48 protein-coding genes and 1 pseudogene are annotated in these 50,234 nt (G+C 66.3%); 18 read left to right on the forward strand and 31 right to left on the reverse strand.

What is annotated here, in order from left to right:
- On the forward strand, nucleotides 1–635 hold a 635-nt coding region (locus tag V7082_RS09655), incomplete at its 5' end, for a hypothetical protein (RefSeq protein ID WP_334147999.1).
- A 104-nt stretch (nucleotides 636–739) separates the two neighbouring features.
- On the opposite strand, the gene V7082_RS09660 is transcribed toward V7082_RS09655, so the two are convergent.
- From V7082_RS09660 to V7082_RS09670, 3 genes are all read right to left on the reverse strand, one after another.
- The gene (locus V7082_RS09660; protein ID WP_334148000.1) at nucleotides 740–2,110 is read right to left on the reverse strand and encodes a L,D-transpeptidase family protein; all 1,371 of its coding nucleotides are present in this window, start codon (nucleotides 2,108–2,110) and stop codon (nucleotides 740–742) included.
- A 406-nt stretch (nucleotides 2,111–2,516) separates the two neighbouring features.
- Complete coding sequence (gene infC, locus V7082_RS09665) at nucleotides 2,517–3,044, reverse strand: translation initiation factor IF-3 (RefSeq protein ID WP_334148002.1); 528 nt, start codon at nucleotides 3,042–3,044, stop codon at nucleotides 2,517–2,519.
- 213 nt (nucleotides 3,045–3,257) lie between these two features.
- Complete coding sequence (locus V7082_RS09670; RefSeq protein ID WP_334148003.1) at nucleotides 3,258–4,451, reverse strand: glycosyltransferase family 4 protein; 1,194 nt, start codon at nucleotides 4,449–4,451, stop codon at nucleotides 3,258–3,260.
- 32 nt (nucleotides 4,452–4,483) lie between these two features.
- Between V7082_RS09670 and V7082_RS09675 the strand changes: the two genes are divergently transcribed.
- Entirely contained in the window at nucleotides 4,484–5,281 is a 798-nt protein-coding gene (locus V7082_RS09675; protein WP_334148005.1) for an alpha/beta hydrolase, read from the forward strand.
- On the opposite strand, the gene V7082_RS09680 is transcribed toward V7082_RS09675, so the two are convergent.
- The 7 genes from V7082_RS09680 to V7082_RS09710 all read right to left on the reverse strand — a co-directional run bounded on the left by V7082_RS09680 (nucleotide 5,262) and on the right by V7082_RS09710 (nucleotide 14,538).
- A complete protein-coding gene (locus tag V7082_RS09680) occupies nucleotides 5,262–6,665 on the reverse strand; it encodes a lipopolysaccharide biosynthesis protein (protein WP_334148007.1) in 1,404 nt (467 codons plus the stop codon). The two genes, V7082_RS09675 and V7082_RS09680, sit on opposite strands and share 20 nt — an antisense overlap.
- Nucleotides 6,658–7,932, reverse strand: coding sequence for an O-antigen ligase family protein (locus V7082_RS09685; RefSeq protein WP_334148009.1), 1,275 nt, complete (start codon nucleotides 7,930–7,932; stop codon nucleotides 6,658–6,660). The genes V7082_RS09680 and V7082_RS09685 overlap by 8 nt, the downstream gene beginning before the upstream one ends.
- Nucleotides 7,933–7,955: 23 nt before the next feature.
- A complete protein-coding gene (locus V7082_RS09690; protein ID WP_334148011.1) occupies nucleotides 7,956–9,470 on the reverse strand; it encodes an undecaprenyl-phosphate glucose phosphotransferase in 1,515 nt (504 codons plus the stop codon).
- Nucleotides 9,471–9,822: 352 nt separating this feature from the next.
- The gene (locus V7082_RS09695; RefSeq protein ID WP_334148012.1) at nucleotides 9,823–11,637 is read right to left on the reverse strand and encodes a hypothetical protein; all 1,815 of its coding nucleotides are present in this window, start codon (nucleotides 11,635–11,637) and stop codon (nucleotides 9,823–9,825) included.
- A gap of 180 nt (nucleotides 11,638–11,817) precedes the next feature.
- Nucleotides 11,818–12,687, reverse strand: coding sequence for an SDR family oxidoreductase (locus tag V7082_RS09700; RefSeq protein WP_334148013.1), 870 nt, complete (start codon nucleotides 12,685–12,687; stop codon nucleotides 11,818–11,820).
- Nucleotides 12,687–13,832 (reverse strand): tRNA epoxyqueuosine(34) reductase QueG, encoded by a 1,146-nt coding sequence (gene queG, locus V7082_RS09705; protein ID WP_334148015.1) that lies wholly within the window; start codon nucleotides 13,830–13,832, stop codon nucleotides 12,687–12,689. The genes V7082_RS09700 and queG overlap by 1 nt, the downstream gene beginning before the upstream one ends.
- 10 nt (nucleotides 13,833–13,842) lie before the next feature.
- The gene (locus tag V7082_RS09710; RefSeq protein ID WP_334148017.1) at nucleotides 13,843–14,538 is read right to left on the reverse strand and encodes a glutathione S-transferase family protein; all 696 of its coding nucleotides are present in this window, start codon (nucleotides 14,536–14,538) and stop codon (nucleotides 13,843–13,845) included.
- A 234-nt stretch (nucleotides 14,539–14,772) separates the two neighbouring features.
- On the opposite strand from V7082_RS09710, the gene V7082_RS09715 reads away from it, so the two are divergent.
- Nucleotides 14,773–15,570: an undecaprenyl-diphosphate phosphatase gene (locus tag V7082_RS09715; RefSeq protein ID WP_334148019.1), complete on the forward strand. Its 798-nt coding sequence runs from the start codon at nucleotides 14,773–14,775 to the stop codon at nucleotides 15,568–15,570.
- 46 nt (nucleotides 15,571–15,616) lie between these two features.
- On the opposite strand, the gene V7082_RS09720 is transcribed toward V7082_RS09715, so the two are convergent.
- The 5 genes from V7082_RS09720 to V7082_RS09740 form a co-directional block, all read right to left on the reverse strand.
- Complete coding sequence (locus tag V7082_RS09720) at nucleotides 15,617–16,081, reverse strand: PTS sugar transporter subunit IIA (protein ID WP_334148021.1); 465 nt, start codon at nucleotides 16,079–16,081, stop codon at nucleotides 15,617–15,619.
- A 739-nt stretch (nucleotides 16,082–16,820) separates the two neighbouring features.
- Entirely contained in the window at nucleotides 16,821–18,350 is a 1,530-nt protein-coding gene (gene rpoN, locus V7082_RS09725) for an RNA polymerase factor sigma-54 (protein ID WP_334148023.1), read from the reverse strand.
- 184 nt (nucleotides 18,351–18,534) lie between these two features.
- Nucleotides 18,535–19,383 (reverse strand): LPS export ABC transporter ATP-binding protein, encoded by an 849-nt coding sequence (gene lptB / locus V7082_RS09730; RefSeq protein WP_334148025.1) that lies wholly within the window; start codon nucleotides 19,381–19,383, stop codon nucleotides 18,535–18,537.
- A gap of 34 nt (nucleotides 19,384–19,417) precedes the next feature.
- A complete protein-coding gene (gene lptC, locus V7082_RS09735; protein WP_334148027.1) occupies nucleotides 19,418–21,424 on the reverse strand; it encodes an LPS export ABC transporter periplasmic protein LptC in 2,007 nt (668 codons plus the stop codon).
- Nucleotides 21,425–21,684: 260 nt separating this feature from the next.
- A complete protein-coding gene (locus V7082_RS09740) occupies nucleotides 21,685–22,305 on the reverse strand; it encodes a ribonuclease D (RefSeq protein ID WP_334148028.1) in 621 nt (206 codons plus the stop codon).
- 228 nt (nucleotides 22,306–22,533) lie between these two features.
- Between V7082_RS09740 and V7082_RS09745 the strand changes: the two genes are divergently transcribed.
- On the forward strand, nucleotides 22,534–24,138 hold the full coding sequence (locus V7082_RS09745; protein ID WP_334148030.1) for a DUF2793 domain-containing protein: 1,605 nt from the start codon (nucleotides 22,534–22,536) through the stop codon (nucleotides 24,136–24,138).
- Between the two features lie 36 nt (nucleotides 24,139–24,174).
- On the opposite strand, the gene V7082_RS09750 is transcribed toward V7082_RS09745, so the two are convergent.
- Nucleotides 24,175–25,005 (reverse strand): FkbM family methyltransferase, encoded by an 831-nt coding sequence (locus tag V7082_RS09750; RefSeq protein ID WP_334148032.1) that lies wholly within the window; start codon nucleotides 25,003–25,005, stop codon nucleotides 24,175–24,177.
- A 253-nt stretch (nucleotides 25,006–25,258) separates the two neighbouring features.
- Between V7082_RS09750 and V7082_RS09755 the strand changes: the two genes are divergently transcribed.
- On the forward strand, nucleotides 25,259–25,618 hold the full coding sequence (locus V7082_RS09755) for a DUF488 domain-containing protein (protein ID WP_334148034.1): 360 nt from the start codon (nucleotides 25,259–25,261) through the stop codon (nucleotides 25,616–25,618).
- Nucleotides 25,619–25,676: 58 nt separating this feature from the next.
- Here V7082_RS09755 and metB read toward each other — a convergent pair whose 3' ends face one another.
- Nucleotides 25,677–26,864 (reverse strand): cystathionine gamma-synthase, encoded by a 1,188-nt coding sequence (metB, locus tag V7082_RS09760; protein WP_334148036.1) that lies wholly within the window; start codon nucleotides 26,862–26,864, stop codon nucleotides 25,677–25,679.
- A 116-nt stretch (nucleotides 26,865–26,980) separates the two neighbouring features.
- Between metB and V7082_RS09765 the strand changes: the two genes are divergently transcribed.
- A complete protein-coding gene (locus tag V7082_RS09765; RefSeq protein ID WP_334148038.1) occupies nucleotides 26,981–27,433 on the forward strand; it encodes a MarR family winged helix-turn-helix transcriptional regulator in 453 nt (150 codons plus the stop codon).
- Between the two features lie 55 nt (nucleotides 27,434–27,488).
- Nucleotides 27,489–28,424: a ketopantoate reductase family protein gene (locus V7082_RS09770; RefSeq protein ID WP_334148039.1), complete on the forward strand. Its 936-nt coding sequence runs from the start codon at nucleotides 27,489–27,491 to the stop codon at nucleotides 28,422–28,424.
- On the opposite strand, the gene V7082_RS09775 is transcribed toward V7082_RS09770, so the two are convergent.
- Together V7082_RS09775 and V7082_RS09780 are read right to left on the reverse strand one after the other, a co-directional pair.
- Nucleotides 28,379–29,623: an NnrS family protein gene (locus V7082_RS09775; RefSeq protein ID WP_334148041.1), complete on the reverse strand. Its 1,245-nt coding sequence runs from the start codon at nucleotides 29,621–29,623 to the stop codon at nucleotides 28,379–28,381. The genes V7082_RS09770 and V7082_RS09775 overlap by 46 nt on opposite strands.
- Nucleotides 29,620–30,063: an RrF2 family transcriptional regulator gene (locus V7082_RS09780; RefSeq protein ID WP_334148043.1), complete on the reverse strand. Its 444-nt coding sequence runs from the start codon at nucleotides 30,061–30,063 to the stop codon at nucleotides 29,620–29,622. Before V7082_RS09780 ends, V7082_RS09775 begins: the two co-directional genes overlap by 4 nt.
- Nucleotides 30,064–30,253: 190 nt before the next feature.
- Here V7082_RS09780 and V7082_RS09785 point away from each other — a divergent pair, with 190 nt between their 5' ends.
- From V7082_RS09785 to V7082_RS09800, 4 genes are all read left to right on the forward strand, one after another.
- Nucleotides 30,254–30,706 carry a hypothetical protein gene (locus V7082_RS09785; protein ID WP_334148045.1) on the forward strand — a complete coding sequence of 151 codons (453 nt, stop codon included), beginning with the start codon at nucleotides 30,254–30,256 and terminating at the stop codon, nucleotides 30,704–30,706.
- A 77-nt stretch (nucleotides 30,707–30,783) separates the two neighbouring features.
- Nucleotides 30,784–31,287: a cytochrome P460 family protein gene (locus V7082_RS09790; RefSeq protein WP_334148046.1), complete on the forward strand. Its 504-nt coding sequence runs from the start codon at nucleotides 30,784–30,786 to the stop codon at nucleotides 31,285–31,287.
- A 63-nt stretch (nucleotides 31,288–31,350) separates the two neighbouring features.
- On the forward strand, nucleotides 31,351–31,695 hold the full coding sequence (gene fdxA, locus V7082_RS09795) for a ferredoxin FdxA (protein ID WP_334148047.1): 345 nt from the start codon (nucleotides 31,351–31,353) through the stop codon (nucleotides 31,693–31,695).
- 393 nt (nucleotides 31,696–32,088) lie between these two features.
- Complete coding sequence (locus V7082_RS09800) at nucleotides 32,089–32,856, forward strand: DeoR/GlpR family DNA-binding transcription regulator (RefSeq protein WP_334148048.1); 768 nt, start codon at nucleotides 32,089–32,091, stop codon at nucleotides 32,854–32,856.
- Nucleotides 32,857–32,880: 24 nt separating this feature from the next.
- Here V7082_RS09800 and V7082_RS09805 read toward each other — a convergent pair whose 3' ends face one another.
- Both V7082_RS09805 and V7082_RS09810 read right to left on the reverse strand, forming a co-directional pair.
- A complete protein-coding gene (locus tag V7082_RS09805) occupies nucleotides 32,881–34,236 on the reverse strand; it encodes an aspartate aminotransferase family protein (RefSeq protein WP_334148049.1) in 1,356 nt (451 codons plus the stop codon).
- An 11-nt stretch (nucleotides 34,237–34,247) separates the two neighbouring features.
- Complete coding sequence (locus V7082_RS09810; protein WP_334148050.1) at nucleotides 34,248–35,249, reverse strand: phosphotransferase enzyme family protein; 1,002 nt, start codon at nucleotides 35,247–35,249, stop codon at nucleotides 34,248–34,250.
- Nucleotides 35,250–35,469: 220 nt separating this feature from the next.
- On the opposite strand from V7082_RS09810, the gene V7082_RS09815 reads away from it, so the two are divergent.
- From V7082_RS09815 to V7082_RS09840, 6 genes are all read left to right on the forward strand, one after another.
- Nucleotides 35,470–36,603 (forward strand): ABC transporter substrate-binding protein, encoded by a 1,134-nt coding sequence (locus V7082_RS09815; RefSeq protein ID WP_334148051.1) that lies wholly within the window; start codon nucleotides 35,470–35,472, stop codon nucleotides 36,601–36,603.
- A gap of 76 nt (nucleotides 36,604–36,679) precedes the next feature.
- Entirely contained in the window at nucleotides 36,680–37,759 is a 1,080-nt protein-coding gene (locus V7082_RS09820) for an ABC transporter ATP-binding protein (protein ID WP_334148052.1), read from the forward strand.
- A 1-nt stretch (nucleotide 37,760) separates the two neighbouring features.
- Nucleotides 37,761–38,615 carry an ABC transporter permease gene (locus V7082_RS09825; RefSeq protein ID WP_334148054.1) on the forward strand — a complete coding sequence of 285 codons (855 nt, stop codon included), beginning with the start codon at nucleotides 37,761–37,763 and terminating at the stop codon, nucleotides 38,613–38,615.
- Nucleotides 38,615–39,421, forward strand: a complete 807-nt coding sequence (locus V7082_RS09830) for an ABC transporter permease (protein ID WP_334148056.1) — start codon at nucleotides 38,615–38,617, stop codon at nucleotides 39,419–39,421. The genes V7082_RS09825 and V7082_RS09830 overlap by 1 nt, the downstream gene beginning before the upstream one ends.
- A gap of 17 nt (nucleotides 39,422–39,438) precedes the next feature.
- Nucleotides 39,439–40,218 carry a 3-oxoacyl-ACP reductase FabG gene (gene fabG, locus V7082_RS09835; RefSeq protein ID WP_334148058.1) on the forward strand — a complete coding sequence of 260 codons (780 nt, stop codon included), beginning with the start codon at nucleotides 39,439–39,441 and terminating at the stop codon, nucleotides 40,216–40,218.
- Nucleotides 40,219–40,285: 67 nt separating this feature from the next.
- Nucleotides 40,286–42,199: a propionyl-CoA synthetase gene (locus V7082_RS09840; protein WP_334148059.1), complete on the forward strand. Its 1,914-nt coding sequence runs from the start codon at nucleotides 40,286–40,288 to the stop codon at nucleotides 42,197–42,199.
- 47 nt (nucleotides 42,200–42,246) lie between these two features.
- Here V7082_RS09840 and V7082_RS09845 read toward each other — a convergent pair whose 3' ends face one another.
- The 6 genes from V7082_RS09845 to V7082_RS09870 form a co-directional block, all read right to left on the reverse strand.
- The gene (locus tag V7082_RS09845; protein ID WP_334148061.1) at nucleotides 42,247–42,522 is read right to left on the reverse strand and encodes a hypothetical protein; all 276 of its coding nucleotides are present in this window, start codon (nucleotides 42,520–42,522) and stop codon (nucleotides 42,247–42,249) included.
- A 71-nt stretch (nucleotides 42,523–42,593) separates the two neighbouring features.
- On the reverse strand, nucleotides 42,594–43,403 hold the full coding sequence (locus V7082_RS09850; RefSeq protein WP_334148063.1) for a quinoprotein dehydrogenase-associated SoxYZ-like carrier: 810 nt from the start codon (nucleotides 43,401–43,403) through the stop codon (nucleotides 42,594–42,596).
- 17 nt (nucleotides 43,404–43,420) lie between these two features.
- On the reverse strand, nucleotides 43,421–43,849 hold the full coding sequence (gene pedF, locus V7082_RS09855) for a cytochrome c-550 PedF (protein WP_334148065.1): 429 nt from the start codon (nucleotides 43,847–43,849) through the stop codon (nucleotides 43,421–43,423).
- 14 nt (nucleotides 43,850–43,863) lie between these two features.
- Complete coding sequence (locus V7082_RS09860; RefSeq protein WP_334148067.1) at nucleotides 43,864–44,307, reverse strand: hypothetical protein; 444 nt, start codon at nucleotides 44,305–44,307, stop codon at nucleotides 43,864–43,866.
- The gene (locus tag V7082_RS09865; protein WP_334148068.1) at nucleotides 44,304–44,996 is read right to left on the reverse strand and encodes a pentapeptide repeat-containing protein; all 693 of its coding nucleotides are present in this window, start codon (nucleotides 44,994–44,996) and stop codon (nucleotides 44,304–44,306) included. The genes V7082_RS09860 and V7082_RS09865 overlap by 4 nt, the downstream gene beginning before the upstream one ends.
- A 107-nt stretch (nucleotides 44,997–45,103) precedes the next feature.
- Entirely contained in the window at nucleotides 45,104–47,011 is a 1,908-nt protein-coding gene (locus V7082_RS09870; RefSeq protein ID WP_334148070.1) for a methanol/ethanol family PQQ-dependent dehydrogenase, read from the reverse strand.
- Between the two features lie 535 nt (nucleotides 47,012–47,546).
- Between V7082_RS09870 and V7082_RS09875 the strand changes: the two genes are divergently transcribed.
- Complete coding sequence (locus tag V7082_RS09875) at nucleotides 47,547–47,852, forward strand: hypothetical protein (protein WP_334148072.1); 306 nt, start codon at nucleotides 47,547–47,549, stop codon at nucleotides 47,850–47,852.
- Nucleotides 47,853–47,933: 81 nt separating this feature from the next.
- Here V7082_RS09875 and V7082_RS09880 read toward each other — a convergent pair whose 3' ends face one another.
- From V7082_RS09880 to V7082_RS09895, 4 genes and pseudogenes are all read right to left on the reverse strand, one after another.
- Complete coding sequence (locus V7082_RS09880; RefSeq protein WP_334148074.1) at nucleotides 47,934–48,269, reverse strand: hypothetical protein; 336 nt, start codon at nucleotides 48,267–48,269, stop codon at nucleotides 47,934–47,936.
- A 20-nt stretch (nucleotides 48,270–48,289) separates the two neighbouring features.
- Nucleotides 48,290–49,255: a YncE family protein gene (locus V7082_RS09885; protein WP_334148075.1), complete on the reverse strand. Its 966-nt coding sequence runs from the start codon at nucleotides 49,253–49,255 to the stop codon at nucleotides 48,290–48,292.
- Between the two features lie 12 nt (nucleotides 49,256–49,267).
- Nucleotides 49,268–49,801: an SRPBCC family protein gene (locus V7082_RS09890; RefSeq protein ID WP_334148077.1), complete on the reverse strand. Its 534-nt coding sequence runs from the start codon at nucleotides 49,799–49,801 to the stop codon at nucleotides 49,268–49,270.
- 17 nt (nucleotides 49,802–49,818) lie between these two features.
- Nucleotides 49,819–50,234, reverse strand: a pseudogene (locus tag V7082_RS09895) (VWA domain-containing protein); the annotation flags it as partial.

Genomic DNA, 50,234 nt, shown 5'->3' on the forward strand with positions numbered 1-50,234 from the left:
GCGATGCGCTCTCCGTCGCCGCGCGCGATATCATCATCCAGATCGAGTGCAAGTCCGGCTTTACGCCGAAGCGCGTGCTGGGGCGCGAGGCCGACATCTCGGGCAATCGCGTGACGCTCAAGCTCAACCAGCTTCCGGCCGACAACGAGCGCTATGTCGTGGTCGAGCTCGACGTGCCTCAGGGGCTTGCCGCCGACGCGGGCGAGGTGGCCAACGTCGATGTCGAATATCTCGATCTCGACGACGGCAAGCGGGGCGTGGCAAAGGCGTCCGTCGCGGCGCGCTTCACCGAGGACGCCACGGAGGCGGAAGCGAGCGTCAACAAGGGCGTGATGAGCCAGGTCACCGAGCAGATCGCGACCGAGAACAGCGAGAAGGCCGTGGAGCTCCGGGATGCGGGCGACTTCCGCGCGGCGCGCAAGATGCTCGAGGACAACGCGGCGTATCTCAACCGGGCGAAGAGCGCGCTCGGCGCGGGCGCCATGGCGGCGCCGCAGGCATCGATCTCGACGCTCGACAAGCTCGAGGCGAAGAGCCGCGAGGCGGCAGAGAACCTCGAAGGCGAGGGCTGGGACAAGACGCGCAAGGCGATGCGCCAGGACCAGCACAAGTCGAAGGTGCAGCAGGCCTACTAGCCGGTAGCCGTTTGCAGCACTGTGTCAGTCGCGGAGCGGCTGTTGCCGCTCCGCTTTTTTTATGGACGTCGGCTATGGGCCAGAAGCGGTCAAGCAATTGAAGACTATGGCGCGACAGGAAGGCTAAAGGGCCGTGCCGTCGGATCCTCGCCCGTGTCCAGGGCGGCCAGGCCACGATCGAGCGCGCCAGACAGGGATGCGGGCGAAAACTTCGGTTTTTCGACCTGAGCCACAGGGTTCACGGTCGTGTCCCAGTCGTAGAATGCGTCGGGTGGAGGCGCCTCGCGGCCCGCGACCGTGCCGCTTGCCTCGTGCTTGTCAAGTTCGCGTTTATCACGCTCGTAGAGATCGTTGCGGAAGTGAACCACCCCGTTGTCGACCCAGGCGGTCAGGTACGTGAAATAGACGGGAACGGGATTGGCGAGCTTGATCGTCCTCTGCTTCCCCGAGGCGACAGCCGCTTCGAGGCCCTGCCGCGTCCAGCCGTCCTGGCCCTTCAGAAGCCAATCCGCAACCTCGTAGAAATTCTGCGTGCGCACGCAGCCCGAGCTGAAGGCGCGTTCGAACTTGAGGTACAGCTCCTTGTTCGGCGAGTCGTGCATATAGACGAGCTTGTCGTTCGGCATGTCGAAACGCATGACGCCCAAGGCATTCTTGGGTCCGGGCTGCTGGCGGAACGAGTAACGGTTCGCCTCCGGGCCGAACCAGTTGACCTGCGACGGATCGATCTCCTCGCCGCCGAAGTTCGAAAAGACGCGGATCTGCTCCTTGTAGAAGTAAGACACGCTCTTCCGCGCGGCCGGAATGACGTTGCGCCGCGCAATGCCAGGTGGAACGTGCCAGAAGGGCAGGATATTGATCGAACGCACTGTTGCGCTGATGAGGGGTGTTGGTGTGGCGCGCTTGCCTGAGACGACACGGCTTGCGACCTGCACCTCGTTCCCAGTGATGCCTTGCACCTCGAAGTTGGCGCCGTTCATGACGATGTACTTTGGCGCCGCCGCTAGCTTGGGCAAAAGCTCGCGCATGCGCGCAAGATTCACTTTGATCTGGTCCGCGCGGAGATCGGCCGGTGCATTGAGTGCCTTTACCGTTGCGCCATTGACCACGCCTGTCGGCTCAAAGCCGTTGCGGGCTTGGTAGCGAGCCACCGCTTTGCGCAGCTCGTCATCGAAGAGCGCATCGGCGCGCGAGGTCGCGACCGTATCGCCGGTGAGCTCGAGCCGCCGGCGTAGGATCTTGACGTTGGCATTGGTGTCGCCCGGCTTGAGCGAGACCTTTTCGGGGAGCTGCGGCCAGCCGCCGGATTTGGCCACTCTCGTGTAGTCTGCGAGCGCTTGCTCCAATTTGGCAATCGCCGTCTCGCTCACCCAGGGCGTGCGGCTGGGCTCGGGCGGAGTCGCCGCCTCGACTGGCCTAGCAAAGAGCGTGAGACTGACAAAGGCGCAGCGCGCGCCCGCGGACAGCAGCGCCATCAATCACCGGCAATAGTGAATCGCGCCATCGGTGCCCTCCGAAACGTTGAGGCACAGCACGAGAGCCTGCCCGCGCTCGCAACCCATTCAGCAACGCTTCTCCGCCTCGCACCCGCCAAGGTCCGACGCGAGGCGGAGTGCTAGAAAGTTTACGCTCCTTTGGCGCGCAAAGCCAGCAGGCGGTTCGAGTCCTCGGCTCAACGGTCAGCGAACCCGCACGTTCATCGATAATCGCGGCTGGGACTTCGCAAAGCAGAGGCTGCGAGACGTTCAAAGCGGACGACCACCTAGAACGTCCGCTCAGGGGCAGGAGCCGACATCGTATTTTCACGTATCCGATGCCCGTAAATAAAAACGGCGGTGGAAACACCGCCGCTCTGCCGGATATGACGTGAGATGGCTGCCGCTACTTCGGCGCGAGCACCATCACCATCTGGCGGCCTTCGAAGCGAGGCTCAGATTCCACCTTGGCGATCGGTTCGACGTCGCTCTTGACGCGCTTGAGAACGTCCATACCGAGATGCTGGTGGGCCATCTCGCGACCGCGGAAGCGCAGCGTCACCTTGACCTTGTCGCCTTCCTCGAAGAAACGCCGGATGGCGCGCATCTTCACGTCATAGTCATGATCATCGATGCCGGGTCGCATCTTGATCTCTTTGATCTCGACGATCTTCTGATGCTTGCGCGCTTCCGCGGCTTTCTTCTGCTCTTGGTATTTGAATTTGCCGAAATCCAAAATCTTGCAGACGGGGGGCTCGGCGTCGGGGGAAACCTCGACCAGATCAAGTCCCGCCTCCTCGGCACGGGCGAGAGCGTCGAACTTGCTCACGACACCGATGTTCTGCCCGTTTTCGTCAATGAGTCGAACTTCGCGCGCCCGGATCGCATCGTTGATCTTCGGGCCGGAGGACTCGCGCTCGGGGGCGCCACGCATAGGTTTGCGGATGTTCCATCTCCTTCAATCGTTTCAATCGGTCGGCCATAGCTAAGGCAGCTTCCGCCGGAACACAATGTCCCACGCCTTACTCCCTTGGGAGAAGGTCATAGGCCGTGGGCTGCCGTTTGGCCGGAGCATTGAGACAAACGCCCCTCAAGTCAAGCCGCTCGACGGTCGTGAAACGCTGCCGGAAGGGGATGGGCCGCGGCCTCAACCATAAGCCGCCGCGAGCCTGGTGCCGAGCAGGCTATCGTAAACGTCGAGGGTCTCCCGGCGCATGCTGTCCAGGCCGAACCGGCCAAGGGCGCGGGCGCGGGCGCGGGCGCCCAGGGCGGCGCGCGCGCCGGGAGACAGGCTCAGGGCCTCGGCCATCGTGTCGGCGAGGGTTGCGGCATCCCCCGGCGGAACGAGCCAGCCGGTGATCTCGCCGGGGGGCACGTTCGGGGCGGCCGCCACTGTTTCCGGGGGCGCGCCAATGTTGGTCGCGATGACCGGGCAAGCCATGGCCTGGGCTTCGGTGGCGACGCGGCCGAACGCCTCGGGCGCGGTGGAAGCCACCACAGCCAGGTGCGCGACGGCAAGGGCGGCCGGGATGTCGTCCACGTGACCCGGCAGAATGACCTTTCCCGCGAGGCCCGCGGCGGCGACCTCGCTTTCGAGCTCGGCGCGGTAGCCGGTGCGGCCCTGGTCGTCGCCGGCCAGCACGATCAGGCTGTCGCCGAGGCGGCTGTCCGCCTCCAGCAGCCGGGCCGCCGCGATCACCGTGCTCTGGCCCTTCCAGCTCGTGAGGCGGGCGGGCTGGAGGATGATGCGCGTGTCGGGTCCGGCGCGCCATCCGGCCCGCAAGGCGGCCTTGCGTTGCTCGGAGATGGCGGCGGGATCGAACGTCGTGCCGTCGACGCCCCGGTAAATGACGCGGATGCGGCCGGGCGCCGTGCCGTAGCGTTCCTCGACGAGGCGCTTCGTATAGGCCGAGTTGGCGATCACGGTGTCGCCCTTGGCCATGACGGCATTGTAGGCGCGCTTCAGCCTGGTCTTTTCGTTGTAGGCGCCGTGATAGGTGGTGACGAACGGCACGCCGGCGCGACGGGCGGCGATCAGCGCGCTCCAGGCCGGCGCCCGGCTCCGCGCGTGGACGAGGTCGACGCCTTCGTCGGCGATCATGCGGCGGATGGCGTGGGCGTTCCAGAGCATCCGGACGGGGTTTTTGGTGGCGGCGGCGAAGGGGATGAACTCGCCGCCGTGGGCGGCGATGCGCGGCGCGAGCCGGCCTCCCTCGGAGAGCACCAGCGCCCGTCCGCCCGCACGCACGACGGCATCGGCAATCTCTATGGCCGACAGCTCCGCGCCTCCGGTGTCGAGCTCCGGGATGATCTGCAGTATGGTCGGGCGCTTCGCGGCCAACTCGGCCTCCGGCAACGGGACGTTTCGAGAGAATGGGGCTTCATAGGATGGGCGCGCCGGAACCGCAATTCATCACTGTCGGCAGCGGAGCCCGCGCGCGCAAAATCGCTTATCTCGCGCAACCGGCCGCGCGCGAGGGCGGCCCTGGCCTTCTCTGGCTCACGGGTCTCAAGTCCGACATGGTGTCGACCAAGGCCGAGGCGCTCGCCGCGTGGACCGCGGCGCGCGGTCTCGGGTTCACGCGCTTCGACTATTCCGGCCACGGCCGCTCCGAGGGACGCTTCGAGGATGCGACGATCAGCGACTGGCTCGAGGAGAGCGCGGCGGTGCTCGCGCTGACGCGGGGCGCGCAGGTTCTCGTCGGCTCGAGCACGGGGGCGCATGTGGCGCTGCTTCTGCTCAGGCGCCTGATCGCGACTGCGCCGGAGGAGGCGCGGCGCGTGCCGGGTCTCGTGCTCATCGCACCGGCCTGGGATCTCACGGAGCTGATGTGGAGCCAGCTTCCTTCGGAGGCGCGCCGGGAGATCGTGGAGCTGGGTCAGTGGATCCGTCCCTCGCCTTACGACCCGGCGGGGTATCCGATCACGAAACGTTTCATCGACGACGGGCGGCGGCATCTGCTCAAGGATTCGCCCTTCGATCCCGGCCGGCCCGTGCTCGTGCTGCAGGGCGCGGAGGATCTCGACGTGCCGATCGCGCATGCGCGGGCGCTTGCCTCGGCGCTCCCCGGGGACTGGGTGCGGATCACCGAGATCGCGGATGGCGAGCATCGGCTGTCGCGGCCACAGGATCTGGTGGCGCTCTATGGTCTCATCGGGGAGCTGATCTGATGCCGCTCTCTGCCTCGTGCGTGGACGAGCGCGGCAGGTTGGCGAGGATGAAGAGGTTCAGGCCCTCGAGACGGCGCGCCGCCATCCAGTTGCAGGTGGAGGCGGCGACAAGCGCGGTGGACGTGGCCATCGCGGCGCCGGCGATGCCCCAGAGCGGAATGAGTGTCACGTTGAGAGCGATGCCGAGGACGGCGGCGAGCCCGATCGACAGCGCGCTGGCGCGCTGGTGGCCCAGCATGTTGAGGATGGTGTCGGCGGGGCCGGTGGCGGCCTTGGCCAGGATGCCGATGGCCAGGATGAACATCAGCGGATAGGCGCCGGTGAACGTTTCGCCGAACCCGGCGAGGATGGGGTAGCCGACGAGGAGAATGGCGGCCATCACGGCGGCCGACGGGATGAAGGTCCAGCGTACCGCCTTGCTGACGAGGTCGCGGACTTCCGCCGTGTCGTTCAGGGCGTGCGCGGCGGCGATGCGTCCCGCGTACGCCGTTCCGACCGCGTAGTGGATGAAAAGGGCGAGGCCCGCGGTCTTGGCGGCGGCGTAGTAGATGCCGGTCTCCTCGGCCGGGCGTAAGACGGCGAGCAGCAAAACGTCGGCATTCTGGATCGCCAGATCGCAGATGCTGCCGGCGAGAAGGGGCAGCGAGATGCCGAACCATCGCGCGAAATGATAGGCGGGCGGGCGGGTCGGGATCGCGCTCCTGATCCGCCGGGCGATGAGCCCGGTCTGCAGCACGGTCGCGAACACGAGCGTCGCCAGCATGAGAACCATGCCGCTCGTGGCGTCGTCGGGCGCCCCGAACGCGGACAGGAGCGGAATGAGAAGCAGCAGCGCCAGCGGGCGGAGAACGTAGTGCGGGCCGATCGCCTCGACGGTCCAGCGCTGGCCGCGGCCGAGGCCGTCCTGGACGTCGGCAAAGGCGAACACCGGCAGGCACAGGAGCGCGAGCCCCATCGGGACGGCGCGCGCCGGATCCGCGAAGTCGCCTCTGAGCCAGAAGACGGCGAAGCCCGCGAGCGCGATCGTGCTCGACGCCAGCACGGCGACGGCGCGTCCGCCGGAGAGGAGGCCGTGGAAGGAGGCGAAGTCGCCGCTTGCCGTATACTGCGGGGCGAGGCGCATCATCGCCGTCCCGAACCCCAGTCCGCAGAGGCCGCCCAGCACCAGAACGCACGTCCACGCGGCAACGAAGATGCCGTACTCGGCAGCACCCAGCCAGCGCGCAAGCGCGATCTGCGTCACGAACAGCAGCGCCGCGCTTGCGGCGCGAATGGCGAACACGCCCGCTGCGTCCCAGCTTTCGGCGTGCGCGGCGCGGCTTATCCGCAGCCGGTCGCGCATGGCGTGCCAGAGGCCGAGTGCTTCGCTCTGCGCCTCAATCATGGCGGCGCCTCCGCGGATCGGCGCGCGGCGGCTCGGCATCGACGAGCCCCCAGATCAACGCCATCAGGACGAAGACGTGGCGCCAGTGGTCGGTGTCGACGACGAAGCCTTCGAGCACCGCGCCGGCGAACGCGGCCGTGGCGACGATCAGCGGCGCCTGCAACGCCGTGCGCCGGCGCAGGGCGTAGAGGCCGGCCGCGAGCGTGCCGAACACCGAGATGGCATAGAGCAGGCCGCCGACCCAGCCTGCGTTCATGAACTGGCTGAGGTAGACGTTGTGGGCTTCCTCGCGGTGGTAGGTGTCGCGGAACGTGTGCGTGCCGATGCCGAACGGATGCTCGAGGATCAGGCCGATCGCTTTCGCCTGTCCGCCGAAGCGCCCGTCCGGCCCTTCGTCGTAGGACTGGTCGAGGCTCGCGCGCTCCGCGAAGAGCCCTTCGACGGCGTTGAGCTCGAGCGCGCTGCCGAGGGCGGCGGCCAGCGTGGCGGTGCCGAGCGCCGCGACGGCGATGAAGCGGCGAACGTCCACGGCGCGGCGGGTGGTGACGAGCGCCAGCCACGCCACGAGCAGAAGCGAGACCGCGGCCGACGCCCAGGCGCCGCGCGAGAACGAGATGAGGAGGGCGAGCACGAGCGGCAGGGCGGCTGCCGCAGCGATCAGCGCCTGGCGCGGCGGCTGGCGCAGGGCGATCAGGGCCAGATAGGCGATGGCGGGGGCGAGCGCCGCGCCGAGCACGTTCGGGTCCTTGAAAGTGCCGCGGGCGCGGCCGTAGGTCGTGAACAGGTCGTAGGTCGACGGGATGAGCTGAAAGTAACCGGCAATCGCCGCGGCCGCCGCGATCAGGCATCCGGCGACGTAGGCTGTCAGGATCAGCCGGGCGCGCGGCTCGGGATCCGCCGTGACATAGCCTGCGAGCACGAACGCGCCGAGCGCGAGGAACAGCGTCACGGCCTGGTGCGTGACGGCGGTCGCGAACGTGGTCGAGACGGACGTGGCCGCAAGGCCCAACGCCACGAAGACGAGCCAGAGGGCGAGGTTCAGGATCGACACGGGCCCGAAGCGCGTCACGCCGAGAAGCGGCAGGCCGACGATGACGGCGACCATCAGAATGTCGGCCACGGCCGGCTCGGAGAAGACGATCGAGCTCGTCCCCATGGCCCCCGCGACGGCGAGGGCGGCGAGCGTGCCGGCGGAGACCGTCCACGCGGATGTGCCGGGCGCGTGATGCGTGTCGATGGTCGTCGCCGACGTGAGCTTTCCAATCATGATCCGGGCGCCTTCGACAATGCCTAGTAGGCGTTCTTGCCGCTCAAGAGGGCGAACGGGGTTGCGGCGATGATGTAGAGATCCAGGAGCAGCGACCAGTTGTCGATGTAGTAGAGATCGGCCTCGACGCGGCGCTGGATCTTCTCGTGGGTGTCGGTCTCGCCGCGCCAGCCGTTGACCTGGGCCCAGCCGGTGACGCCCGGCTTTACGCGGTGACGGGCGAAATATTCGCCGACGACGGTCTGGTAGAGATCGGCGCACGCCTTGGCCTCGGTGGCGTGCGGGCGCGGGCCGACGAGCGACATCTCGCCCTTGATCACGTTCAGGAGCTGGGGCAGCTCGTCGAGGCTCGTCCGGCGGATGAAGCGGCCGACCCGCGTGACGCGCGGATCGTCTTTCGTCACGAGCCTCGAGGCCGTCGCGTCGAGCGTGTCGACGTGCATGGAGCGGAACTTCAAGACCTCGATCAGCTCGTTGTCGAAGCCGTAGCGGCGCTGCCTGAAGAGGACCGGGCCCTTGCTGTCGAGTCGGATGGCAAGCGCAACCAGCGCCATGACCGGGGCGGCAAGGAGAAACAGCAGCGTGCCGAGCAGGCGGTCCTCGATGTTCTTGACGACGCGCTCCCAGTCGGTCAGCGGGCGGTCCATGAGGGCGAGCATGGGCACGCGGCCGATATAGGTGTAGGCCGTCGCGCTCAGGCGCAGCTTCGAGCTCAGCGCCGAGATGCGGATGTCGATGGGGAGCGCCAACAGGGTCTTCAGGATCTGCATCAGGCGCTTCTCGGCCGCTGCCGGAACCGTGACGATCACGAGGTCCACGCCGGCCCTGCGGCTGAACTCTGGAAGCTCATCGATGGTGCCGCGCTTCGGATGGCCGGCGACGCTCGCAGCGGAGCGCTCGTCGCCGCGGTCGTCGAACACACCGAGGATAGCGAGTTCCTTGTGGTGGCCGGCCTCGAGCGTCGCGATGAGGTGCTCGGCGTCGGGGCCGCCGCCGACGATGACCGTGCGACGGACGAGGCGGCCGGTGTCGGTCAGGCTTTCGAGCACGCGGGCGAGGCCAAAGCGGGCAGCAACCATCGCGGCAATGGCAGAGACGAGCCAGACGGTGCCGATTGCGGGCGAGACCGTCGGCAGGCCCATGAGCGTGGTGGCGCCGATGGCGAGGCAGAAGACGGTGACGGCGCTCCGCACGATCTTGCCGACCTGCCGTGCCGGCTGACGCAGCGCGTGAATCGAGTAGGACCAGTTGCGCCTGAGCTCGAGCGTCGTCGCGAGGGCGACGATGGCGATCCAGGCGGCGACGGTCGCAGGCGCGGTTTCCGCAGCGCTTGCGAGACGGAAGGCGGCGAGCCCGGTCACGATCAGGATGATGGCGTCGAACGTCGAGGTCGCAAACAGCAGCTTGGGACGCGAGACGTTGCCGCGCTTGTCGCTGAAGACGGCGTCGATGCCACGGCGCGCGGCGCCGAGGACGTGCGCCGACGCGTGGCGGGATGCGCCGCTCGCGTATGTTCGTTCGTGAGAGATGAAGGCCATGCCGCCGTGCCGCCTAAGCAAGTCTGTCCCGATGGGCTCGAGGTGAGCGATGAATCGGCGGACCGGGCCCCCTGGGTCTCTGCGGCCGCCGCCCGCCGAAGCACGCCGAGGATGGTCTCAAACTTTGTAAAATTCCCTGTGCCGGGCGGGTGGCGGGGACCGTCCGCGGGACAAGTCACGGCCATGGCTAAAAAAGCGTTGCCGCGCGTGTCCGCTCGGGACGGGCGACGGTTTGCGGGGTTCGGCTTGGGTTTTTGCGGCCGTAGCGGAGGCGAGCCTGCAGGCGCGCGACGTGCCCGGGTCGCGACGCGTCGTGTCGCGGCCCGTATCAAGTCCTGCGCAGCCGATGTCGTCAGCGCCCGGCCGGAACGAGGGCCGCCGAGGGACGCGCCCCCGTAAGGCCACTTGCGAGCGCGGCCGCGAGGGCGGCAGGGCCGGCCTCGATGGCGAGGCGCTCAGGGACGATCCAGGCGCGCCAAGTCCTTGCCCGATAGGTCTTGGCGCAGGTGAGGGTGCCGTGCGTCAGGCGGCACGTGGGATCGGCTTCGATCCTCAGGAACTCGCGGCGGTCGTGGCGCATGATGCGCAGATCGATCGGCTGCAGGGAGGCTGCGGGCCCGCCGAGATCGATGCTGCGGAAGGCGCACGCCAGGCGATGATTGCAGGCGGCGGCGCGGCGGCCGAGCGTGTTGCCGGCGCCGAGCGCCTGGCCGCGCCGCATGACGGTGGCGCTGCGATCGAGACCGGCCGCGATCCAGCATGCGGCGGTCGAGCAGATCACCGGGTCGGCGGTCTTGTCGCCGTAGCGGCGGATGCCGTTGGTGCCGGGCTCCATGACGAGAAGCACGGTGACGCGCGTCGTGGGGGTGACGGCGGCGAAGGCCGACACGGGGGCAGGCCCGCCGCGTGCGGCCGGGGCTTGCGCAACCGGCGCCACGGGCCTCGTGAGGCCCATCGGAGGCTCGCTGAAACGCGCCCTCGACCTGCGGTCTTCCTCGAGCCGCATCAGCCGCTCGGTGAGCCGTCGGTGCTCCCACTCGCGCTCTGCGGCTAGCTTCTTTTGCTGCTCCGCGGCAGCGCGCTGCGCCTCGTCCGCCCTGCGGCGGGCTTCGTCAGCCTGGCGCGCCTCGTCGGCTCCGCGCCGTTGCTCGGCGAGACGCCGCTCGTCCTCCCACCGCTCATTCTCCCGCCGCTCCTCGGCCTGGCGCTGCTCCGCTTCGATACGCCGGGTCTGCTCGGCGATGAACTGATCGCGCGCGATGCGCTGTTGCTCGGCGAGGCGGCGGCGTGCGTCCTCGGCACGTTTTTCCTCGGCCAAACGTTCCTGCTCGGCGCGGCGGCGCTGCTCAGCGGCCTCTCTCTCCGCCGCGGCGTGTCGCTCCTCGGCTGCGCGCCGTTCTTCAGCGACGCGGCGCAATTCCGCCTGACGGTGCTCCTCGTCGAGGCGCCTCTGCTCGGCGATGCGCTGCTCTTCGGCGATGCGTTTTTCCTCCGCGAACCGCCGCTCCTCGGCGGCGCGGCGCTCGTCGTCGGCCCGCTTCTGCTCGGCCGCGGCGGTCTCGCGTGCGATGCGCTCTGCCTCGGCGAGACGGCGATCCTGCTCGGCCTTCTCCTGTGCCGCCCGCTCGGCGGCGCGACGCATTGCTTCGCGCCGCTCCTGTTCGGCACGGGCCTTGTCGAGGGCGACCCTGCGCTCATCGGCCTCGCGCTGCGCGCGGGCGAGCATGTCGGCTTCTTCCGCGGCGCGGCGCTCCTCGTCCGCCTTGCGGCGCGCGTCCGCGATCCGCTTCTCTTCGTCGGCCTTGCGTCGTGCGGCTTCCGCCGCCTGGCGCTTCGCCTCCGCTTGCTTGCGCTCCTCGTCAGTCTTGCGCTTTGCCGCCGCAACCCGCTGCGCTTCTTCGGCCGCCTTCCGTTTCGCCTCATCGGCCTTGAGGCGGGCTTCGGCTTCCTTGCGCGCGTCCTCGGCCTTGCGCTTCGCGGCGTCTGCCGCCAAGCGCCTCGGGTCGGCAATGACGACCGGCTCGTCCTCGACGTTCTCCTTGGCGGCGGCGGCCGGCGCGGTCTTGACCGCAAACTTCTCAGCCAACGCGTGGGCGGCCTCTTCGTTCGCCGCCGCAGCCGCCGACCATGCGATGGATGCGCACGCGACTGCGGCCGCCAACCTCATCAATCGATGGATCGTCATGGGCGGGCCTGTTTACGAGAGAGGGATGACATGAGAAACGCCGAAGGAACGCCGAACACGATCGCACTGCCATGCGCCCGGATGAGGGCCATCATTCTCCGCGATTTCGGCAACAAAGCGGAGGGAAGCTGTCAGATTGTTCAGATTGCGGGATAAGAAGCGTCAAGCGCCGGTATCGGCGAGAATGGCGGCGAGCCCTTCGCGGTAGCTCGGGTAACGCAACGTAACGCCGAGGTCCTCTACAACCCGCCGACTGCGGACACGCCGGTTCTCGGCATAGAAGCTCTTGCCCATGGGGGTGAGTGGTGCGCTCTCGAACGGAATCTCTGCGGGCGGCGCAAGTCCCATCAAGGTCGCCGCGTGGACGATCACATCCTGCGGCGGCGAGGGCGCGCCGTCGGTGACGTTGTAGACGGTGTGCGATCCGCGTCCTTCCGCGGCGGCGGTGAGCACGCTTGCGATGTCCTCGACGTGGATGCGGTTGAATACTTGGCCGGGCTTGACGATGCGGCGCGCGGTGCCGTTCCTGAGATCGTCGACGGCGCTGCGGCCGGGGCCGTAGATGCCGCCCAGGCGGAAGACCTGCACGGTCTTGCCGCAGGTCCGTCCGAACGCCAGCCAGTCGTCCTCCGCCGCGAGGCGGCGCCGCGTGCGCTCGGAGCCGGGCTTCGGCATGCTCGTCTCGTCGACCCATGCGCCGTCCGATGAGCCATAGACGCCGATGGTCGAGAGGTATCCGATCCAGCCCAGGCCGGCGGCGCGGGCGATGTCGCGGCCGTGGTGGCGCAAGGACGGATCGCCGTGCTCGTCGGGGCCGGCGGAGACCAGAAGGTGCGTCGCCGCCGTGATGGCGCGCGAGACCTCGGGTGCCGGTGCGGTGCCGTCGAAGAGGACGGCGTCGTAGCCGAGGGCGGCAATGCGCTGGACGCCTTCCGGCGTGCGCGCGGTGCCGCCGACGGCCCAGCCGCGTGGCCTGAGCCGGCGCGCGAACGCTTCGGCCGTGTAGCCGAGACCCAGGCAAAAGAGCCGCATCAGGCCCACTCCTTGCGGACGTCGGGGTCCGTCTCGGCCGGCGCGCGCTGGGCGGTGGCCGCGGCGACGGTGTCCGGCGTCGCGAGGCGCCTGTAGGCCCAGACGGCCATGGCGCGCACAATCGCCGAGGGGTCGTCGAGGAGCGCTTGGACCTGCGGCAGGAACGACGCGTCGCGCGCGTTGCCGGCGGCGATCAGGCAGTTGCGCACGATGCGGTCGCGTCCGGTCCGCTTTATGGGCGTGTTGCGGAAGCGGGCGCGGAAGGCAGCGTCGTCGAGGGCCATCAGCTCGGCGAGAGGCGGGTTGTCGAGCTCGGCCCTGACGTGCAGGCGGGCCTCGCGGACGCGCTCCGCGAACTTGTTCCACGGGCACACGGCGAGGCAGTCGTCGCAGCCGAAGATGCGGTTGCCGATCGGTGCGCGGAACTCTTCCGGGATGTGGCCTTTGTGCTCGATCGTCAGGTAGGCGATGCAGCGGCGCGCATCGAGCTGGTAGGGCGCGGGGAATGCCCGGGTCGGGCAAACGTCGAGGCAGCGCGTGCAGCGTCCGCAACGGTCGGGCTCGGGGGCATCGGCCTCGAATGCGGCGGCCGTCAGGATGGCGCCGAGGAAGAGCCACGAGCCGCTCTCGCGCGAGACGAGGTTGGTGTGCTTGCCCTGCCAGCCGATGCCGGCCGCTTGAGCGAGTGGTTTCTCCATCAGGGGCGCAGTATCGACGAACACTTTGACCGGCTCTCCGGTCTGCCGCTCGATCACGCCCGCGAGCTCCTTGAGCTTGCCTTTCATCACCTCGTGGTAATCGCTGCGCTTGGCGTAGGTCGAGACGACGCCGCGCGCGGGCTCGGCGAGCGCGGCCATGGGATCCGTCTCGGGCGCGTAGCTCATGGCGAGCATGACGACGGAGCGCGCGTCGGGCCAGAGCTGGCGCGGGTCGCGGCGGCGGTCGGCCGTCGTTTCCATCCAGTCCATGGTGCCGTGACGCCCGTCGGCGAGGAAGGTCATCAGCCGCTCGCCGGCGGCGGGGATCGCGTCTGGGCGGGCGAAACGCAGGGTCTCGAAGCCGAGCGCGCGTGCGCGTTTGCGCAGCGCAGCCTTGATGTGCTCGTGCGGCTTCAGGTCGGCCAATGCCTCGGTGGAGCTCATCATGGCGCAGCCGTCAGAAGTCGAGGTCGGCGTAGGCAGGAGCGGGCGAAATGCCCGGCATGCGGTCGGAGAGCAGCGCGCGGAACGACGGCCGCGACTTCAGGCGCGCGTACCACGATTTTGCCGACGGATAGCTGTCCCACGGATTTTCCCCGAGGTAGTCGATGGTCGCCAGATGACCGGCGGCGGCCAGATCGGCGAAGCTCATCTCGTCGCCGGCGAGCCAGCGACGCTCGTGGGCGAGGTGGTTCACGTAGGCGAGATGATGGCGGATGTTCGCGCGGATCGCCCGCAGCGCGCCGGGATCAGGGGCGCGGGGGATGTCCGTCATCAGATGCCCATAGACACGCTCGATCAGAAGCTCGCGCGTCACCTCGCGGTCGAGCTTGCCGTGGAACCAATCGACGAGGCGGCGCTGCTCGGCTCGCTCGGCAGGGCTGCCGTGGAAGAGCGGCGCGCGCCGCCCGTCCTTCTCGCGATCGGCGAGGATCTCGGAGAAGTACTCGGAGATCGCATAGGCGCCGCAGAGGAGCGGTCCGCCATCGAGGGCGAGGACGGGGAGCTCGCCCGCCGGATTGAGGGCCAGGAACTCGGGGCGCCATTCCCACGGACGCTCGTCCGCCAACGCCACCTCTGCGCCGACCTCGGCCAGCGCAAGCCGGATCGAGCGCGATTTGGGGCAAAGCCTGAACTGCGTTAAAGTGTGCATGACGTGAAATCCACGGCCTCGGAACGCTGGAAACCGGTCGTCTTCAGGCTCGCGTCAGCTCCATGGTCCAAACGGAGCCTTCGGCGTGTCTTGCGCGCGTCATAGGGCGCCTATAGTGGACCGTATCCTCGTTTGCCCACACGTGCTACCCGAGCGTCCCGCACCGAATCCAGCCTTTCCCCCGCTTCCCCGACGCTTCCGCGATCCCTCAGCCACACCGGAGAGCATTGCCTCATGGCGATCTGGCAAGCCGCCCTGCTCGGATTCCTCGAAGGTCTCACCGAGTTCCTGCCGGTTTCCTCCACCGGGCATATCCTGCTCGCCGGCCATTTCCTGGGCTTCGACTCGCCCGGCAAGACGTTCGAGGTCCTGATCCAGCTCGGCGCCATCCTGGCCATCGTGTTCGTTTATTTCCGGGAGCTCCTCAAGATGCTTTCGGCGCTGCCGACGGACGAGAAAATCCGCCGGTTCGCCGCCGCGGTCCTGCTCGCCTTCCTGCCGGCGGCCGTGCTCGGCGCGCTCATGCACGATTTCATCAAGAACGTGCTGTTCGAGACGCCGGCCCTCATCTGCGCGATGCTGATTGCCGGCGGCCTCGTGCTGCTCGCCGTCGACAGGATGGCGCATGCGTTCCGGTATCACGACGCGATCGACATTCCGCCGTCGCGCGCGTTCGGCATCGGCCTTTTCCAGTGCCTGGCGCTCATCCCGGGCGTGTCGCGATCTGGTTCGACGATCGTCGGCGGCCTCCTGCTCGGCGCCGACAAGCGGACGGCCGCAGAGTTTTCCTTCTTTCTGGCGATGCCGACCATGACCGGCGCCTTCGCGCTCGATCTCTACAAGAACTGGGAGCGGCTGCAGGTGTCCGATGCGCTCCCGATCGGCGTCGGCTTCGTGGTGGCCTTCGTGACGGCCGTCGCCGTCGTAAAGCTGGCGCTCGACTTCATCGGGCGCCATGGCTTCGGCCTCTTTGCCTGGTGGCGCATCATCGTCGGCGTGCTCGGTCTGGGCGCGCTCGCCGCTTTCGGATGATGCGATCCGCGTCGCTCGTTCGGGCGGCGTGGGACGCCGGGACTGCTCAGGCGGCGTGGATCGCTGCGGGCTGCTCCAAGGCGCGCTTCAGGCTCGCGAGATCGGGTGCCGCGCGCAGACGCTCGAGCGCCGCAGGCTCGCGTACCAGCCGCGAGATCCGCGCCAATGCCTTCAGATGGTCACCGCCGGCGTGATCGGGGGCGAGCAGCAGGAAGATGAGATCCACCGGCTCGCCGTCCAGGCTCTCGAAATCGATCGGCGTCGTGAGACGCGCGAAGAGCGAGACGATCCCGGGCAGGCGGTTGAGCTTGACGTGGGGAACGGCGATGCCGCGGCCGAGGCCGGTCGAGCCCAGCCGCTCGCGCTGAAGGAGCGCGTCATGGATGGCGCGGGGCTCGAGATCGGTCAGCTCCGCCGCGCAGGTGGACAGATCCAGAAGCGCCTGCTTCTTGCTCGTGGCTTCGAAGGCGGGAAAAATTCCGCCCGGTGCCAGTAAATCGCTCAAATCCATTTTTCCGGTCCCATCGGGTCAGTGATCGGTCTTGTGAGCCGATCCTCATCTACTCGGCCGCGCGTGCGCTTGTGCGTGTCCGCGCATACTTGGGCTCCCGCTTTCGGCGCGGGGCCACTCAATCCTCTCGATGCTCTCGCGATGCCTTATGCTTTATGCTCTCGCGCCGTCGACGTTCGACTCCTCGTTACGCCCGCTCGTTACGCCCCGTATGTCATGCACCAATCATGCCGGCTGGCGGGGCCGCGGCGCCGCCAAGCCTCATAATTCCGCTTCCTCTACGCGCGTTCCGCTCCTGACGCGAGGCTCCGTCCGTCCGCCTCTTGTGGTGCCCCCGGTTCGTTCGGCCTTGCAACTGCCATGTGCTCAGTCTCTTCACATCGCTTGGCCGTCTGCGATGTGCGTTCCAGGCGGCCAGCCATGGCGAGTCCCGGCGGGGATGCCCATGACATTGGCTGCTCGGTAGGCCGTTCGAGATGTTGTCCGGCAGGATTTGATCGCGGTGCCGGGCGCGGAGTGGCCGTTTTGGGATGCTCCCACGGCGACCTCCATGTCAGAGTTTTCGAATTATTCCAAACTCTCTAATTATTCCAAGCTCTTGGCCGGCATCTTGCGCGGCCGGCGCATCTTTTGAGGGACGCTAGGCCGGACGCCGGGGGGAGTCAATCCTGCGGCGCGGGAAGGTCCTTGTGCGCCTGCGTTGGTGACGGCCCATCTCGGGGCCGGGACGCGCCTCGTTTCAGTGGCCCACACGCTCGGCGAACCGCTTTTCGCGGCGCCGCTGCACGGAGGAGGGAATGCGCATGGCCTCGCGATATTTTGCGACCGTGCGCCGGGCGATGTCGATGCCCTCGGCTTTGAGCCGCTCGACGAGCTTGTCGTCGGAGAGGATCGTGCGGGCGCTTTCCCCTTCGATCATCTGGCGGATGCGGTGGCGAACCGCTTCGGACGAATGGGCTTCGCCTTCGCCTGCGGACGCGATGGCGGACGTAAAGAAATACTTGAGCTCGAAGATGCCGCGCGGCGTCGCCATGTACTTGTTCGAGGTGACGCGCGAGACCGTCGATTCGTGCATCGAGATGGCATCGGCGACGGTCTTGAGGTTCAACGGCCGCAGATGCTCGACGCCATAGGTGAAGAAGCCATCCTGCTGGCGGACGATCTCCTCGGCCACTTTGAGGATCGTGCGCGCGCGCTGGTCCAGGCTTTTGACGAGCCAGTTCGCCGTCTGCAGGCATTCGAGCAGGTAGTCCTTGTCCTTCTCGGTGCGCGTCGTCCTGTTGACTTCGGCGAAGTAGGTGCGGTTGACGAGCACGCGCGGCAGCGTGTCGCTGTTGAGCTCGATGAGCCAGCGTCCGTCGGAGGCGGCGCGCACCAGCACGTCGGGCACGACGGGCTGGAGCTGGACGGAGCCGAACCTGAGGCCGGGCTTCGGATTGAGGCGCTTAATCTCCTCGATCATGTCGGCGATCTCGCCCATGTCGGCGCCGACGGCCTTGCGGAGCGCCGTCATGTTATGGGCGGCGATGAGGTCGAGATTGTCGAGGAGGGCGGCGATCTGCGGATCGTAGCGGTTCTGCTCCTTGAGCTGGAGCGCCAGGCATTCGCCGAGCGAGCGGGCGAAGACGCCGGCGGGGTCCAGCGTCTGCAAGGTCGCGAGCACGCTTTCGACCAGCTCCAGGGGCGCGCCGAGCTTGGCGGCGAGCTGATCGAGGTCGGCGTGCAGATATCCCGCCTCGTCGACCATGTCGATCAGGTGCTGGCCGATCAGGCGCTCCGCATGGCCGCGGATGGCGAGCGGCAACTGCTCCGAGAGATGGTCCCTGAGCGACGTCTCGCCGGAGACGAAGGCCTCGGGATTGATGTCCTCGCCGCCGAAGGAGCTCATGCGCTGGCGCAGCGTCGCCCAGCCGGACTCGAGCCCTTCCGGCATGCCGGGGGCCGCGCCGCCGTCCGGGAACGCGCCGTCGTCGTCGCCGCCAAGGCCGCCGTCGGCCTCCGCCACCGGCTTCTCGAGGTCCAGCCACTCGTCCTCGCCCGCGGGCCCTGCGCGCTCAGGCGGGCTCTCGGCCTCGGCGTTGGGCTCGCTCCTCGGCGCCGTGTCGGGGATCTCGTCCATCTCGAGCAGCGGATTGCGCTCGAGCTCGGATTCGACGAACTGGCCGAGCTCGAGGTTGGAGAGCTGAAGCAGGCGAATGGCCTGCTGCAACTGGGGTGTCATCACCAGTTGCTGGCCTTGCCTCAGCTCGAGCTTTGCCGTCAGCGCCATCGCCAGCTCTCAATATCGGCTCGCGGGTGTCGACGCCAAGCGATCGCGACGGCGCTTCCGGGTCTCGACCCTGCGTCGTTCGTGATGCTCATGCATGGCGGACGTGCCGCGTAGAGGCCCTTTGGCCGGTTCCAGCTCATCGCTCCTCGTCCCGGACTCGGGAACCCTGGAGCCCAGGCTATACTCAACGGGTATTAACGAACATATCTCCCAGATAAACCCGCCGGACATCTTCGTTGGCTATGATTTCCGCCGGCTTACCTTGTGTCAAAACCTGACCATCGTAGATGATATAGGCACGGTCGATCAGGCTCAGGGTCTCGCGGACGTTGTGGTCGGTGATCAAGACGCCGATGCCGCGGTCCGTCAGGTGGCGCACGAGCTGCTGGATGTCGCCGACCGCGATCGGATCGATGCCGGCGAACGGCTCGTCGAGAAGGATGAACGACGGGCGGGAGGCCAGCGCCCGGGCGATCTCGCAGCGGCGCCGCTCGCCGCCCGAGAGCGCCATCGACGGCGACTTCCGGAGCCGCGCAATGTGAAACTCTTCGAGCAGGCTGTCGAGCTGCTCCTGGCGGCGCGTGCGGTCCGGCTCCACCAGCTCGAGCACGGCCATGATGTTCTGCTCGACGGTGAGGCCGCGGAATATCGACGCCTCCTGCGGCAGATAGCCGATGCCGAGGCGGGCGCGCCGGTACATCGGCAGCGGCGTCACATCGCGGCCGTCGATGGTGATGCGCCCGGCGTCGGCGGGCACGAGGCCGGTGATCATGTAGAACACGGTCGTCTTGCCGGCGCCGTTGGGACCGAGCAGGCCGACCGATTCCCCGCGGCCGACGGCCAGGCTCACGCCGCGCACCACCATGCGCTTCCTGTAGCTCTTCTGCACGTTCTCGGCGACGAGCCAGCCCTGATGGGAGGCGTAATACTCAGCCTCCTCCGCGGAGGCGTAGCCGTTCGCCGCGCCGTTGCCGGCGTCGTGGGGCTCGTCCTCATGGGCCGCCCGCTTCAATGTCAAAGGCCACAGCTTCATCGGAGACCATTCGAGCCGGTTTCGGCCATCCCTGTCAATTCGCCGACCCGTCCGGCGGGGCGGTCGCCGACCAGCCGTCCACGGTCGTGCCGGTGGCCGGCGCCTTGGCCTTCGCCCTGGCGGCCTCGTCGTCCTTCTGCAGCTCCTCGGGGAAGAACACGGCGCTGGCGCGGCCTTTGCTCTCGCCCGCCGGCTCCGCCGGCGTCTTGGTGACCCAGCCGCCGCCGGACGGGCGCGCCGCCGTGTTCTGGGGTGCGGTGTCGATCTTGCTCTCGCCGGTCGCGAGGTCGATCACGAGGCGGGTGCCGCGCACCATGCTCTTGCCTTTCGACAGCACCACGTTGCCGCCCATCGTGACCTTGTTGGTCCTAGTGTCGAAATCGGCCCAATCGCCGGTGGCGGTCTGCCCGTCCTTCGAGGTCACGTGCACGTCCTTGCGCGCTTCGATGCGGGTCAGCTCCGCTTTCCGGCCGCTCTTCGGCGCGCCGGGATCGGCGGCGTCGACGAGGCCGGCCTCGCCCTTGTAGAAGGCGGTGAGCTCGGCGCAGCGGATGTTGAAGGCGTCCTGGGTGGAATCGACATCGCCGCGGAACACGGCCAGCTTGCGCTTGTCGTCGACGTCGAGGGAGTCGGCGGTGATCTCGATCGGCGCATCGGGGTTGGTCCGGAACGTGCCGAGCGGGCTCTGATCGTTCGGCTGCCGGGTGTCGGCCGCCGTCTTGGCGCGGCGCGGGTCGCCCTCGCGCTCGAGGCGCGCGGCGATGCGGCCGGGGCCCAGGGCGGCTTCGGGGGGCGTGGTCAATCTGGCCGTGCCGTCCGTGCGGTCGATGGCGAGGCGGCCGCCGCGCAGCTCGTTGCCCCCTTGCAGCACGGAGACGTTTCCGGCGAGCAGGATGGTTCCCTGCGCTTCGTCGATCTCGACCCGGTCGCCTGCGGCGCGGCGGTTGGTTCCAGAGGTCATGATGACCTCTCCGGAGAGCACGGCAGACTGCGCTTCGGCGTCGAAGTCGGCGTTGTCGCTCGTCACCACGTCGCCGTTCATGCGCTTCATGACGACGGGCTTCTTCGCCAGGATGCGGCGCACCTTGCCGGCGGAGGACTTGGCGTCGGCGCCGGCCGGCGGCGTCGCCGATCCGCCCATCATGCCTTCGCCCTCGTAGAAAACCTCGAGCTCGGGCGTGGTCAGGTACGAGCCGGCCTGTTCCGCGCGCACGCTTCCCGTGAAGAGCGCCGTCTTGCCGGTGTCGCTGATGTCGAGGCGATTGGCAGCGATGGTGATCGGGCCGTTCGCGGGCGTGAACATCGCGCCGCCGTCCGCGGGCGGCGCCGGCGCGACCTGGTCTTCGGTGTTCTTCCCGTCGTCGGGCGGGGGCGTCAGGATCACGGCCACCTCGTCGGCGAACGTCGCCTCGCGCGCCTTCTGGCGCAGCGTCATGCGTTTCGAGCGGACGGAGCCGTTCGGAAACTCGACGAGCACCGGCTCGTCGGAGGTCAGCAGGTCCTCCTTGGTCAGGATCGTGGCGCGCGTCAGGCGGGCCTTGAGGCCGCTCTCGGAATCGACGTTGATCTCCTCGAAGAGCTCGAGCAGGTTCTTCTCGTTGTCGAAGACGCCGCGCGTCGCGGTGACGTCGGTGCGCGTCTTGTCGGGCTGATAGATCTCGCCCACGATCCCGTTGAGCTTGACGACATTGCGGAGCGCCAGATCGTGCTCGGCGGTCTTGGCCGTGAACACGTAGCTGCCGCCGTCCTTGCCGTAGCCTTCGTAGCGCGGGTTCTGCATGGTCAGATCCTCGGGCAGGATCTTGCGGATGGCGAGCTCGGGAAGCGTCTCGCCGCCAACCAGCCCCGCGGTGCGGGCAATCGAAAGCGCGTAGGTGCCGAGGAGGAGCACGGCCATGGCCGGGCAGGCGATGCGCAGGATGCGGACGAGCGCCGTGCGGCGGCGGGCGCGGCGGAACGCGTCCGCGCGGTCGATGGCCAACACCATGCCGTCGCCGGTCCGGCGGCCGGCCAAGGCATTCGATCCAGGGTCAGCGGTCATGGCCATCCGGGGTCCCCGCCCTCGACATCCGGGCTCGCGCTGCGGCCGTTAGAGCCCGATTCCGGCCCGCGGGGCGAGCGTCAGGCCCCGGTCTCCCACGTCGTCCGCCGGACGGGCGACAGGGCCCTGCCCCGCAACGGCGCCGAAGCGCAGTTTGCACATGCGAAGGCTGGCGGACAATTGCCTGAAATTGGGGTGAGAATGGGACTGTCGTGCGCTTCGCGGCCGAACGGAGCATTTGTGGCGATGCGGGGTCCGCCTCAGTGCGCGAAGATGTCGTCGTCGCCGTAGCCGGCGAGATCGAGCTTGGCGCGCGTGGGCAGGAACGCGAAGGCGGCCTCGGCGAACGCCTGGCGGTGCTCGCGCGCCAGCATGGCGTCGAGCTTCTCCTTCAGCGCATGCAGATGCAGAACGTCGGCGGCAGCGTAGGCAAGCTGCTGCTGGGAGAGCGTTTCGGCGGCCCAGTCGGAGCTCTGCTGCTGTTTCGAGAGCTCGATCCCGAGTAATTCGGACGTGATGTCCTTGAGGCCGTGGCGGTCGGTGTAGGTGCGGACCAGCTTGGAGGCGATCTTCGTGCAATAGACGGGCGTAACCGTCACGCCCAAGTACTTCTCGATGACCGCGAGGTCGAAGCGGGCGAAGTGGAAGATCTTGACCACCTGGGGATCCGCCAGCAGCGCCTTGAGCCGCGGCGCGTCGTAGGTCGCGGGATCGGGCTGCACGAGATGGGCGGTCCCGTCGCCGGCCGAGAGCTGGACGAGGCAGAGGCGGTCGCGCTGCGGGTTGAGGCCCTGCGTCTCGGTATCGACGGCGACGCTGCCCGCGAACGTAAGGCCCGGTGGAAGATCGCCTTTGTGGAGCTCGATCGATGGCGCTGGCATAGCGTGCGGCCTCGCGTGCGGATGAACCTGACCCGAAAATCTATCTAACATATTGAAAATAAATACTGATTTTCGAGATCCTGGAGGCCGGTGTAACGGTTCCGGCCGGCAAATGCAAGGGCGCGCCGGGGCTCGCCCGCGGAAACCTGTGGCCGGCGCATTTTATCCTCGCGCCGGATCGCTCGGCGATAGTGGGTTCTGACCCCCGGCGGACGAGCATCCGGACCCATGGACGAAACAGCCAATCTGAAGCTCCCCTACATCCTTGCCGCGCAGTCGCAAAAGCACGTCACGCACAACGAGGCGCTGCGGGCGCTCGACGCGATCGTGCAGCTCGCGGTCATCGACAAGGACCTCGGCACGCCGCCCGGATCGCCCGCCGAGGGCGACCGTTACATCGTCGGGGCGAGCCCGACCGGAAGCTGGAGCGGACATGCGACGCACGTCGCGGCGTGGCAAGACGGAGCCTGGGCCTTCTATGTCCCGGCGGCCGGATGGCTCGCCTGGGTCAGCGACGAAAGCCAGAGCTATCTCTTCGCCGGCGGCGGCTGGATTCCGGCTCCGGGCGGCGGCGGCGCCTCGCTCGTTCCGAAGGGGGCGTGGAGCAACGCCACGACCTACGCGACCGGCGATCTCGTCGAGCACGACGGCCATGCCTTCCTCTCCAACATCGATGGCAACCTCGCCAACGAGCCAGACACCGCAACGCCCGGCTCAACCGGCGAGTGGACGTATTTCTCCGTGCTCACGGGCGGCGGGGGAGGCGGCGGCGAGGGCGTGGAAAGCGTCAATCCGGTGCCGCTCGTTGGTATCAATGCGACGGCGGATACGACCGACCGCCTGTCGGTTGCGAGCCCTGCGTCCCTATTCAGCCACGAGGGGGCCGGGCACCAGCTCAAGATCAACAAGGACGACGCCGGCGACACGGCGAGCGTTGTGTTCCAGACCGACTTCTCCGGACGCGCCGAGTTCGGGCTGGTCGGTGACGACAACTTTCATGTGAAGGTCAGCGCGGACGGCAGCGTCTGGCGCGAGGCGATCGTCATCGACCGCTCCACCGGCGCGGTGAGTGTCTCCGGGCTGCGCGAAGCCCTGGCCGCCAACCGCACCTACTACGTGCGGACGGACGGCAGCGACAGCAATACCGGGTTGTCCAACACCTCGGGCGGCGCGTTCCTCACCATCGACAAGGCCATCCAGGCGGCTGCAACGCTCGACCTGTCGATCTACAATATCACCATAAGCGTTGGCGCGGGGACGTTCACGGGCTCCAATACCTTGCGGAGCATGACGGGTGCCGGATCGGTTGCGATCAGCGGCGCGGGCGCAGGATCCACGATCATCAGCGTCACTGGCGGCCATTGCTTTGCCGGTCAAGTCTCCTGTTCCTACACGATCTCGAACTTGACGATGCAAACCACGACCTCGGGTTCGTGCATCAACGCGTTGAACGGTTGCTCCGTGACGCTCAACTCCGTCGCGTTCGGGGCGACGGCATATTACCACGTTCAGCTCGGCTACGGCGGAAAGGTCAATACATCCGGCAATTACAGCATTTCCGGCGGCGCGCTCTATCACGTCTTCAATCAGCAGGGCGCTTTCAGCAGCGCCGGGCGCGCCGTCACCCTGACAGGAACGCCAACGTTCACGGGCTACGTGCGGACGTTGTTTGGAGGTCTGAGTGAATTCCAGGCCATGACGTTCTCAGGCTCGGCGACGGGATTGCGTTACGATGTGCTGGGCAACGGCGTGATCTACGCCAATGGCGGCGGCGCGAGCTACTTGCCGGGCAATTCCGCGGGCACGGCGACAACGGGAGGGCAGTACCTGTGACGCGCTGCGTTCCTTCCCGTCACGTCATCGGTCGGATTAAATTCGTCCGTTGACCCAGTACTGAACTCCATCCCTGAACGCGATCAATCCGTAATCCGTCATGGTTTCGGTTTGCAACGGATAGTCGAAGACCATATCCCACCCGGCGGCGGCCAAATCCCGACGGATCGTTTCTTCGACGCCGGTCGAATGCGTCGCGATACACACGCGTTTTACGCGTTTGGTCAGCAACTCGATGTTGGCGTGGATGAGCTCGCCTTCTGCGCCTTGGATGTCCATATCAATGAGGTCTATGGTTCCGTCATCGGGCAGGACGTCCGCTAGCTGAAGAACATCGACTTCGATGAACCCCCATCGTTGGGCGTCCCGATAGATTTGCTTGCCGTAATAGCGTTCGGGGAAGATCCGCCATTTGTATGCGGGCGCGAAATGCGATCGATCCATCGATGCACACGATAAAAGAGCTTGGCCGAGCCAATTGTCCTTGGTGAAACCGTGCGGACCTTCAACAACGAAGGGCATCGTCCCGCGCTGGGCGGCAACGGCTGCCCGGATCAGGTGATAGCACGACGGATCGATGCCTTCAGACGCCATGAATTCGGCAGTGTCGTCGGCATGTCCTGGTTCTGCTTCCACCAATATGGCACGGCCTGTCATTCCCGCGGCTTCGGCCGCCTTGATTGCGCGCGCGGACCATCGTCCTTTACCCGACCCAAGCTCTACGAATGTGAATTGTTTTCTGGCTGATTGAGCCGCCTCCAAGAGGGCGATCCATTCGAAATATTCGTCGTCAATCTCAGGAGGCGAGGGCGGGAACCGGTTGCGTGTAAAGGCCGGATGGTGGGTTGTTTGTTCCGAGGGCAGCATATCATCGGTCCATAAAAAAGAGCATCGCCTGTGTTCGGGCGTGGGACTGTGGCAGGGAGCGCAAGGGCATACAAGGGATGGGATCTGCGCCCTTTTCCACAAGGAAAGTGACGATATGAACATGCCGCGCGGAGACGTTTTTTTCCGGGCGCTGGCGATGCCTTGCCGGTTGCCGGCGCCCGTTGATTTCTTCGCGAGGCCGGCCCATCTTTTTTCCATGGCCGTGGATGTGGTCCGCGGCGATGGTGCTCCCATGGGATCGACCGGAACGTTTCATCTCAAGCGCGTCTATGCGCCTCCGGCTGCGGAGGACGGCGTGCGCGTGCTCGTCGATGGTCTCTGGCCGCGCGGCCTCAGCAAGGACAAGGCGAAGGTCGATCTCTGGCTGAAGGAGATCGCGCCGAGCACGGCGTTGCGGCAGTGGTTCAACCACGATCCGGAGAGATGGGACGCGTTCCGGCGCAAATACGAGCACGAGCTCAAGGACAATGAGGCGCTCGACGAGCTCAGCAAGCTGGTGAGGCAAGGCCGCGTCACGCTGCTGTTTGCGGCGCGGGATGAGCACTACAACAACGCCGTCGTCCTGGAGCAGCTTTTGCGCTCACGCAGATGAGCCGTCGGCGGCGGAGCCCGCGATCCTGATCGCGCGCATGATCGCGCCGATGGCGGCGTTACCGCGCCGCACGTCGCGACAGCGAAACCGACCGGGCTGCAACGAGTGCGGACTCCAGATCCTCGATCAGATCCTGTTGCGCCTCGAGGCCGACCGAAAGCCGCAACAGGCCGTCCGTAATACCGGCGGCGCGGCGCGCTTCGGGGTCCATGCTGGCGTGTGTCATGGTCGCGGGATGAGCGACGAGGCTTTCGACGCCGCCAAGCGACTCGGCCAGCGTGAACACCCGGACCTCCTCGACGAAACGGCGGACGGCCTCGACGCCGCCCGACAGCTCGAAGCTCAGCATCGCGCCGAAGCCCGACTGCTGCGCCTTGGCGATCGCATGACCGGCGTGCGAGGGCAGGCCGGGATAATGGACGCACGCAACCGTCGGGTAGCTTTCGAGGTATCGTGCGATGGCGAGCGCGGTCTCCTGCTGCTGCATGACACGCGGAAAGAGCGTTCTCACGCCGCGAAGCGTCATATAGGAATCGAATGCGGAGCCCGTGACGCCGATGACGTTGGCCCAGGCGGCCAAGGTCTCGGCGTCGGATTTGTCGCCGCAGATGACCGCGCCTCCCACGACGTCCGAATGCCCGTTGAGATACTTGGTCGTCGAATGGATGACGTAGTGCGCGCCGAGAAGAAGGGGCCGCTGCAGGGCAGGCGACAGGAAGGTGTTGTCGACCGCCACTTTCGCCCCGACTTCCCGGGCGCGTCTGGCGATGGAGCGGATGTCGACGACGCGCATCAAGGGGTTGCTGGGCGTCTCGACCAGTACCAGGGTGGGAGAGGCCGCGAACGCCTTGTCGAGCTCATCCGGGTTGCCCTGGTCCACGAACATGACGTCGAAATGCTTGAGGTCGCGGCGGGCCGAGAGGAGCCGGTGCGTTCCGCCGTAGCAATCGTGCGGTGCGATGAGCAGGTCGGATGACCTGAGCTGGCTCATGGCCAGATCGACGGCCGCCATTCCCGACGAGACGACCACGGCGCCCTGCCCGCCTTCAAGCTCGGCCAGGGTCTCGGCCAGCATGGCGCGCGTCGGGTTGGAGGTCCGCGAATAATCGTACGCGCCGGCGCGCTCGAAGCCGGCGAAAGCGTAGGTCGTCGAGAGATGAATGGGAGGGGTGACCGCGCCGAAGGCGCTGTCGGTCGCGATCCCCTTCCTTGCCGCCACAGTCCTTGGATCGTTGCGTTTGGCCATGCCAACCTGTCCCCGCCGCGTGACGGCCTGAAAAGAACCCGCCATACTTTGCGCGACGGATCTATGACGTGACGGGAAGTTTATATCGTATTACGATATAATCAAGAGGCAACCCGATGACGAAATCCAGCCCCCGGAAACTTGCCAAGAAGAGCTACCAGGCCCTGGCCGATTTCCGTTATGCGCTCAGGTGCTTCCTGGCCTTCAGCGAGCAGGAGGCAGGAAACGCGGGCCTGACGCTGCAGCAGTATCAGGCGCTGCTTGCCATCAAGGGGGCTCGGGACCGCTCCGATCTCCGCATCGGCGACATTGCGGAACGCCTCCTGATCCGACATCATACGGCCGTAGAGCTGGTCAATCGCCTGGAGAAGAACGGCTTCGTGACCCGGGCCAAGGACAAGGACGATGCACGCCGCGTCACGGTCGCGCTGTCGGAGAAGGCAGAGCGCACCATGGACGGGCTCGCGTCGGCCCACCTTCAGGAGCTGAAAGGGATCCGCCCCGTTCTCGAGCAGCTCCTAGAGCAGTTCGATCCGCCAGGGTCGGATGTGCGGCGAGGCGCGGCGTGATGCAGGAGGCGCCTCCCCGCGTCCTCCGGCGCGGGCGCAGAGCGGAGGGTCGGCCGTGAAAGTCCTCATTCTCGGCGCCGGTGCCGTGGGCGGGTACATCGGCGCGAAACTCCAGAGTGCCGGCGTGGACGTGCTCTTCGTGGTGCGCGGGGCGCGGCTCGCAAGCCTGCGTGACGGCGAGCTCATCGTCAGAAGCCCGCTCGGCGATGTCGCTCGGCCGGTGGCGGCGGTCGAGGCACCGGTCGCCGGTTATGCGCCCGACGTCGTGGTGCTCGCCTGCAAGGCCCCGGCGCTCGAGGGCGCCCTCGACGCGGTCGGTCCGTCGATCGGTCCCGGTACGCGCGTCCTGCCGTTCCTCAACGGCATCACACATCTCAGGGCGCTGGGCGCGAGGTTTCCGCAGGCCGAGATCCTGGGCGGCATCGTGCATGGCGCGGTGGCGCTCAACGAAGAGGGGGTCATCGAGCACCTGACGCCCTTCTTCTCGGTGATCGTGGGGTCGGAATCAACGCCGGCCGATCCCGTGGCCGCGGATCTGGTCCGCCTCCTCGAGGCCGCCGGCGTCGACGCGCGGCTCAGTCGCGACATCCGGCAGGATATGTGGAACAAGTTCGTGTTCCTGACGACGCTCGCAGGCATCACATGCCTGATGCGGGCCAGTATCGGTACGATCGTGGCGACCGACGACGGACGGGATCTCATCGTCCGGCTTCTCGAGGAGTGCCGATCGGTGGCCCGTGCGGAGGGCTCTCAGCCGGACGAAGCCGCGATGGCGTCGTACGCGCGCTCGCTCACGGAGCGGGGATCGACGTTCACCTCATCGATGCTGCGCGACGTTCTCGGCGGACGGCCCACGGAGGCGGACCATATTCTCGGCGACATGCTGCGGCGCGCGCGACGGCACGGTCTCGACACGCCGATGCTGGTGACCGCCCATGCGCATCTTCAGTGCCTCGATGTGATGCGCGGCGTGGTCAATATCGGCGCGTAGACATATGTAAAGAGCGAGAAGGCCGAGATCCATGCGAGCGCTGCGGCCGTGAGCGCGGCCGCGGACCCGTCGGTCCAGAACGGCGCGGCAACGCGCAATGCCGCGGCCAGGGTGATGAGGTAATAGGTCCAGACGATGGGGCGCGGCGCGATGAGGCGGCGCCCCGTGTGTCCCAGCGAGGCCCGGCTCATGACGGCGAGGGTCATGGTGCCGATCGCCCCGGTGCCGAACGCATGCGTGATGCTGGCGCTCGGGACGGCGTCCGTGAACGCGGCGAGCGCGGCCAGCGCGAGACCGATCACGATCCATGCATAGCCGAGATGCAACACCCAGACGATCGGCTCGGCGCGCGTGGCGAAGCCGCGCCAGAGCACGAGCCGCGCGCCGTGCGCCACTGCCGCGACAAGGGCGGCAAGACCGATGAGCGTATCGGGAGCGCCCGTCGCCTCCAGCAGGACGAATGCGACCAGGGCGGCGAGCGCGGTCTTTTCCAGCCACGGGATGCGCTGGGGCATGGGCTTGCGTTTTCCGTTGAGCCAGTTGTGGGTGAAGGCGGGGATGATGCGGCCGCCGACGATGGCGATCATGACGATCACGACCATGAGGGCGATGCGGACCGGCGCGAAGGGATCGAGCGCGAGGTGGCTGGCGTTTCCCAGATGGAAAAGGATGTTGCAGACCGTGAGGGCGGCGACGAGAACGAGGAACATCAGGTTCCGCGCCGCCGGCCGCACGATAAGCTGGCGGGCAGCGAAGGCTCCCAGGATGGGCAGGAACGCGACGTCGAGCAGCATGACGAGCGGAAAGGGCAGAAGCCCCGATAGGCCCATCGCCACGCGTCCCGCGAGCCAGGTCGCGAACAGGATGGCAAGCGGACGCCCGGTGAGCGGCAAGGTGCCGGTCCAGTTCGGCACCGCGGTCAGCAGGAAGCCGCCGATCGCGGCGGCCGCAAAGCCGAAGACCATCTCGTGAGCGTGCCAGGCGAATGCCGATCCGGCGACCGGCAGCCAGCCTTGCCACCAGCCTGCGGCGGCGGTGGTGATCCAGGCGAGCCAGACGGTCATCGCCAGCGCCGCGAAAAGCCCCGCGCTGAAAAAGAACGGCCTGAAGCCGTAGGAGAACAATGCCCCGAGGCTCGGGCCGCCCGCCAGCGGCTGGCGGGGGCGGGGGGCAAAGGAAACTCTTTCTGCATCGGTCATGGCAGCTCTTCCGGCATCCGCAGCAGGTTTCTGAAATCCTTCGGGCGCAGTGCGATGCTCGCAAGCGTTCTCCTGTCGAGGACGGCCATGAATGCGCCGAGCGCCTCGTGGAGCACGCCCTGAAGCTCGCAACACTTCGTGATCGCGCACTGGTTGCCGCTCGCGAAGCACGCGACAAGCGCAAAATCCGGCTCCGTCGCACGGATCACTTCGCCGAGCGTGATCTGCTCGGGCGGCTTGGCGAGGCGCAATCCGCCCGAGCGCCCGCGCACGGCTGTCAGGTAGCCGGCGCGCGTCAGTGCGTTGACGACCTTGGTGAGGTGGGCGCGCGATATCGCATAGGCCTCCGAAATCTCCTCGACGTTGACCAGCCGATCGCCGGCGGCGTGCGTGAACATGAGCACGCGCAGGGCGAGATCAGAGAACAATGTCAGCCGCATCCGTGCCTCACACCTATTTGATATATGTAGAATGCATCTTTATGTGGACGTTTGGCCGTATAAGATGCATTATATATGTATCTTATAGGTCTGTGAACCGTCTTGCTCATGCTGCGGTCCTCAAGCTCCGCCCAAACCCCGAGACGGGGTCAGCTTTACGGGCCGACGAGCGATGGAAAGGAGGAGGACGATGTCAGTTGCTCTCAAAAAATCGAACGTGGTCGAGATGAGCGATGCGTCCGCTCATGACCTCGATCGCGAGGCGGACATTCTTGCCGAGAACGACGAGGCTGCCGAAGATGACGACGGCTTGCTGGCCGTCGCTGGTCCCATCATGGCGTCTGCGTACGCTCTGCTGCTCGCGGTCGCGGCCGTCACGTTCTTTCGAAGCGGAGGGGCGTTTTTCGCGGTCGTGATCAGCATTGTCTTCGCCGCGATCTATTTCGCGATTCCCATGCTGTTCTTCAAGATCAGGCGCACGCAGGATCAGCGGTTCCACAAGAGCGAACTCACCGCAAGCTCCGTCGTCGACGTCTGGACGGGACCGATGCACCGCTGGGAGGCGATCGTGCAGATCGTCTCCATTCCGCTGGCCATCCTCCTGGGGTTCACCTTGCTCGCGATTCGCTGGGGCACCCTGTGAGGCTGCCGTCGGGCGACCCAAGACACCTTTCGCGCCCGGTGCGCGCGGAGGCTGACCAAGAGAAGGAGGAGGATACAATGGCGAAAGCCGGATGGTTCGTGGTTTTCGGCCTGCTGGCCGGATCCGCTTATGCGGACGAGGAGCGGATCGCGTTTCCGAGCGATTACAAGACCGCGTTTACCAACTACCTCAGCCTGGACCGCGTGCAGAACGCCGACCAGATCATCCGTCTCTTCGCCAACGACGTTGCTTTGGATGCGGCAAGCGCCGGCAAGGAGCTGCCGAGCGGATCGATCCTCGTCGGCGAGATCTATGCGGCCAAGAAGGACAAGGACGGGGCCGTGGTCACGAGCACGCTCGGCCATCGGGTCCGCGACAAGTTTGCGGCGGTTGCGGTCATGCAGAAGGGCGACGGATGGGGCGCACGCTACCCTGACGAATTGCGCAACGGAGACTGGGATTTCGCGATTTTCAGTCCCGACGGAAAGCGCCTCGACAAGGATCTCAACGCGTGTCGCCAGTGCCATGCGCCGCTCGCCAACACGCAGCATTTGTTTTCTCTCGAGCACTTGGCGAGATGATCATGCCGGCAAGAGGACAGTCGCACGGGGCGCGAGGGTGCGAGCCAGGAAGGAGGGTATGACATGACCTTCGTCGTCACTGAGAACTGCATCAAATGCAAGTACACCGACTGCGTCGAGGTGTGCCCCGTGGATTGCTTCTATGAGGGCGAGAACATGCTCGTCATTCATCCCGACGAGTGTATCGACTGCGGGGTGTGCGTTCCCGAATGTCCGGCGGAAGCGATCTTCGCGGATACCGAGCGGCAGGCGACGGCCCACTGGCTGGAGATCAACCGCAAGTATGCGGATCTTTGGCCCAACATCACGGGCAAGAAGCCGGCGATGCCGGATGCCGATGCCGAGAACGGCCGCCCGGGAAAAGAGGCCTATCTGTCGCCCTTGCCCGCGACGGAGAGCGCTGCCTGAGCCCGGGTCTGCCGCCTGGCGCCGGCGGCGACGCTGCGCCGGTCCCGGCGGCCGGCCGTGGTCGAGGGGGCGGGGATCTCTCCTCTCGACCCTCTGTCCCTCTCGACCTCGCGCCTCACTTGATGGTCGGCCCTCGCCCTCGCGCGAGACGGGCCGGCTCAAGGGTGTCCATCATGGACGCCGTCGGCCGGGGCCGATCCCCATCACCGGTCCGACCTCCACCCCGGCCGTCAGGTCACGGCCTCCCCGGGGCATATCCCGCATTAACCACCTTTCGGCTCCGGAAGAACGTGTATCTATTCGCGGTGTGCCGCATCGATTAGACCACTGGCGACCTTTTTCGGGCGATCATCGGTCTCGGAGCGTCGCAATCCGTTCGTCCTGGCAGCAGACATGAGCAAGAAAGCACTTCGCCAGCGGGAAATCGTGTCCTTGCTTTCCGATCAGCCGACGCTGCGCGTCAGCGAGCTGGCGGAGGCGCTCGGCGTCACCACGGAGACGATCCGCCGCGATCTCGACGAGATGACCAGCAAAGGCGTGATCAGCCGGACCTACGGCGGCGCCATCCTGCGCAAGACGGGGGAGCCCGCCGTCGCGCAGCGGCATACGCTGATGGTCGAGGAACGGACGCGGATTGCGACGGCGGCCTGTGAGGTCTGCGACGAGGCGCGCGTCTTCATGATGGGATCGGGTGCCACGACGTTGCATGTGGCGCGGCGCATGGCGCTCGTCATGCGGAACGTGACCGTCATCACGCACTCGCTCGCGATCGCCATGGCACTGTCGGGCAATTCGACGATCACGGTGCTGATGACGCCGGGCTTCTATCACGCCGGCGAGGGCGCGACGTACGGCGCGCAGACCCTGCGGTTCCTCGAGCAGTACACTGCGCAATGGGTCATACTCGGCGCCAGCGGCTTGGCACCGGAGGGCGCGAGCGACGCCCTGATCGAGATGGCGGATGTCTATTCGGCGATGATCGAGCGCGGCAACCGGCGCATGATCGTGGCTGACGGCTCGAAGTTCAACCAGATGTTCACGGCCCGCTATGCGAGCTGGAGCCAGGTCGACCTGCTGGTCACGGACACGGCGCCGGGTGGCGCCCTCCTCAAAGCCATGCAGGCGGCCGAGGTGGATGTGACCGTCGCGGCGCCGGGTTAGGGAGACCCTGCCCGCTCGCGCGGCTTACGACGCGGGGATGCCCGAGAGCGTGTCGGCCAGGCGATCGACGAAGATGTCGGCCTCCTCCTCGGAGAGCGACAGCGGCGGGCGGACCTTCAACGTGTTGCCGAAACGGCCCGCTGCGCCGATCATCACGCCGCGGTCCTTGAGCCCGTTGATGGCGCCCGATGCCAGCTCGGGGTCCGGCTCAGCCGCGTGTCCGGGGCGACAGAGCTCGATGCCGAGGAAGAGCCCTGCGCCGCGCACGTCGGCGATGCGGTCGTCTTTCGTCGCCAGATCCTTGAGGCGCGCCTTGATGTGCGCGCCCTTCTCCAGCGCATTGTCCTGCAAGCGCTCCTCGGCGATGACCTCGAGCACCGCCATTCCCGCCGCCGCCGCCACGGGATTGCCCCCGAACGTGCTGAAATAGCCGGTCTCCTCGCAGAAGCGCGCCAGCAGCTCAGGGCGGGTTGCAAGGCCCGCCATCGGGAAGCCGTTGCCCATCGGCTTGCCCATGGTCACGACATCCGGCATCACGTCATGACGGGCAAAGCCCCAGAACGCGTCGCCGGTGCGTGCGAATCCCGGCTGTACCTCGTCGGCGATGTAGAGGCCGCCGGCTTTGTGGACGGTGTCGATGGCCTTGCGCAGAAAGCCAGGAGGATCGGCGTAAACGCCGTCGCTCGAGAAGATCGAGTCGCAGATGAAGGCCGAAAACTTGTGCCCCCGCCGCTCAAGCTCTGCGATCGCGCGTTCGATGTGGGCGGCGAACGCGTTCTCGATCGAGTTGCGCTGTCCGGCATGGGCCGGCGCGGCCACCGTCACCACGTGGTCCGGCAGGCCGCGCCGTTTGAGCGCGGAGGGCGAAATGTCGGAGATGATCGACGTATTGCCGTGATAGGCGTTCTCGGTGACGATGATGCCGGTTCCGCCGGAGGCGGTCGCAGCGATTCGGACAGCGAGATCGTTCGCTTCGCTGCCGCTGCACGACAGCACGACATTGCTCAAGGCATCGGGGAATTTGGCTTTCAGCGCATCGAGGTAGCGATCGACAACGCTGTTGAGATAGCGGGTGTTGATGTTGAGGCGCGCGATCTGGTCGGTCACGTCGGCGACGACACGCGGATGGCTGTGACCGACGGAAGGGACGTTGTTGTAGAAGTCGAGGTAGCGCTTTCCGTCGGCGGCCGTCATCCAGGAGCCGCGCGCGGAGACCACCTCGATCGGCTCGCGATAGAACAGCACGGCGGCGGCACCGACGTTGGCGATGCGCCGCTTGAGGGAGGGACTGGCAGCGCCCATGCCCGCCGCAGCGTCGAACGCGTTCATATCCAGGATCTGGCGCGCTGCCGGTCCCGCGTCGCGGTTCTTCTGGGCCATGTTCGCCACCCCTATCGCTCGATCTTGGAGAGGAACGCGTCCGCGAGCGTGACGGTGCCATGCGTGAAGGGTGCTCCGAGCGCTTGCGCGGTCGGGGTTTCGGCGTGGCTCGCCACCCAGGCCGTGAGAAGGAAGCGGCGCAGGAAGACAAAGACGGGAATGGCGGCGACGTCCGCATCCGGCAGCGGCGCGACCGAGCGATACCCTTCCACCCAGGCGTCCTGCAGCTCGGCGACGATCGGATCGTGCTCGAAGAAGCTCACGGCGGCTGCGAAGTCGTAGACGAACCAGCTGAAGCCGCAGTCGTCGAAATCGATGACGCCGAGCCGGCCGTTGTCGACGAGCAGATTGGCAAGCCTCAAATCCGCATGGACGAGGCCGAAGCGCTCGGGGCCTTCGCCATAAGCGGAGAGGAAGGTCTTGAGCGCGCCGCTTGCCCGCTCGAGCACGGCTCGCCCGCTGGCGTCGAGCCCGATGCCCTCGCGCCAGTCGCCCCACAGCGGGGCCCGCCCGAGCATGGTCTCGTAGTTCCAGGTCTTGCGCCGGAACGTGGCCGGGCGTTGCCAGGTTCGGACGTGCTGGTGAAGGCGGGCACTGATGGCGCCGAGCTCGCGGAAGCCCGCGACGATGCCGTCGCTTCCCTGGGCCGGCTCGGAGCCGCTCATGAACTCGAAGGCGACCACGTGACGGACATCGCCCGCCGCGTGCATGTCGCCGATGTAGCTGCCATCGCGGCGTGGCAAGGGCTTGGGCGTCGCCACCACGGCATGGCGGCGCAGATCGTGAATCCAGTCGAGCTCGGACTGGATCTCGTCGCGCTCGTGGTAGCCGGGACGGTGGACGCGCAGGATGATCGCCTGGCCGGTGCCCGGGTCGGTCGCCTTGAAGGTGGCGTTCTCCGAGATGTTCAAGGTGGCGATCGTCGAATCCGGCGGAAGGCCCCAGCCCTCCGCAAGGCTGGAAAGACCCTGGCGCAATTGTTCGACGAACATGTCTTCGTAGAGTCCAGCCATCGGCTTCGTCCCGCCCGCTGCCCACTCGGCGCCGAGTAAAAAGAAAAGGTCTTCTGACTGCAACATTTTACTTGCGCGCTACAACATTTTTCGTTGATCCTGGCTTCGATCCAGCGGCCCGCGACAGGCGTGCAGCGGATAAAAAAGGGACCCGCACGCGATAACGAGGTCCCCGGAAATTCCAGGGGAAACGCGGGCCTACCTTTTCAGGGAGAGGCTGATGGAGCTTACTCGTCGTCATTTCACCAAAGGCATGGGAGCGGTCGCGGGGCTTGCCGCGTTCGGAGCCGCGCGTCCGGCGTTCGCGGCCCGCGACAAGGAACTGAACATTCTGTGTTGGGAGGGCTACAACACCGACAACGTGCTCGGTCCTTTCCGCAAAGCCAACCCCGGCGTCACGACGCGCGCCGAGAGCGGAACGTCCGATCCCGACATGATCAACAAGCTGCGCGCGGGCGAGATCAAGGTCTGGGACCTGATCAACATCAACCAGCCGTGGGCGCGCCAGCAGCTCTTTCCCGAGAACCTGATCAAGCCGCTCGACAAGGAGCGCTTCCTTCCCTACTTCGCGAGGATGTCGCCGCCGTTCTCGGCGCCCTATCCGCTGGCGTTCGCCGAGAGCGGCGAGCTGATCGGCATGCCGCAGCGCTACGGGCCGTTCAGCTTCGTCGTCAATACCGACAAGATCAGCCGCAAGACCGCCGAGGATCAAGGCTGGTCGATCTTCCTCGATCCGGCGATGAAGGATCGCTTCGGCGTTCTTACCTACGACAACTGGAACGTGATCCACCTGTGCCTCACGGCCGGCGTGGACCCGTTCAAGGCCGTGAGCGAGGACGGCGTCGCCAAGTTCACCGAGGTGACGAAGACCGTGTTCGGCGGCGCGAAGATGATGAGCGACGATCTGGTTGCCATGAACACGGCGCTGATCAACGGCGAGATCGATGCCTACTTCACCGGCGGCACCTATACCGCGAGCCCGGCGCGTTTCGACGGCGCCGCCAACATCCGCGGCATCACGCCAAGTAGCGGGCCGGTGGACGGGAAGGGCGGCGTGGTGTGGGTGGAGCTGACCTCCGTGGTCAACAACCCCAACGTCAGCCCGCTCGCGGAGGAGTTCCTCGCGTTCGTGCAAAAGGCCGAGATCGCCAAGGCGGTGAGCTTCGCCGAGGGCACCTACAATCCGGTGAGCCAGATGGGCGACCCAGAGGTGTTCAAACTGTGGAATGCCGAGGAGCTCGACGCGATCCAGTGGGACAGCCTGGAGGAAGAGCTGGCGCGGAGCGCGGATTTCTCGATCGTTCCCGACTACGATGCGCTTCTCAAGATCTACACGGCGGCGAAACGTCGATGAGCAGCGCTGCGCTGGTCCGCCTGCCGCTCGGCAGGCGGACCTTCCCTGCCAGGCTGACATTTCAAGACCTATGCCCATGACCCCGAATGCGCCGCCGATCCTTCGCATTGTCGACCTCAAGAAGACGTTCGACCGCTTCACGGCTCTCGATTCGGTGAACCTCACGGTGGCCGATGGCGAGTTTCTCGCCATCGTCGGGCCTTCGGGCAGCGGAAAGACGACGCTGATCCGCCTCCTGGTCGGCATGGAGGAGCAGACCAGCGGCGAGATCTGGCTCCGGGACCGGCGCATCGACGACGTGCCCGCCAACCGGCGGCCGACGTGCATGGTGTTCCAGTCGCTGGCGCTCTTTCCGCATCGCTCGGTCGGCGAGAACATCGAGTTCCCGCTCAAGATCCGCGGCGTCGATGCGGCGCAGCGCCGGGCGCGGGCGCTCGAGCTCCTCGAGCTCGTGCGGCTGCCGCAGTCCTATTACGACAAGCGCATCCAGCAGTGCTCGGGCGGCGAGAGGCAGCGCGTTGCGCTTGCGCGCGCGCTGGCGTTCGATCCCGAGATCCTTTTCTTCGACGAGCCGCTGTCGGCGCTCGATTTCCGGCTCCGCAAGATGCTCGAGAAAGAGCTCAAGGACCTGCATCAGCGCACCGGCAAGACCTTCATCTACATCACCCACAGCCTCGAGGAGGCGATGGTGATGTCGGACCGCATCGCGATCATGCGCTCCGGCCGCTTCGAGCAGCTCGGCCCGGCGGAGGAGATCTACGCCAAGCCGAAGAGCCGCTTCGTCGCGGAGTTCATGGGAGAGGTGAACCTTTTCCACTCCAAGGGCGACGCCAGGGCGGTCTCGTTCGAGCATGTGGCGATCGATCCGGCGGCGGCCGTGAAGCACGGGCTCGAGCCCGGCTTCAAAGGCTACCTGATGGCGCGGCCGGAAAGCGTTCGGCTGCTCGGGCCGGGAGAGAGCGCGGACGCGACCGCCAAGGGGGCACTCGAATCTGAGTATCTGCTCGGCTCCCGCGTCCAGTACCTCGTTACGCTCGACAGCGGCTTCAAGGTGACGGTTGAGGCGTCGCGCGAGAAGCGCGTCTCCTGGACACCGGGCCTCGGCGTCGAGATCGGCTTCGATCTCGACAGCGCGCACCTGATCCGGGAGGCGTAGCGTGGAACGGATCAACCAGCGCCTCGGCGCTCTCTTCGCGCTTCCGGTGGGTGCGCTCCTGGCGGTAGGTTTTCTTGCGCCGCTTTGCGTCGTGCTTGCCTTCTCGGTCATGCCGCAGAAGGTATTCTCGCTCGCAAACCTGCCCGACCTCTCGTCCTATGCCATCATGGTGCGGGAGGGATATTGGGAATCGCTTCTGGTGTCGCTGGCGATGGCATTCTGCGCGACCCTTATCCTGTTCGTCATTTGTTGGCCGCTCGCGTTCGCGATGGCGAAAGTCTTCGGTCGCTTCACGCTGGTGCTTACCATCGGCGTGGTGATGACGCTGTTCGTCTCGGAGAATATCCGCCTGTTCGGCTGGGTGCTGACGCTGATGAAAGGCGGCCTGATCGAGGGCTATTGGCGGAGCTGGACGGGACAGTCCTTCGACGGGCTGCTCTACAACGTGCCGGTCATCATCTTCGGTCTCGTCTACGTCTATCTGCCGTTCATGCTGTTTCCGCTCGCGCAAGGCATCGCCATGGTGCCGGATGATGCGCGTCAGGCTGCCTTCGACCTCGGCGCCAACCGGTGGCAGATCTTCCGTGAGGTCGAGCTGCCCCTGTCGGCGCCCGGTATCGTCGTCGGCAGTCTCATCACGTTCGTGCTGACGGCGGGCGCGATCGCGGAATCGAAACTGCTCGGGGGACGGGCGGTGATCGTCATTTCGGACGAGATCGAGCGCGCCTTCACCTACGGCCAGAACTGGCCGCTGGGCTCGGCCCTCGCCGTGACGCTGATCGCGGTGGTTGGAAGCCTGGCGATCCTCGGCGTGACCCGCATCGATCTCGACGCGATGATGGGGAGGGGACGCTGATGCACCCGTCCAAAGCCGGCCGGCTCGGGCTTTATCTCTATGGCGTCCTCATCCTGGCGTTTCTCTACCTGCCGCTGGTCGCCATCGGCTTCGCGTCGGTCTCCACGGCGCGCTATCTGTCGTTTCCGATCCGCCAGTACACGACGCAGTGGTACGTTCAGGCGCTCGAGAGCGACACGGTCTCCGACCTCTTGTGGATCTCGCTCCTGGTCGCGGCGATCGTGACCGTGATCTCGATGGTGCTCGGGTTCTTCGGGGCGCTCGCGTTCGCGCGCTACCGGTGGCGCTATCGCCGTCTCTATCAGAAGCTCATCCTGCTGCCGATCTTCTTTCCGCAATCGGTGCTGGGGCTCGCGCTCCTGATGTGGTTCAACGCGGTCGGGCTCACGCCGACGTGGCATACGGCCATCATCGCCCATCTGGTGTGGATCGCGCCGATCGCGACGCTGATCATTGCCATCCGGGCCTACGGCTTCGATCCGGCGCTCGAGGAAGCGGCCCGCGACATGGGATGCTCGACGTGGCAGATCCTGAGGGAGGTCACGATCCCGCTTTTGATGCCGGGCGTGGTGGCCGCGGGGCTGTTCTCGTTCCTGTTGAGCTGGGGTAACTTTCCGCTGTCGCTGTTCACCACGGGCGCCGACCTGACGCTGCCCGAATGGCTCTATGCCAAGATGGTATCGGGCTATTCGCCTCTGGTGCCGACGGTCGGCATGCTGTCGGTCGCGGCGTCGATCGTGCTCGTTGCGCTCGCTTTCGCGGCAACGCTGCTGTTCAATCGCTTTACGCGCAATTCGTCGGGCTGATACGGGAGACCTCATCCATGCTTACGTCCATTGCCGGCCAGAGCGTCATCGTGACCGGCGGATCCAAGGGGATCGGAAAGGGCATCGCCAAGGTGTTCGCGGCCCGCGGCGCGAACGTGGTCGTCGCGGCGCGCGGCCTCGCCGATGCCGAGGCGACGGTGAACGAGATCCGTGCCGGCGGCGGCACGGCGATCGCGCATGCGGCCGACGTCTCCGACTGGGCGAGTGTCGAGGGGCTCGTGGCGAGGACGCTCGAAGCCTTCGGCACGGTCGACGTCCTTTGCGCCAACGCCGGCGCATTTCCCCAGAAGAAGATCATCGAGCTTACGCCGGAGGACTGGGATCAGGTGCTGGCCACCAACCTCAAGAGCACCTTCCTGTGCGTCAAAGCCTGCATTCCGTCGTTCGAGAAAGCGGGCAAAGGGCGCGTCGTCGTGACCTCGTCGATCACCGGACCGATCACGGGCTATCCCGGCTGGTCCCACTATGGCGCTTCCAAGGCCGGCCAGCTCGGCTTCCTCCGGACGGCGGCCATGGAGCTTGCCCGCTACAACACCACCATCAACGCCGTGCTGCCGGGCAACATCATCACCGAAGGTCTGCAGGATCTCGGCCAGAGCTATCTCGACGGCATGGCCAAGGCCATCCCCCTGAAGCGCCTTGGCAGGGTCGAGGACATCGGCTACGCGGCGTTGTTCCTCGCCTCCCAGGAAGCCTCCTACATCACCGGGCAGACGATCGTGGTCGACGGCGGGCAGATCCTGCCGGAATCAGCGGAAGCGATCGACAGCATCTGAAGCCCATCGGAAATCTTCGCTCCGGGCCGATCGCGTCGCCCAGGGTGTTTCAGGCATGGCATGAGGCATGAGCAGATACTGGGACGTCTACAACGGATGGCGGGCGGATCCCGAGGGCTTCTGGGCGGAGGCGGGGAAGGCGGTTGACTGGTTCAAGCCGGCCGAGCGCATCTTCGAGCCGACGAGCGGTCCTTATGGGCGCTGGTTCGTGGGCGCGGAGTGCAACGCCGCCTACAATTGTCTCGACCGCCATGTCGCGCAAGGGCGCGGCCAGCAGCCGGCCATTCTCTATGACAATCCCGTCACCGGCACCAAGCGGATGCTCACCTACGCCGAGCTGCTCGACGAGGTCGAGGTGTTTGCGGCGGCGCTGGCGCGGCTCGGTGTCGGCAAGGGCGACCGCGTCGTGATCTACATGCCGATGGTGCCGGAGGTCGCGGTGGCGATGCTGGCGGCCGCGCGGCTGGGCGCGATCCATTCTGTAGTGTTCGGCGGCTTCGCGGCCAACGAGCTCGCCGTGCGGCTCAACGACGCCAAGCCCAAGGTGATCATTTCGGCATCATGCGGCATCGAGCCCAAGCATCTCGTCAAATACAAGCCGTTGCTCGATACGGCGATCGAGGTGGCCGCGCACAAGCCGGACCATTGCATCATCCTGCAGCGCCCGATGGAGACCGCGCCGCTTCTCTCCGGCCGCGACCTCGAATGGGCCGCGCTCATGGCCGAGACGCGCGCCGGCGGACACAAGGCCGCCTGCGTGCCGGTGGCAGCCACCGATCCGCTCTACATTCTCTACACGTCCGGCAGCACCGGCCAGCCCAAGGGGGTCGTGCGTGATACCGGCGGCTACATGGTGGCGCTCATCTGGACGATGAAGAACCTCTATGGCCTGGCGCCGGGCGAGGTGTTCTGGTCAGCGTCCGACGTCGGCTGGGTGGTCGGACACTCCTACATCATTTATGGCCCGCTCCTGCACGGCAACACGACGATCATCTACGAGGGAAAGCCCGTCGGCACGCCCGATGCCGGTGCGTTCTGGCGCGTCGTGTCAGAGTACAAGGTGGCGGCCTTCTTCACGGCCCCGACCGCGCTCCGGGCGATCAAGAAGGAGGACCCGAGCGGACGCTTGATCGCGAACTACGATCTCTCGGGCCTGCGCACGCTGTTCCTCGCCGGCGAGCGGGCTGACCCCGAGACCGTGCGCTGGGCCGAAGAGGTGCTCGCCGTTCCCGTCATCGACCACTGGTGGCAGACGGAGACCGGCTGGGCGATCACCGGCAATCCGGTCGGGCTCGGGGCGCTGCCGGTCAAAGCCGGCTCGTCGACGGTGCCGATGCCGGGCTACGACGTCCACATCGTCGACGAGGACGGCCGCGATGTCGCAGAGGGTGAGCTCGGCAATATCGTCGTCAAGCTGCCGCTGCCGCCCGGCTGCCTCACGACGCTGTGGAATGCGGAAGAGCGTTTCGGCCCGAGCTATACCGATCGGTTTCCCGGATACTATGCCACCGCCGACGCCGGCTTTCGGGACGAGGACGGCTATCTCTTCATCATGGGGCGCACCGACGACATCATCAACGTGGCCGGTCACCGGCTCTCGACGGGTGCGATGGAGGAGGTGCTCGCCTCGCACAAGGACGTCGCCGAATGCGCCGTGATCGGCGCGGCCGATGCGCTCAAGGGCGAATTGCCGGTCGGATTCGTCGTGCTCAAGGCGGGCGTCGCGCGGGATCCGAAGGAGATCGAGGGCGAGGTCGTTGCGCTGGTGCGCGAGCGGATCGGCCCGGTGGCGGCGTTCAAGACGGTGCGGATCGTGGGGCGGCTGCCGAAGACGCGCTCCGGCAAGATCCTGCGCGGCACGATCAAGAAGATCGTCGATGGGACCGAGTACAAGGCTCCGCCCACCATCGACGATCCGGCAATCCTGGACGAGATCGGCTCGGTTCTCGAGACGCGCCCCATCGGGGACCAGGCGAAGTGATGGCCGCCGCGGCCGACGGGCGGCTCGTCTTCGAGGCGTGAAAGACGCTACGGAGCCGGCTGCAGAAGCTCCAGGCTGTCGAATGTCTTGGGCGGCGTTTCGATCCTGCACGAGCGATCGTCCGCCGGATCCGTGCAGGCGACGAAAAGCCCGTGCGGATAGGCGTTGACGTCGCGGCATTCGGCGTGGAAGCGCCGCCATTCGTCCTTCTCGGCCTCGATACGCGCGAGGTGCTGCGTGCCGCAGGACGTCCCGAGGTAGATGAGGCGCAAGACCATGTAGTCGTGGATCTCGGCGGAGGCGATGTGCGCCGCCGAGACCATTGTGAGTGCAGAAGCCAGACCGGCTGCCAGGGCGGTCGCCCTGCAACCGCATCTCTTCGACGGGGGCGGCGTCATTGAAGATGGGAGGTGAATTGCCGGCCTGCGGTGTCGCTCGCGGTGAGCTTGACGTCGGTAGGCGTAGCGTTCGCGAACGTCAGCCGGAAGTTCGGATCCTCCGAGATCGCAATCCCGCTGTCGACGGTCACCAGGCGCTCGGCGCCGATATTGATCGTCACGCGGTCGACGAACTCGGCCGGCGTATAGGCGTTGGTGCTGGTGTCGATCTGCATGCCGGAGAAATTGGGATGGCGGATCTGCACCTGGAGCTCGCGCCAGAGATCCCCGCGCGTGGCATCGTTCTCCACCCTGAGCTTCACACGGCCGATGCCGCGCAGCGCTTCATCCATGTTCTTGAGCGATGTCGACGTGCAGCCTCCCGCACCGGCGACGAACTGGCTCGCCTCATAGAGCTCGCCGTCGACGGTCTCGAGGACGGCGCGCACCCGGCTCATGTTCTCCAGGCGTAATCTAACCTCGAGCGAGCGGTCTCCGATGTCGCCTGCCCGATAGAGATCGCCAAAATGGAACACGGCGGCGACGGGGGCCGGGTTGTGGTCGACGACGAGCGTCAAGGCGCGTGCCTTCGGGATGCGATCAGCCCCGATGTAGATGCGCACCGGAACGATCGAGGCGTCCTCGGCGCGCTTCGGCGCGAAGATCTTCACCGATCCGTCCTCCGAGATCGACCGGTCCTCGAACAGGCTCTGCCGGATCTCGATCCAGGGCTCCTCCTCGGCGTGTGCACCGGTATTCGAGACGCCGTGGCCGACGATGCCCGTCCCGAGCGCCAGCAGAAGAGCGATGAGCGGCGAAACTCGCATCTTTGCCTCTTTCGGTTCTATTCCGGCTGCGCGTCGATGTACGTCCGGATCGCCCAGATGGCCTCCTGATTGAGCAGCCCCTCGAACGGCGGCATCTTCTGGCGTCCGCCCACCGTTGCGCCTTGGAGTACGCGCGAGAGGAACCACGCGTCCTCCGTCTCGCTCTCTCCGAGCTCGCGCAGGTCGGGTGCCATGCCGCCCGATTTCACCTCCAGGCCATGACAGCGCGCGCAGTTCGAATTGTAGCCGCGCGAGCCGATCTCGACAGCGATGTCATGCAGTTTCGGATTGTTGCGATAGGGATTGGTTGCGACCCATTCCTCGCCCAGGGGCTCGAGGCCCGATGTGTCGACCGGCTGGGGGGCTCCGTCACCGTGAGCCAATGCGTCGGAAGCGGAAACGAGGGACAGGAGAGCGAGCGCGGGAAGAATGTTGCGAAGAGACATGCGAGGAGCCTTGCCTAGTTTGTGGTTTGGGGTGAGTCCGGCTCGAGCCAGATGCGCCAGGACTCGCTGCCATTGACGTCGAGGAAGTAGGTTCCCGGGCGCTCGATCCTGTACGTTGCCTCTCCGCCGCCGCCGATGTGCAGGTTCTGCACCACGGTGCCATCGGCGGACTTCAGATAGAGCACGAAGATCGCGCCGTCGCTCTGGTAGCGGAGCAGCGTCGGCCGATCGATGTCGAAGGTGTCGGTCGTCTTGTTGAGGCGGCCCGAGAAACGCGGCGCGACCAGCTTGCGGACCTCGCGGTCGTAGCAGGCGAGACGCGCGTCGTTATCGGCGATCGTGAGACACGTTCGTGCTCCTTCGCCCTCCTGCGCCATCGCCTGGGGCGCGAGCAGGGCTCCGGCGAACCAGAGGCCGGACATGCCGAGACGCGCCAAGCCCGGGTACGGTAGGATCACTGCGGTGCAGGCTCCCATCTCGCCTTGTCCTCTTCCCAGACTTTCTCGCCGCGCTGCCAGTCCATGGGGCAGCCCTTGCATCCCTCCATGAACGCGTCCTGGAAGATGGCGAAGCGGATCTTCGTGCCTTCGAACACGGCGTTGGAGAGGTTTGCCTCGTAGAACTTCGTCTCTTGGACGTCCGTGTTGATGAACTTCGCGCCGACGAAGTTCACGCCCTTGGCCATGGCCTTCTCGAGCGTGGCGGCGGTGAGGTCGGCGTTCTGGAGGTCGGCCTTGCTCATGCGGACGAACGACAGGTCGGCGCCTCTCAAAGAGGCGCCCGGCAGCTTCGCTCCTTGCATGAAGCCAAGGCTCAGGCGCGCGCCGTCGAGATTGGTGCCTGTCAGATCCGCGCCCTGGAGGTTTGCGTGACGCAGATCCGCGCGGGCCAGGATGGCGCCCTTGAGGTTTGCGCCCTGCAGATTGGCGTTCTTGAGATCGGCATGGCGCAGATCCGCCCCTTCGCAGCTCGTCTTCGGCGCGATCGTGCATCCGTTGACGATCCAGGGATCGGGGCGTTCCTCGGTGTTGACGATGATGGGGTAGTCCTGGGCCACGGCCTGTACGGGGGCTGAGCCCACCGCGCTCGCTGCGCCGAGAGCAAGAAGAGCCCGCCGTGCGGCGCGCATCGGCTTGTGCGTGTTCATCGGAGCCGTTCCTGGAAAGGGGGAGTGGGCAGCCGGCCTGACGTGGCCAAGCCGGCTGCCTCGAGGTTCTAGCGGGCGGGATGGAGAGAAGCCCGTGCGAAGAGAGCCTAGGGGTTCGAGGCCGTCGTGCGCGGCACCTCGAACACCCAGAACGAGCCGCCCTGGCTCACCTGCTTGGTCTGGTCCGCCATATCGCCGCCCCAGAGAGGCACGGCACCGCCGTAGCCCGATGCCAGGCCGATGTACTGCTTGCCGTCCATCTCCCAGGTGACGGGCTGCGAGACCACGCCGGATCCGGTCTGGAACTTCCAGAGCTCCTTGCCGTCCTTGGTGTCGAAGGCTTTCACGAAGCCGTCGCTCGTTCCGGTGAGGACGAAGCCGCCTTTCGTGGCCAGCACGCCGCCCCAAAGCGGCATCGCCTCGCGGTGCTCCCAGACGATCTTGCCGTTCGTGGGATCCATGGCGCGCAGCACGCCGACGTGCGTGTCGAACTGGCGCTTGATGCGGAAGCCCTGGCCGAGATAGGCGGCGCCTTTCTTATAGGTGACGTTCTCGGTCCAGTAGTCCTCTTTCCAGTCGTTCGTCGGGATATAGAACAGCTTCGTATCCTGGCTGTAGGCCATCGGCATCCAGTTCGTGCCGCCGAGGAAGTTGGGCGTGACCTGGATGACCTTGCCCTTGCTTTCGCCTTCCGCGGGTGCAGGCGGGCGCTGGCCCTCGACCTCGTGCGGACGGCCGGTGGCGAGATCCCAGCCCGTGGCCCAGGAAATATCAGGGACCATCGGGAAGATGCCGAGCGCGCTGCCGGCCTGCTTCGAGATCCGGCCGTCGCGGGCGGTCAGCGTGTCGAGGTCGGTGATGAAGAGGAAGCCGTTGCGGTCGGCGTGGGCGCCGGCGCGGACGGTCTTGCCATCCTTCTCCATCTCGAACAGCGTGATCGGGTTGTTGCCCGAGAAGTCCCACGCATCGTTCGGCGTGTGCTGGAAGAAGCCGACCGGCTCACCCGTCGACGGCTCGATATAGATCTGCCCCGACGTAAAGAGGCTGTCGTACGGCTTCCAGTCGCCGTTCGGGCCCGAACGATAGTGGTAGTTCCACGGCGCCGGATTGCCGGTGCCGATGACGATGGTGTTCGTCTTCACGTCGTAGGTGGCCGACTGCCAGGGTGCGCCGCCGCCGTGGTTCCAGGCTTCGACCTTGCTGCCGTCCTTGGCGTTCGGCCACGACGGGGCCTTCGGGTCGCCGGTCGGCGTCGACTCCTTGCCGTTGAGGCGGCCCATGTGCCCCTCGACGAGCGGGCGCATCCAGATCTCTTCGCCCGTGTCCGGGTCGCGTGCGTAGAGGCGGCCGACGACTCCGAACTCGTCTCCCGAGGAGCCGTGGATCAGCAGCACTTTCCCGGTCTTCTGGTCCTTGATGATGTTCGGCGCGCCGGTCATCGTGTAGCCGCCGGTATGATCCTCGAACTTCTTGTTCCAGACGACCTTGCCGGTCTTGCGGTCGAGCGCGACGATGCCGGCGTCGAGCGTGCCCATATAGAACTTGTCGCCGTAGAGCGCGCCACCGCGATTGACGACGTCGCAGCAGGGCCGGATGTCGTCGGGCAGGCGATGAGCGTACGACCAGATTTTCTTGCCGGTCTTGGCGTCGAGCGCGAAAGCGCGCGAATAGGATGCCGTCACGTAGATCACGCCGTCACGAACAAGCGCCTGGGTCTCCTGGCCGCGCTGCTTCTCGTCGCCGAACGAGAACGACCACGATGGTTTCATCTGCGCGATGTTGTTGACGTTGATCTGCTCCAGCGAGCTGTAGCGATGGTTGCGCACGCCCATGCCCCAGCTGACCACGTCGTCGGTGGTCGTCTCGTCGTTGAGAATGTCTTCCCAGGTTACGGCTTTGGTCGCGGAGGTTTCGGCTTGTGCTGCGAAACCCGTGGCGACGGCGGCGATGGCGAGGCTCGAAGCGGCCGCAAAAAGGCGCGCGTTGACGCCCCGAAGGGGGTGTCTACGTTGCATGGCGTTTCTCCCAAAACGATTTAACTGAGGCGATCAGTCCGCCGCCCCTGAAGGAGAAACTTCATAGTTTGAGTTTTAGCGTCCATTCTCCTTTAGGCGAATGGATACGCAAAGGTTGGCGTTCTTCGACCAATGTCTAGGACGTTGTTTCTATGCATTCCCGATGCATGGGAGAATATTTCCCGACACTGTGTTGGAAAAAGATGCAATGCGCCTGACGGACGCGCTGTCCGCAGCCCGGCAGATCATGCGCACGATCTTCGACATCGTCTCGCCCCGCCGCATTGGGCGCGCGGTATGGAGAGAGGGGCAGGCGTCCGGCGCCGATCCGGATCGACACGACGTGCGACGAGATGAGTGCAGAAATTCCGCCTTCCCGCGCCGTCTGCCAGGATGTCCCCGGTAAATTTGGAAGGCTTGGTCATTGATTAAATATCGAGAGAAAGCGCTCCTTGAGACGCCGCTCAAAGTGGCGGCGGGACCCTTGCCTGCAGGGGTCTCGAAAACAGAACCACGTATTTAGGGAGTAGGCGCAATGACCAGCAAATGGGTCGTTTTCGGTTCGATTCTCCTGCTTTCGGGAACGGCGGCTGTCGCCGGCGAGTGGGGGAGCCATTTCCAGACCCTCGACACCGACGGCAACGGCCGGATCAGCCGCACGGAGTGGGAGGCGAACCAGCACAAGCTGAAGCTGGATCCGGCACCGACATTCACGGCCATGGACACCGACGTCAACAATAGTGTCGATGACGACGAATGGGCGGCGGCGGAAAAAATGGCTAAGGCGTTCCCCGTGTCCTGCAAGTCCGCCACGTCGTCCTGGTGCGAAAAGCAGTACTGATCCGGACGCCACGATTCCGCACGAAGCCCGGCGGGCAACCCCCGGGTTTCGGGCAACTCCGTCCGGACGTTGACGCCCGCGTCATAAATCGAGCTTGGGCAGGTTGTCGGGCAGCGTCCCATCCGGCAGGCACGGCCGCCCGGACGCCTTGCAATGAAACGTGCCCTGGCCGTCCTGGGTGCAGTCCATGGACTGATCGGCCGCGTTGTCCCAGTGCTCGTAGCCTTTGCCTAAGGCGCCGGCCCGCGACGACCACCACTTCTGCGCTGCAATCAGCGCCTCCTCCTGGGTAGCGCCGGACGCCCGTCCGCTTTCGATGGGATCGCCACAGTATTTTCCGGCCGCGGCCTCTCCCGCGAGCAGCGCGAGTATCAGCACGCTCATGGCGGCGGACCTCGGGGTGGTTCTGACTGACATGGGTCGTCTCCCTGACCGGATCATGGAAGAGATTGTGAAATCACGATGCCTCGGGGGCCGCCCGGACACTTGATGCGGTGCAGCTCCGAGAGACGGGCAAGGTCGATCACGGAGACGTCGTCCGAAAACCAGTTGGCCACATAGGCCCGCGCGCCATCCGGGCTGACGGCAATCCCTTCCGGATAGCCGCCGACTTTGATCGCGCTTGGCAAGGCCCCGCCGCGCTCCAGCACCGAAACGGTGTTTGCCTGTTGATTGGTGATGAGGGCTCGCGCGCCGTTGGGTGTCACGGCCGCGCCGTACGGCATGGCCCCGCTGGGCAAGGTCTCCATGACCTCGAGCCGCGCCGTGTCGATGACGGAAACGGTTCCAGCCTGCACGTTGCCGACGTAGAGGCTGCGGCCATCCGGAGAAAGCGCCAATGCGAACGGCGCCTTGCCAACCGGGATCGTGGCGGCGATCGAGAGATCCGCCGTTCGGACCGCGCTCACGCTGTCACTTTCCCGATTGGCGACGAAGAGCAGCGTCTCATCGGCGGTGAGGAGGACGTGGGCCGGGGCGCGCCCCACCGCGATCGTCTTCGCCGGTCCGTCTACGCGTGCATCGAGGACGGAGACGTGCGCTCCGTTCCAGTCAGCGACGAAGAGACGCCCGTCTTTTGCCGCCGCGATGCCGAAGGGCGATCCGGCAACGGCAAACGAGCGCAGAACGCGCTGCTTGGCGAGATCGACCACGGACACCTTGCCCAGGTCCGGATGGGTGACGTAGGCGATCCCGGCGCCCGGCGCGAGCGCGAGGGCGGCCGGCGCCTTGTCGAGGGCAATCGAGAACGCGATTTTGTCGCCGTCGTCAACAATTGCGCTCAGTGCGGCCCCAGACTGGCTCAGGACATAGACCCGCCCCTCTCCTGCCGCTGCGGTCTCATACGCGAGACAGGCGACGAGAGCCGCGAGCGCAATGGCCCATCCTGCCCGACGAAACCCCATGTGCGTTTGTCCTCAGCTCTTCCCTTCGACCTTGGCCTTGAGACCCTTGAGGCCCTCTTGCATGAACTTGGTCATGGCGTTGACGGCCGCCTCGTCGTTCTTGTCCTCGGGCGGGAAGTTGCCGGTGTCTGCGCGATAGAAGCGGCCGGTCCACGTCACCGTGCTTCCGTCAGGGGTGGGGGTGACGGCGATGTTCGCGGAGTAGAAGCTGACGGGGAACGCCTCGACGTTCTCGGTCGAGAGCCGGTAGCTGTAGCTCATGTCCTTGTCGATATACTCGTCGAGCCCTTCGACGAGATCGCCCTTTTCCAGCGTGATGGTGCGCAAGGCGCCGGGATCGTTGCCGCCGCTCGCCGTGGCCTTGGCGATGGCCGGATTCCAGCTCACGTCGCCAAACGACTTCAGCGCCTCCCACACTTTCGCGGGCGGGGCCGCGATCGTGATCGTTTCCTCGGCTTTCTGTGGCGTCGGCCCATGCGCCAGGGCCGGCGCCGTCGCGCCGAACCAGACAATGAGAACGCTCATGGCGCGTGCAAAGAAGGTCATCTTTTTCCTCATACGGTTCACAGTCGGATCGGTGCCCAGCGGGCGAGCATCGGGGCGGCATAGAGAGCGACCAGCAGCGCGAGGGCGATGGCAGCGGGAACGGGCCGCACGTCGACCGCGACCTCGACGCGGCGCGTGTGTGCGCTGTCCGCGATGGCGGCACGCACATCCGGCGAGTCGATGAGATCGGCATGAGAGAGGCCGAGCTTGGCGGAGAGCGCCGCGAGATGGTCGCTGCGAACGGAGGACAGGTGCTCCTCGCCCGTCGACGCCTCGCTCCCGAAGGGAGCCCATTTCGGGTGGTAGCCCGGGCGCAAGTGGGCATCAGGGGGCGGCGGTCCGGAATGGTTCTCCTGCGGCACGTCCATGGGCCCGTAGACGCCGATCTCGTTGCCGTCGTCGTCGAATTTCGGCATCGGTGCTTTTTCCCGGC

Origin of the sequence: Hyphomicrobium sp. (genome assembly GCF_036833075.1) — a bacterium.
Classification (GTDB): Bacteria; Pseudomonadota; Alphaproteobacteria; order Rhizobiales; family Hyphomicrobiaceae; genus Hyphomicrobium_C.

Coding starts and splice junctions, on each gene's coding strand:
- V7082_RS09690 (WP_334148011.1), bottom strand. CDS start 9,470: ATGGCCTTCATCTCTCACGAACGAACATACGCGAGCGGCGCATCCCGC.
- V7082_RS09800 (WP_334148048.1), top strand. CDS start 32,089: ATGAGCAAGAAAGCACTTCGCCAGCGGGAAATCGTGTCCTTGCTTTCC.
- V7082_RS09720 (WP_334148021.1), bottom strand. CDS start 16,081: ATGGATTTGAGCGATTTACTGGCACCGGGCGGAATTTTTCCCGCCTTC.
- V7082_RS09710 (WP_334148017.1), bottom strand. CDS start 14,538: ATGCACACTTTAACGCAGTTCAGGCTTTGCCCCAAATCGCGCTCGATC.
- V7082_RS09715 (WP_334148019.1), top strand. CDS start 14,773: ATGGCGATCTGGCAAGCCGCCCTGCTCGGATTCCTCGAAGGTCTCACC.
- V7082_RS09775 (WP_334148041.1), bottom strand. CDS start 29,623: ATGACCGATGCAGAAAGAGTTTCCTTTGCCCCCCGCCCCCGCCAGCCG.
- V7082_RS09830 (WP_334148056.1), top strand. CDS start 38,615: ATGCACCCGTCCAAAGCCGGCCGGCTCGGGCTTTATCTCTATGGCGTC.
- V7082_RS09890 (WP_334148077.1), bottom strand. CDS start 49,801: ATGACCTTCTTTGCACGCGCCATGAGCGTTCTCATTGTCTGGTTCGGC.
- V7082_RS09740 (WP_334148028.1), bottom strand. CDS start 22,305: ATGCCAGCGCCATCGATCGAGCTCCACAAAGGCGATCTTCCACCGGGC.
- V7082_RS09805 (WP_334148049.1), bottom strand. CDS start 34,236: ATGGCCCAGAAGAACCGCGACGCGGGACCGGCAGCGCGCCAGATCCTG.
- V7082_RS09845 (WP_334148061.1), bottom strand. CDS start 42,522: ATGGTCTCGGCGGCGCACATCGCCTCCGCCGAGATCCACGACTACATG.
- V7082_RS09865 (WP_334148068.1), bottom strand. CDS start 44,996: ATGAACACGCACAAGCCGATGCGCGCCGCACGGCGGGCTCTTCTTGCT.
- V7082_RS09745 (WP_334148030.1), top strand. CDS start 22,534: ATGGACGAAACAGCCAATCTGAAGCTCCCCTACATCCTTGCCGCGCAG.
- lptC (WP_334148027.1), bottom strand. CDS start 21,424: ATGACCGCTGACCCTGGATCGAATGCCTTGGCCGGCCGCCGGACCGGC.
- V7082_RS09660 (WP_334148000.1), bottom strand. CDS start 2,110: ATGGCGCTGCTGTCCGCGGGCGCGCGCTGCGCCTTTGTCAGTCTCACG.
- V7082_RS09780 (WP_334148043.1), bottom strand. CDS start 30,063: ATGCGGCTGACATTGTTCTCTGATCTCGCCCTGCGCGTGCTCATGTTC.
- V7082_RS09680 (WP_334148007.1), bottom strand. CDS start 6,665: ATGATTGAGGCGCAGAGCGAAGCACTCGGCCTCTGGCACGCCATGCGC.
- V7082_RS09815 (WP_334148051.1), top strand. CDS start 35,470: ATGGAGCTTACTCGTCGTCATTTCACCAAAGGCATGGGAGCGGTCGCG.
- V7082_RS09875 (WP_334148072.1), top strand. CDS start 47,547: ATGACCAGCAAATGGGTCGTTTTCGGTTCGATTCTCCTGCTTTCGGGA.
- V7082_RS09685 (WP_334148009.1), bottom strand. CDS start 7,932: ATGATTGGAAAGCTCACGTCGGCGACGACCATCGACACGCATCACGCG.
- V7082_RS09820 (WP_334148052.1), top strand. CDS start 36,680: ATGACCCCGAATGCGCCGCCGATCCTTCGCATTGTCGACCTCAAGAAG.
- metB (WP_334148036.1), bottom strand. CDS start 26,864: ATGGCCAAACGCAACGATCCAAGGACTGTGGCGGCAAGGAAGGGGATC.
- queG (WP_334148015.1), bottom strand. CDS start 13,832: ATGATGAGCTCCACCGAGGCATTGGCCGACCTGAAGCCGCACGAGCAC.
- V7082_RS09790 (WP_334148046.1), top strand. CDS start 30,784: ATGGCGAAAGCCGGATGGTTCGTGGTTTTCGGCCTGCTGGCCGGATCC.
- fabG (WP_334148058.1), top strand. CDS start 39,439: ATGCTTACGTCCATTGCCGGCCAGAGCGTCATCGTGACCGGCGGATCC.
- lptB (WP_334148025.1), bottom strand. CDS start 19,383: ATGAAGCTGTGGCCTTTGACATTGAAGCGGGCGGCCCATGAGGACGAG.
- V7082_RS09785 (WP_334148045.1), top strand. CDS start 30,254: ATGTCAGTTGCTCTCAAAAAATCGAACGTGGTCGAGATGAGCGATGCG.
- V7082_RS09870 (WP_334148070.1), bottom strand. CDS start 47,011: ATGCAACGTAGACACCCCCTTCGGGGCGTCAACGCGCGCCTTTTTGCG.
- V7082_RS09885 (WP_334148075.1), bottom strand. CDS start 49,255: ATGGGGTTTCGTCGGGCAGGATGGGCCATTGCGCTCGCGGCTCTCGTC.
- V7082_RS09675 (WP_334148005.1), top strand. CDS start 4,484: ATGGGGCTTCATAGGATGGGCGCGCCGGAACCGCAATTCATCACTGTC.
- V7082_RS09810 (WP_334148050.1), bottom strand. CDS start 35,249: ATGGCTGGACTCTACGAAGACATGTTCGTCGAACAATTGCGCCAGGGT.
- V7082_RS09755 (WP_334148034.1), top strand. CDS start 25,259: ATGGGATCGACCGGAACGTTTCATCTCAAGCGCGTCTATGCGCCTCCG.
- V7082_RS09695 (WP_334148012.1), bottom strand. CDS start 11,637: ATGAGGTTGGCGGCCGCAGTCGCGTGCGCATCCATCGCATGGTCGGCG.
- V7082_RS09880 (WP_334148074.1), bottom strand. CDS start 48,269: ATGTCAGTCAGAACCACCCCGAGGTCCGCCGCCATGAGCGTGCTGATA.
- V7082_RS09700 (WP_334148013.1), bottom strand. CDS start 12,687: ATGCGGCTCTTTTGCCTGGGTCTCGGCTACACGGCCGAAGCGTTCGCG.
- fdxA (WP_334148047.1), top strand. CDS start 31,351: ATGACCTTCGTCGTCACTGAGAACTGCATCAAATGCAAGTACACCGAC.
- rpoN (WP_334148023.1), bottom strand. CDS start 18,350: ATGGCGCTGACGGCAAAGCTCGAGCTGAGGCAAGGCCAGCAACTGGTG.
- V7082_RS09850 (WP_334148063.1), bottom strand. CDS start 43,403: ATGCGAGTTTCGCCGCTCATCGCTCTTCTGCTGGCGCTCGGGACGGGC.
- V7082_RS09840 (WP_334148059.1), top strand. CDS start 40,286: ATGAGCAGATACTGGGACGTCTACAACGGATGGCGGGCGGATCCCGAG.
- V7082_RS09750 (WP_334148032.1), bottom strand. CDS start 25,005: ATGCTGCCCTCGGAACAAACAACCCACCATCCGGCCTTTACACGCAAC.
- infC (WP_334148002.1), bottom strand. CDS start 3,044: ATGCGTGGCGCCCCCGAGCGCGAGTCCTCCGGCCCGAAGATCAACGAT.
- pedF (WP_334148065.1), bottom strand. CDS start 43,849: ATGTCTCTTCGCAACATTCTTCCCGCGCTCGCTCTCCTGTCCCTCGTT.
- V7082_RS09765 (WP_334148038.1), top strand. CDS start 26,981: ATGACGAAATCCAGCCCCCGGAAACTTGCCAAGAAGAGCTACCAGGCC.